51 protein-coding genes, 2 tRNA genes and 1 riboswitch (1 of these 54 only partly in view) are annotated in these 55,780 nt (G+C 71.9%); of the genes, 19 read left to right on the top strand and 34 right to left on the bottom strand.

Going from position 1 to position 55,780, the window contains the following annotated elements:
• The 6 genes from ACFYXS_RS07500 to ACFYXS_RS07475 all read right to left on the bottom strand — a co-directional run.
• Window positions 1–1,185, bottom strand: partial view of a sensor histidine kinase gene (locus ACFYXS_RS07500; protein ID WP_389245801.1) — the 5' portion only. The gene continues 264 nt to the left of window position 1, outside the view; the window shows 1,185 of its 1,449 coding nt (coding positions 1–1,185); the start codon lies at window positions 1,183–1,185; its stop codon lies off the left edge, out of view.
• Window positions 1,186–1,710: 525 nt separating this feature from the next.
• Window positions 1,711–2,781 carry an SIS domain-containing protein gene (locus ACFYXS_RS07495; RefSeq protein ID WP_389244934.1) on the bottom strand — a complete coding sequence of 357 codons (1,071 nt, stop codon included), beginning with the start codon at window positions 2,779–2,781 and terminating at the stop codon, window positions 1,711–1,713.
• Window positions 2,782–2,831: 50 nt separating this feature from the next.
• Window positions 2,832–4,355: a glycoside hydrolase family 3 protein gene (locus tag ACFYXS_RS07490; protein WP_389244932.1), complete on the bottom strand. Its 1,524-nt coding sequence runs from the start codon at window positions 4,353–4,355 to the stop codon at window positions 2,832–2,834.
• Window positions 4,352–5,239, bottom strand: a complete 888-nt coding sequence (locus ACFYXS_RS07485) for a carbohydrate ABC transporter permease (protein WP_389244930.1) — start codon at window positions 5,237–5,239, stop codon at window positions 4,352–4,354. The genes ACFYXS_RS07490 and ACFYXS_RS07485 overlap by 4 nt, the downstream gene beginning before the upstream one ends.
• Window positions 5,240–5,244: 5 nt before the next feature.
• On the bottom strand, window positions 5,245–6,213 hold the full coding sequence (locus tag ACFYXS_RS07480; protein WP_389244928.1) for a carbohydrate ABC transporter permease: 969 nt from the start codon (window positions 6,211–6,213) through the stop codon (window positions 5,245–5,247).
• Window positions 6,214–6,315: 102 nt separating this feature from the next.
• Entirely contained in the window at window positions 6,316–7,593 is a 1,278-nt protein-coding gene (locus ACFYXS_RS07475; RefSeq protein ID WP_389244926.1) for an extracellular solute-binding protein, read from the bottom strand.
• 226 nt (window positions 7,594–7,819) lie between these two features.
• Here ACFYXS_RS07475 and ACFYXS_RS07470 point away from each other — a divergent pair, with 226 nt between their 5' ends.
• From ACFYXS_RS07470 to mctP, 3 genes are all read left to right on the top strand, one after another.
• Window positions 7,820–8,599 carry a GntR family transcriptional regulator gene (locus ACFYXS_RS07470; RefSeq protein WP_389245799.1) on the top strand — a complete coding sequence of 260 codons (780 nt, stop codon included), beginning with the start codon at window positions 7,820–7,822 and terminating at the stop codon, window positions 8,597–8,599.
• Window positions 8,600–8,760: 161 nt separating this feature from the next.
• Entirely contained in the window at window positions 8,761–9,021 is a 261-nt protein-coding gene (locus tag ACFYXS_RS07465) for a DUF3311 domain-containing protein (RefSeq protein ID WP_389244924.1), read from the top strand.
• Window positions 9,018–10,670: a monocarboxylate uptake permease MctP gene (mctP, locus tag ACFYXS_RS07460; RefSeq protein WP_389244922.1), complete on the top strand. Its 1,653-nt coding sequence runs from the start codon at window positions 9,018–9,020 to the stop codon at window positions 10,668–10,670. Before ACFYXS_RS07465 ends, mctP begins: the two co-directional genes overlap by 4 nt.
• Window positions 10,671–10,731: 61 nt before the next feature.
• On the opposite strand, the gene ACFYXS_RS07455 is transcribed toward mctP, so the two are convergent.
• Entirely contained in the window at window positions 10,732–11,703 is a 972-nt protein-coding gene (locus ACFYXS_RS07455; RefSeq protein ID WP_389244920.1) for a helix-turn-helix domain-containing protein, read from the bottom strand.
• Window positions 11,704–12,001: 298 nt separating this feature from the next.
• A riboswitch (cobalamin riboswitch) is annotated at window positions 12,002–12,078 on the top strand.
• A 148-nt stretch (window positions 12,079–12,226) separates the two neighbouring features.
• Between ACFYXS_RS07455 and ACFYXS_RS07450 the strand changes: the two genes are divergently transcribed.
• Window positions 12,227–14,614 carry a ribonucleoside-diphosphate reductase subunit alpha gene (locus tag ACFYXS_RS07450; protein ID WP_389244918.1) on the top strand — a complete coding sequence of 796 codons (2,388 nt, stop codon included), beginning with the start codon at window positions 12,227–12,229 and terminating at the stop codon, window positions 14,612–14,614.
• Entirely contained in the window at window positions 14,614–15,624 is a 1,011-nt protein-coding gene (locus ACFYXS_RS07445; RefSeq protein WP_389244916.1) for a ribonucleotide-diphosphate reductase subunit beta, read from the top strand. The genes ACFYXS_RS07450 and ACFYXS_RS07445 overlap by 1 nt, the downstream gene beginning before the upstream one ends.
• Before the next feature lie 63 nt (window positions 15,625–15,687).
• On the opposite strand, the gene ACFYXS_RS07440 is transcribed toward ACFYXS_RS07445, so the two are convergent.
• From ACFYXS_RS07440 to ACFYXS_RS07400, 9 genes are all read right to left on the bottom strand, one after another.
• Window positions 15,688–16,479: a hypothetical protein gene (locus ACFYXS_RS07440; protein WP_389244914.1), complete on the bottom strand. Its 792-nt coding sequence runs from the start codon at window positions 16,477–16,479 to the stop codon at window positions 15,688–15,690.
• A 68-nt stretch (window positions 16,480–16,547) separates the two neighbouring features.
• A complete protein-coding gene (gene def, locus ACFYXS_RS07435; protein ID WP_389244912.1) occupies window positions 16,548–17,168 on the bottom strand; it encodes a peptide deformylase in 621 nt (206 codons plus the stop codon).
• 73 nt (window positions 17,169–17,241) lie between these two features.
• Window positions 17,242–18,213: a tetratricopeptide repeat protein gene (locus ACFYXS_RS07430; protein WP_384278082.1), complete on the bottom strand. Its 972-nt coding sequence runs from the start codon at window positions 18,211–18,213 to the stop codon at window positions 17,242–17,244.
• A 231-nt stretch (window positions 18,214–18,444) separates the two neighbouring features.
• Window positions 18,445–19,659 carry an HD-GYP domain-containing protein gene (locus ACFYXS_RS07425; protein WP_389245797.1) on the bottom strand — a complete coding sequence of 405 codons (1,215 nt, stop codon included), beginning with the start codon at window positions 19,657–19,659 and terminating at the stop codon, window positions 18,445–18,447.
• Window positions 19,660–19,709: 50 nt separating this feature from the next.
• Window positions 19,710–21,083, bottom strand: coding sequence for an HD-GYP domain-containing protein (locus ACFYXS_RS07420; RefSeq protein ID WP_389245795.1), 1,374 nt, complete (start codon window positions 21,081–21,083; stop codon window positions 19,710–19,712).
• Window positions 21,084–21,273: 190 nt separating this feature from the next.
• On the bottom strand, window positions 21,274–21,588 hold the full coding sequence (rsrA, locus tag ACFYXS_RS07415) for a mycothiol system anti-sigma-R factor (RefSeq protein WP_389244909.1): 315 nt from the start codon (window positions 21,586–21,588) through the stop codon (window positions 21,274–21,276).
• Window positions 21,585–22,247 (bottom strand): sigma-70 family RNA polymerase sigma factor, encoded by a 663-nt coding sequence (locus ACFYXS_RS07410; RefSeq protein WP_319665126.1) that lies wholly within the window; start codon window positions 22,245–22,247, stop codon window positions 21,585–21,587. The genes rsrA and ACFYXS_RS07410 overlap by 4 nt, the downstream gene beginning before the upstream one ends.
• 231 nt (window positions 22,248–22,478) lie before the next feature.
• Window positions 22,479–23,135 carry an alpha/beta family hydrolase gene (locus ACFYXS_RS07405; RefSeq protein WP_389244907.1) on the bottom strand — a complete coding sequence of 219 codons (657 nt, stop codon included), beginning with the start codon at window positions 23,133–23,135 and terminating at the stop codon, window positions 22,479–22,481.
• Between the two features lie 22 nt (window positions 23,136–23,157).
• Entirely contained in the window at window positions 23,158–23,973 is an 816-nt protein-coding gene (locus tag ACFYXS_RS07400) for an SOS response-associated peptidase (protein WP_389244904.1), read from the bottom strand.
• Window positions 23,974–24,027: 54 nt separating this feature from the next.
• Between ACFYXS_RS07400 and ACFYXS_RS07395 the strand changes: the two genes are divergently transcribed.
• The 4 genes from ACFYXS_RS07395 to ACFYXS_RS07380 all read left to right on the top strand — a co-directional run bounded on the left by ACFYXS_RS07395 (window position 24,028) and on the right by ACFYXS_RS07380 (window position 27,563).
• Window positions 24,028–24,723: a M50 family metallopeptidase gene (locus ACFYXS_RS07395; RefSeq protein ID WP_389244902.1), complete on the top strand. Its 696-nt coding sequence runs from the start codon at window positions 24,028–24,030 to the stop codon at window positions 24,721–24,723.
• A gap of 98 nt (window positions 24,724–24,821) precedes the next feature.
• Entirely contained in the window at window positions 24,822–26,168 is a 1,347-nt protein-coding gene (aroA, locus tag ACFYXS_RS07390) for a 3-phosphoshikimate 1-carboxyvinyltransferase (RefSeq protein ID WP_389244900.1), read from the top strand.
• A gap of 4 nt (window positions 26,169–26,172) precedes the next feature.
• Window positions 26,173–27,174: a ribosome small subunit-dependent GTPase A gene (rsgA, locus tag ACFYXS_RS07385; protein WP_389244898.1), complete on the top strand. Its 1,002-nt coding sequence runs from the start codon at window positions 26,173–26,175 to the stop codon at window positions 27,172–27,174.
• A 65-nt stretch (window positions 27,175–27,239) separates the two neighbouring features.
• Window positions 27,240–27,563, top strand: a complete 324-nt coding sequence (locus ACFYXS_RS07380; protein WP_319665030.1) for a multidrug efflux SMR transporter — start codon at window positions 27,240–27,242, stop codon at window positions 27,561–27,563.
• Between the two features lie 30 nt (window positions 27,564–27,593).
• On the opposite strand, the gene ACFYXS_RS07375 is transcribed toward ACFYXS_RS07380, so the two are convergent.
• Window positions 27,594–28,232 (bottom strand): TetR family transcriptional regulator, encoded by a 639-nt coding sequence (locus ACFYXS_RS07375; protein WP_389244895.1) that lies wholly within the window; start codon window positions 28,230–28,232, stop codon window positions 27,594–27,596.
• Window positions 28,233–28,354: 122 nt separating this feature from the next.
• Between ACFYXS_RS07375 and hisN the strand changes: the two genes are divergently transcribed.
• Together hisN and ACFYXS_RS07365 are read left to right on the top strand one after the other, a co-directional pair.
• Complete coding sequence (hisN, locus tag ACFYXS_RS07370) at window positions 28,355–29,152, top strand: histidinol-phosphatase (protein ID WP_389244892.1); 798 nt, start codon at window positions 28,355–28,357, stop codon at window positions 29,150–29,152.
• 154 nt (window positions 29,153–29,306) lie between these two features.
• Window positions 29,307–29,705 (top strand): cyclic nucleotide-binding/CBS domain-containing protein, encoded by a 399-nt coding sequence (locus tag ACFYXS_RS07365; protein ID WP_389244890.1) that lies wholly within the window; start codon window positions 29,307–29,309, stop codon window positions 29,703–29,705.
• 84 nt (window positions 29,706–29,789) lie between these two features.
• Here ACFYXS_RS07365 and ACFYXS_RS07360 read toward each other — a convergent pair whose 3' ends face one another.
• A complete protein-coding gene (locus ACFYXS_RS07360) occupies window positions 29,790–31,250 on the bottom strand; it encodes a catalase (RefSeq protein ID WP_389244888.1) in 1,461 nt (486 codons plus the stop codon).
• A gap of 155 nt (window positions 31,251–31,405) precedes the next feature.
• On the opposite strand from ACFYXS_RS07360, the gene ACFYXS_RS07355 reads away from it, so the two are divergent.
• Complete coding sequence (locus tag ACFYXS_RS07355) at window positions 31,406–31,816, top strand: Fur family transcriptional regulator (RefSeq protein WP_384278012.1); 411 nt, start codon at window positions 31,406–31,408, stop codon at window positions 31,814–31,816.
• On the opposite strand, the gene ACFYXS_RS07350 is transcribed toward ACFYXS_RS07355, so the two are convergent.
• From ACFYXS_RS07350 to ACFYXS_RS07330, 5 genes are all read right to left on the bottom strand, one after another.
• On the bottom strand, window positions 31,786–33,048 hold the full coding sequence (locus ACFYXS_RS07350; RefSeq protein WP_389244886.1) for a hypothetical protein: 1,263 nt from the start codon (window positions 33,046–33,048) through the stop codon (window positions 31,786–31,788). The two genes, ACFYXS_RS07355 and ACFYXS_RS07350, sit on opposite strands and share 31 nt — an antisense overlap.
• Before the next feature lie 207 nt (window positions 33,049–33,255).
• Window positions 33,256–33,329, bottom strand: a tRNA-Met gene (locus tag ACFYXS_RS07345).
• Between the two features lie 524 nt (window positions 33,330–33,853).
• Complete coding sequence (locus ACFYXS_RS07340; protein ID WP_389244884.1) at window positions 33,854–35,728, bottom strand: tetratricopeptide repeat protein; 1,875 nt, start codon at window positions 35,726–35,728, stop codon at window positions 33,854–33,856.
• 189 nt (window positions 35,729–35,917) lie between these two features.
• Window positions 35,918–35,991, bottom strand: a tRNA-Met gene (locus ACFYXS_RS07335).
• 41 nt (window positions 35,992–36,032) lie between these two features.
• Entirely contained in the window at window positions 36,033–38,930 is a 2,898-nt protein-coding gene (locus ACFYXS_RS07330) for a UPF0182 family protein (RefSeq protein ID WP_389245792.1), read from the bottom strand.
• Between the two features lie 145 nt (window positions 38,931–39,075).
• On the opposite strand from ACFYXS_RS07330, the gene ACFYXS_RS07325 reads away from it, so the two are divergent.
• Complete coding sequence (locus ACFYXS_RS07325; protein ID WP_389244882.1) at window positions 39,076–39,630, top strand: PPA1309 family protein; 555 nt, start codon at window positions 39,076–39,078, stop codon at window positions 39,628–39,630.
• A 42-nt stretch (window positions 39,631–39,672) separates the two neighbouring features.
• Here ACFYXS_RS07325 and ACFYXS_RS07320 read toward each other — a convergent pair whose 3' ends face one another.
• Window positions 39,673–40,740 carry a PDZ domain-containing protein gene (locus ACFYXS_RS07320; protein ID WP_389244880.1) on the bottom strand — a complete coding sequence of 356 codons (1,068 nt, stop codon included), beginning with the start codon at window positions 40,738–40,740 and terminating at the stop codon, window positions 39,673–39,675.
• Between the two features lie 72 nt (window positions 40,741–40,812).
• Here ACFYXS_RS07320 and ACFYXS_RS07315 point away from each other — a divergent pair, with 72 nt between their 5' ends.
• Complete coding sequence (locus tag ACFYXS_RS07315; protein ID WP_389245850.1) at window positions 40,813–41,001, top strand: hypothetical protein; 189 nt, start codon at window positions 40,813–40,815, stop codon at window positions 40,999–41,001.
• Between the two features lie 151 nt (window positions 41,002–41,152).
• On the opposite strand, the gene ACFYXS_RS07310 is transcribed toward ACFYXS_RS07315, so the two are convergent.
• Both ACFYXS_RS07310 and ACFYXS_RS07305 read right to left on the bottom strand, forming a co-directional pair.
• Window positions 41,153–41,602, bottom strand: a complete 450-nt coding sequence (locus ACFYXS_RS07310) for a molybdenum cofactor biosynthesis protein MoaE (protein ID WP_389244878.1) — start codon at window positions 41,600–41,602, stop codon at window positions 41,153–41,155.
• Between the two features lie 116 nt (window positions 41,603–41,718).
• Window positions 41,719–42,822 carry an SDR family oxidoreductase gene (locus ACFYXS_RS07305; RefSeq protein WP_389244876.1) on the bottom strand — a complete coding sequence of 368 codons (1,104 nt, stop codon included), beginning with the start codon at window positions 42,820–42,822 and terminating at the stop codon, window positions 41,719–41,721.
• A gap of 128 nt (window positions 42,823–42,950) precedes the next feature.
• On the opposite strand from ACFYXS_RS07305, the gene ACFYXS_RS07300 reads away from it, so the two are divergent.
• Window positions 42,951–44,423 (top strand): zinc-dependent metalloprotease, encoded by a 1,473-nt coding sequence (locus tag ACFYXS_RS07300; protein WP_389244874.1) that lies wholly within the window; start codon window positions 42,951–42,953, stop codon window positions 44,421–44,423.
• The gene (locus ACFYXS_RS07295; RefSeq protein WP_389244872.1) at window positions 44,420–44,947 is read left to right on the top strand and encodes an NUDIX hydrolase; all 528 of its coding nucleotides are present in this window, start codon (window positions 44,420–44,422) and stop codon (window positions 44,945–44,947) included. The genes ACFYXS_RS07300 and ACFYXS_RS07295 overlap by 4 nt, the downstream gene beginning before the upstream one ends.
• 30 nt (window positions 44,948–44,977) lie before the next feature.
• Here ACFYXS_RS07295 and ACFYXS_RS07290 read toward each other — a convergent pair whose 3' ends face one another.
• From ACFYXS_RS07290 to ACFYXS_RS07275, 4 genes are all read right to left on the bottom strand, one after another.
• The gene (locus ACFYXS_RS07290; RefSeq protein WP_389244870.1) at window positions 44,978–45,739 is read right to left on the bottom strand and encodes an AIM24 family protein; all 762 of its coding nucleotides are present in this window, start codon (window positions 45,737–45,739) and stop codon (window positions 44,978–44,980) included.
• Between the two features lie 16 nt (window positions 45,740–45,755).
• Window positions 45,756–46,439 (bottom strand): AIM24 family protein, encoded by a 684-nt coding sequence (locus ACFYXS_RS07285; protein ID WP_389244868.1) that lies wholly within the window; start codon window positions 46,437–46,439, stop codon window positions 45,756–45,758.
• Between the two features lie 11 nt (window positions 46,440–46,450).
• A complete protein-coding gene (locus tag ACFYXS_RS07280; RefSeq protein ID WP_389244866.1) occupies window positions 46,451–48,115 on the bottom strand; it encodes a TerD family protein in 1,665 nt (554 codons plus the stop codon).
• 86 nt (window positions 48,116–48,201) lie between these two features.
• On the bottom strand, window positions 48,202–48,777 hold the full coding sequence (locus ACFYXS_RS07275; protein WP_389244864.1) for a M48 family metallopeptidase: 576 nt from the start codon (window positions 48,775–48,777) through the stop codon (window positions 48,202–48,204).
• Between the two features lie 242 nt (window positions 48,778–49,019).
• Here ACFYXS_RS07275 and ACFYXS_RS07270 point away from each other — a divergent pair, with 242 nt between their 5' ends.
• Window positions 49,020–50,150, top strand: a complete 1,131-nt coding sequence (locus tag ACFYXS_RS07270) for a TOMM precursor leader peptide-binding protein (RefSeq protein ID WP_389244862.1) — start codon at window positions 49,020–49,022, stop codon at window positions 50,148–50,150.
• A gap of 21 nt (window positions 50,151–50,171) precedes the next feature.
• Entirely contained in the window at window positions 50,172–51,542 is a 1,371-nt protein-coding gene (locus ACFYXS_RS07265; protein ID WP_389244860.1) for an ABC1 kinase family protein, read from the top strand.
• Between the two features lie 303 nt (window positions 51,543–51,845).
• Here ACFYXS_RS07265 and ACFYXS_RS07260 read toward each other — a convergent pair whose 3' ends face one another.
• The 4 genes from ACFYXS_RS07260 to ACFYXS_RS07245 form a co-directional block, all read right to left on the bottom strand.
• Window positions 51,846–52,157: a hypothetical protein gene (locus tag ACFYXS_RS07260; RefSeq protein WP_389244858.1), complete on the bottom strand. Its 312-nt coding sequence runs from the start codon at window positions 52,155–52,157 to the stop codon at window positions 51,846–51,848.
• On the bottom strand, window positions 52,154–52,501 hold the full coding sequence (locus ACFYXS_RS07255) for a WhiB family transcriptional regulator (RefSeq protein WP_319665065.1): 348 nt from the start codon (window positions 52,499–52,501) through the stop codon (window positions 52,154–52,156). The genes ACFYXS_RS07260 and ACFYXS_RS07255 overlap by 4 nt, the downstream gene beginning before the upstream one ends.
• Window positions 52,502–52,604: 103 nt before the next feature.
• On the bottom strand, window positions 52,605–52,907 hold the full coding sequence (locus tag ACFYXS_RS07250; protein WP_389244855.1) for a hypothetical protein: 303 nt from the start codon (window positions 52,905–52,907) through the stop codon (window positions 52,605–52,607).
• 153 nt (window positions 52,908–53,060) lie between these two features.
• The gene (locus ACFYXS_RS07245; RefSeq protein ID WP_389244853.1) at window positions 53,061–55,247 is read right to left on the bottom strand and encodes an ATP-dependent DNA helicase UvrD2; all 2,187 of its coding nucleotides are present in this window, start codon (window positions 55,245–55,247) and stop codon (window positions 53,061–53,063) included.
• A gap of 163 nt (window positions 55,248–55,410) precedes the next feature.
• Here ACFYXS_RS07245 and ACFYXS_RS07240 point away from each other — a divergent pair, with 163 nt between their 5' ends.
• Window positions 55,411–55,668 (top strand): glutaredoxin domain-containing protein, encoded by a 258-nt coding sequence (locus ACFYXS_RS07240; RefSeq protein WP_389244851.1) that lies wholly within the window; start codon window positions 55,411–55,413, stop codon window positions 55,666–55,668.
• Window positions 55,669–55,780 lie beyond the last annotated feature (112 nt).

Genomic DNA, 55,780 nt, shown 5'->3' with positions numbered 1-55,780 from the left:
CAGCAGCTCGGTGAGGATCATCGCCAGCGGGGTGGCGACGTCCGCGCTGAGGATGCCGAAGCGGCCGGCGCGCCGCGTGTTGACCCGACCGGGTGAGATCTCGGAGACCATCGCCAGCACGCGGTCGGCGATCTCGTCGAACTCGACGCGCTCGTCGAGGTTCTGCGACAGGGTCTCGTGCACGATCGCGATCGAGCCGACCCGCCGCACCGCCTCCTCCAGCGCCTCGCGCCCCTGGTCGGAGTCCATCCGGCGGGCCTGCAGCCGCAGCAGGGCGGCGACCGTCTGCAGGTTGTTCTTCACCCGGTGGTGGATCTCCCGGATCGTGGCGTCCTTGGTGATCAGCTCCCGCTCGCGGCGGCGCAGTTCGGTGACGTCGCGCAGCAGCACCAGCGAGCCGCTGCGGACGCCCTTGGGGCTCAGCGGGATGGCACGCAGCTGGATGACGCCGCCGTTGCCCTCGATCTCGGTCTCGCGCGGCGCCTTGCCGCTGGCGACGGTCACCAGCGCCTCGTGGCTCTTGCCCCGCGAGGGGGCCAGCTCGGCGGTGGCGGTGCCCAGGTGGTGGCCGACGAGGTCCGCGGCCTGGCCGAGACGGTGGTAGGCGGAGAGCGCGTTGGGACTGGCGTACTGGACGATGCCCTCGGCGTCGAGGCGGATCAGTCCGTCGCCGACGCGCGGCGAGGCGTCCATGTCGACCTGCTCGGACGGGAACGGGAAGGTGCCCGCCGCGATCATCTGCGCCAGGTCGGACGCGCTCTGCAGATAGGTGAGCTCCAGCCGGCTCGGTGTGCGCACGGTGAGCAGATTGGTGTTGCGCGCGATCACCCCGAGGACCCGCCCGGCCCGGCGCACGGGGATCGACTCGACCCGCACCGGCACCTCCTCGCGCCACTCGGGGTCGCCCTCCCGCACGATCCGGCCCTCGTCGAGCGCGGCGTCCAGCATCGGGCGGCGGCCGCGCGGGACGAGATGGCCGACCATGTCGTCCTGGTAGGAGGTGGGGCCGGTGTTGGGGCGCATCTGTGCGACGGACACATAACGCGTGCCGTCGCTCGTGGGGACCCAGAGGACGAGGTCGGCGAAGGAGAGATCCGAGAGCAATTGCCACTCCGACACCAGCAGATGGAGCCACTCGAGATCGGAATCGTCGAGGTCGGTGTGCTGGCGTACGAGATCGTTCATGGAGGGCACGCAAATGAGCGTACCCGCGCTCATGGCAAGCGCTGACATCCAGTCCCCACAAAGGGCTTCGAGCCCCTATGATCTGACTGCGTCAGCTTATGGACAACGGATAATGGTCTAGTCCAGAATTGATGTGAACAACTGAACTTCCACCCTTCCCGCACAGAAGGGTGGAGCGAGGCCGGGGCGCTCTCTGCCCTGACTGCGCCAGGCCTCACGAGTCGGCCCTAGCGGGCCGCGGGAACCGCACACCCCGCGTGCCACGGCGCCGACAGCAGCTCCGGGCTGCGGTGCTGGACGGGTTGAGGGTCCCGTTCCGGCGCCGCGGCCCGAAGTGGTTTCCGGCACCTTCGTGCCTTTGCCTCCCCCGGCTTCCCACGGTCTCCCCGCTGCCTCCCGCGTATTCCGCACGCCGCCGGCTTCACAGCTTTGACGTTCGGGACGACCCGGCACGCGAAAAGCCCGTGGGCGCGGCGGGCGGGATTCCCCCACCCACCGCGCCCACGGGCCGGGCGCGGGACGGCGTCAGTGCGTCTCGGTCACCTTCGCCAGGGCGCGCGGTGCGTCCGGGTCCTGGCCGCGGGCGATCGTGACCTCGTACGCCAGCATCTGCAGCGGCAGGATCTCCAGGATCGGCTGGACCTCCTCGGCCACACCCGCGGTCGGCAGCACGAAGCCCGCGGAGGCGGCCTCGACGGACGCCCGGTTGCCGATCACGACGAGGTCGGCGCCCCGGCCGCGGAGCCGGTCGAGGACCGGCTGCAGCGCCTGGCCGCCCTTGCCCTCGGTGACGATGGCGATGACCGGCGAGACGTTGTCGACCATGGCCAGCGGACCGTGCAGGAGGTCGGCGCCGGAGAAGGACAGGGCCGGGATGTAGCTGGTCTCCATCAGCTTCAGCGCGGCCTCCTTCGCGGTCGGGTAGCCGTAGCCCCGCGAGGTGAGCACCAGGCGCTCGGCGAAGCGGTACCGGCCGGCCAGCGCCTTGACCTCGTCCTTGCGCGCGAGGATCTGCTCGGCCAGCTCGGGGAGGATCTTGGCGGCGTTGCCGTCGCCGCCGCGCAGGCCCTCGACGAAGAGGTACAGGGCGAGCAGCTCGGCCGTGTACGTCTTGGTCGCCGGGAGCGCCTTCTCCGGTCCGGCGAGCACGTCGATGTGGAACTCGGAGACCTCGGCCAGCGGCGAGTCGGCGTTGTTGGTGACCGCCAGGGTGATCGCGCCGGCCTCGCGGGCGGCCCGGGTGGAGGCCACCAAGTCGGGCGAGCCGCCGGACTGGCTGACGGTGATGACCAGGCAGTCGGTGAGGTCCGGGCGGGCGCCGTAGGCGGTCGTGGTGGACATGGAGGTCAGACCCGCCGGCTTGCCGAGCAGCACCTCGATCAAGTACTTCGCGTACAGCGCCGCGTTGTCGGAGGTGCCGCGCGCGGTTAGCAGGACGAAGCGCGGCCCGCGCGCGGCGATCTGCTCGGCGATCTCGCGGATGCGCGGCGCGCCCTCCTCGAGGATGCGGCGCAGCACGGCGGGCTGCTCGGCCATCTCACCGGACATGATCCGGCCCGGCATCGGGGGCTGCTGGGTCGGAGTCGGGGCGGACATTCTGGGAGCCTCCAGGTCGGTCTCTGGAACGGGTGGCGCCTCCGGGGCGGTCAGGCGTCGGCGTCCTTGCCGACGATGACCTCCGCGGCCGCTCGCCCGCACACGCGGGCCGCGCCGTGGGTCGCGATGTGCAGCGCGCCGGAGGGCGGAGCCTGGGGGACGCCCATCTCCACCACCGCCGTGTCCGGCCGGGCGGCGAGCAGGGCACCCAGCGCCTCGGCCATCCAGGGGTGACGGTGCACGTCACGGACCACTGCGACGATCCTACGGTTCGCCGCGGACCGGAGCACATTTGCGGTCAAAGCATCGCCCTGGCGGAAGGTGCCGGTCACCGTCCCCGGCAGGAGCCGGTCCAGTTCCGCGGCGACCCCCCACGGCGTCTCGGCGCCGACCGCGATGTTGGCGACCGGGGTGAACGCGGCGACGTAGGGCGCCTCGGCGATCGGCACGTACTCCTCGGTCCGGGTCACGCGCAGCGCGCGCCGGGCCGCCGTGAGGCCGATCCCCGGGTCCGGCGCGGTGCCGGCGGCGGAGCCGGCCGCCCCCGTGGTCCAGGCCGCGAGTGCCCGTACCCGGGCGGCCGCGTCGGCGAGCCGCCCGCGCGGCAGTTCGCCGGCGCGCACCGCGTCGACGATGGCGTCCCGCAGGGCGACCACGGTCTCCTCGTCGGCGAGGCCGCCGCCGACGCAGATGGCGTCGGCACCGGCCGCGATCGCCATGACCGTGCCGCGCTCGACGCCGTAGGTGTCGGCGATGGCGCGCATCTCGATGCCGTCGGTGACGATGAGGCCGTCGTAGCCGAGCTCGTCGCGCAGCAGCCCGGTCAGGACGGCGGGGCTGAGCGTGCCCGGGCGGTCCGGGTCGAGGGCCGGGACGAGGATGTGCGCGCTCATCACGGCCTTGGAGCCGGCGGCCAGGGCGGCGCGGAACGGGACCAGTTCGCGGGAGTGCAGGGTGTCCGGGTCCACGTCCACCTTGGGCAGGGCGTGGTGGGAGTCGACGGAGGTGTCGCCGTGCCCGGGGAAGTGCTTGGTGCAGGCGGCCACACCCGCGGACTGCAGCCCCTCGACGTACGCGGCGGTGTGCCGGGCGACGAGCAGCGGCTCGGAGCCGAAGGACCGCACCCCGATGACCGGGTTGCCGGGGTCGGAGTTGACGTCGGCGGACGGCGCCCAGTTGAGGTTGACCCCGCAGGCGGCCAGCCGGCGCCCCAGTTCGGCGGCGACGTCGCGGGTCAGGGCGGTGTCGTCGACCGCACCGAGCGCGAGGTTGCCGGGGAAGGAGGAGCCGGTGCGCGCCTCCAGCCGGGTCACGTCACCGCCCTCCTCGTCGGCGGCGATCAGCACCTCGGGCCGTACGGCGCGCAGTTGCGCGGTGAGCGCGGCGAGCTGCTCGGGCGACTCGATGTTGCGGGCGAACAGCGCGACGGAGCCCAGGCCCTCGGCGAGCCGGCGCAGCAGCCACTCGGGGGCGGAGGTGCCGTGGAAGCCCGGTTGCAGGACGGCCAGGGCGTCCCGGGCGAGGTCGTCGGCGTCCGCGGTGCCGTCGGGGATCTGGCTCAAGGTCTCGGTCATCCCTTCACCGCCCCGGCGGTCAGGCCGGCGGCGACCTTGCGCTGCACGATCAGGAAGAAGATCACCACAGGAACGCCCATCATCGTCGAACCCGCCATCATCGGCGCGTAGTCCGTGCCGCGCGAGGTGACGAAGTTGCCCAGCCAGACGGTGGCCGTCTGGTGCTCCTGGCTCATGATGAGCATCGCGTAGAGGTACTCGTTCCAGGCCTGGATGAGCGCGTAGATCGAGGTGGCCACGAGACCGGGGGCGAGCAGCGGCAGGACGATCCGGAGGAACGCGCCCATGCGCGTGCAGCCGTCGACCATCGCCGACTCCTCCAGCTCCTTGGGGATGTTGACGATGAAGCCGCGCAGCGTCCAGACCGTGAAGGGCAGGATGAAGGTCAGGTACGTGATGACCAGACCGGAGAGCTTGTCGATCTGGTCGATCTGGTTGAGCAGCAGGAAGACCGGGATGATCATCGCGACCAGCGGCACCATCTGGACGGCGAGGATCGCGACGATGACCGCCTTGCGGCCGCGGAAGACGAAGCGCGAGATGGCCAGCGCCGCCAGCAGTCCGATGATCAGGCCGAGGCCCACCGTCGAGCCGGAGACGATGAGGCTGCGGCCGACCGAGCCCCAGAAGTCGCCGATGTCGAGGGCGTCGGAGAAGTTCTGGAAGGACAGGCTGGTCGGGAAGAACTTGGGGTTCGGGTCGATGGCGTCCTTGGCCGGTTTGAACGCCGTGTTCAGCATCCAGTAGACCGGGAAGCCGGTGACCACCACGACCAGCAGGCCGAGCAGGTTGTAGACGGTGCGTCCCTTGCGGCGCGGGCGCCGGCCGACGCGGCGGGCCGGGGAGGCGGGCGGGGCCGCCGGGGCGGGGGCGGTGTCGAGCACGGTCGTCACTCCACCTCTCCGATCTTCAGCATCTGGCGCATGTAGACGGCCATCACGCCGAGGAGCAGCAGCACGGTGATGACGGCGATGGCCGCGCCCGCGTCGTAGTCGTTGGCGACGAAGGCCTGGTCGTACGAGTAGGTGGTGAGCACCTGGTAGTCCGGCTCGGGGTGGCCGTCGCGCATCAGGAAGACCTGCGGGAAGACGCCCATGTCCCAGATGACCGACAGGGTGGTCAGCATGACGATCAGCGGCTTGAGCACCGGAAGGGTGACATGCCGGAAGACCTTGACCGGGCCGGCGCCGTCCATCCGCGCCGCCTCCTCCAGTTCCTTGGGCACCTGTGTGAGGCCGGCGTGCAGGGTGATGGCGACGAAGGGGATGGCGCCCCAGACGACCATCAGGGTGATGACGAGGAAGCCCTGCCGGGTGTCGGTGAACCAGTTGTGGCCGCTGAAGTCGACCCCGGGCAGCCGGCTGATCAGCCAGTTGAGGACGCCGTAGTCGCTGTCGAACATCCACTTGAAGACGGTGATGGCGACGACGATGGGCATCGCCCAGCTCGCCACCAGCGCGATGTTGATCAGCGTCTTCATCCAGGGCGAGACCCGCTGCAGCAGCAGCGCCACCGCCATCCCGAGGACGAGGGTGAGCAGCACCGCCGCGATGGTGAAGAGCAGGGTGCGCAGGACGACGGCCCAGAATTCCGAATCGCCGAGTACGTGGGTGTAGTTGGCGAAGCCCTGCCAGTCGCCGGGCAGTCCCTGCCAGAGTTCGGCCTGCCCGTACTGCTTGAAGGACAGGGTGACCAGCCGGACCAGCGGGTACCCGAGGACCAGCACCAGGACGCCGATGGTCGGTGCGAGCAGGGCCCAGGGAAGCGCGGCCCCGCCCAGACGGCGTGGCTTGCGACCCGGTCCCGCCGGCTGCCGCGGGAGCGGCACCTTGTCGAGCGGTGTGTCAACGGCACTCATCATGTGCTCCTCGGCTACTCCAGTCCCTGGCGTTCGCGCACCGGGGCCGGCCGCCCGTGGGCGGCCGGCCGGCGTCGATCACTGTGCTGCCCTGACCACCGGTCAGCCGGCGTTGATCACCGCGTTGATCTGGTCGTCGGCGGACTTCGTCGCGTCCTCGATGGACGCCTTGCCGACGGCGATGTCGTTGAGCATGTTCTGCAGGATCTGCTTCTTCTCCACCTGCAGCCAGCCCGGCGCGGTCGGGACGAACCAGGTGTTCTCGTTGGCGCGGGCCGAGGCGGCCGTGGCCGGGTCGTCCTTCAGCGGCGCGAGCAGGGACTTGGCGTTGGGCAGGTTGCCCTTGGAGATCAGGACCTTCTGGGCGGCCGTGTCGGTGAAGTCGTTGATCCAGTCGGCGGCGAGGTCCTGCGCGGCGGACTTGGCCGGGATGACCAGGTCGGAGCCGCCGATGAAGTTCGGCAGCAGGTCGCCGTTCGGGCCGGGCAGCGCGAAGGTCTCCAGGTTGTCCTTGAGCTTGCCGGTCTTGTCGGTCTTCGGGTCGGCGGCGGCGCCGCCCTCCCAGCTGGCGCCGTAGATGAGCGCGGACTTGCCCTGGCCGTAGACGATGTAGCGGTCGGACTCGTCCTTGTTCTTGTCGCCGTGGAAGTACTTGTCGAGGACGCCCTTCCAGGTCTTCAGGCCCTCGATGGACTTGGGGTCGGACAGCGAGGCGGTCCACTTGCCGCCGTCCTCCTTGGCGACGTCGCCGCCGGCGTCCTTGACGAAGGCCAGCGCGGTGTACCAGTCCCGGCTGGGCTGGTACCAGGCGGAGAACTTGTCGCCGTTCTTCTTCTGGATCTTGTCGAGCGCGTCGGTCAGCTCGGCCCAGGTGGTCGGGGCCTTGGTGACGCCGGCCGCCTTGGCGACGTCCTTGCGCCAGGTGCCGACGCGGGCACCGGCGTAGTAAGGCACGCCGTAGGTCTTGCCGTTGTACGTGACCGAGCCCTCCAGGGCGTCCAGCCAGTCACCGGAGTTCTCGAACTTGCTCTTGTCGATCGGGGCGAACGCGCCCTTGACCAGGTAGCCGAGCGTCTCGGTGTTGCCCATCTCGACCACGTCCGGCACCTTCTTGGTGGCGAGCACGGCGTCGAGCTTCTGGTTCTTGGCGGTCCACTCGTAGTACTCGTGGTGGATCTTCACGCCCTTGTGCGCGGCCGTGAAGGCGTCGTCCGCCTGCTTCACCAGCTCGGGCCAGTTCTTCTGTGCGTCGACCGTCAGCCAGACGGTGATCTCCTTGGGCGCGGCGGCCTTGTCGGAGCCCTTGTCGTCCGAACCGCAGGCCGCAACGCCGGCGACCATGACTGCGACACCGATCGCCGCGATCAGCTTGCGCTTCACAACACCCTCCCCAGGGCAGTGAGTACCAAGTGGTGTAGACCAGTGCCCGAAGCTTGGCCTAGACCTTTAGGGGTGTCAAGGGTGTATAAGAGCACCGGTCGCGTCCGTTACCGGACCGACATCTGGGGCCCGTAACGCGATTTGGGCCCCGACCGTGCCACGATGTGAGCCGCGAATGACGGAGGAGCCGGTGACGGCAGCACGACAGCACTCGGGAGCAAAGGCGATGGACAGCGACGGCGAGACCGGAACGGCGGTGACGGAGTCCGCCGAGACCGCGGCGACCGCGGCCGGACGAACCGCCCGGGTGCCCAAGTACTACGGGCTCAAGCGCCATCTGCTGGAGCTGACGCAGACGATGCCGCCCGGTTCGCCGGTGCCTCCGGAGCGCACCCTGGCGGCGGAGTTCGACACCTCCCGCACCACCGTGCGCCAGGCCCTGCAGGAACTGGTCGTCGAGGGACGGCTGGAGCGCATCCAGGGCAAGGGCACCTTCGTCGCCAAGCCGAAGGTCTCCCAGGCGCTGCAACTCACCTCGTACACCGAGGACATGCGCGCCCAGGGCCTGGAGCCCACCTCGCAGTTGCTGGACATCGGCTACATCACCGCCGACGACCGGCTGGCCGAACTGCTGGACATGAAGACCGGCGGGCGCGTGCTGCGCATCGAACGGCTGCGCCTGGCCAACGGCGAGCCGATGGCCATCGAGACCACCCACCTGTCGGCGAAGCGCTTCCCCGCGCTGCGCCGCAGCCTGGCCAAGTACTCCTCCCTGTACACCGCGCTCGCCGAGGTCTACGACGTACGGCCGGCCGAGGCCGAGGAGACCATCGAGACCTCGCTGGCCACGCCGCGTGAGGCCGGGCTGCTCGGCACCGACGTGGGCCTGCCCATGCTGCTGCTGTCCCGGCACTCCATCGACACCGCCGGGCAGCCGGTGGAGTGGGTGCGCTCGGTCTACCGCGGCGACCGCTACAAGTTCGTGGCGCGGCTCCGACGGCCGTAACTTCCGCGAGATGCCGGGAAGTTCCCGGATGGTTCCCGCTCGGTTCCCGTCCATGGAGATCGTTTCCATACCGCAATGCGGACGGGTAGTGACGTGCGCCGGTGCCTCACCTAGATTTCGTGCGCATTACACAGGAGTGAGATCAGGACGGAGCCGCAGCAATGTCCGAGCAACCAACCGGAACTCCGGTCCGGCCACCGGTGGTCACCCCCACCCGTGTGATCGCCGGTGTCTGCCTCGTCATCCCGTTCGTCGCGATGCTCTGGGTCGGCTCGTACGCGAAGCCGACCCCCGACTTCATCGGCATCCCGTTCTTCTACTGGTACCAGATGGCGTGGGTGTTCCTCTCCTCCGGCCTGACGTACACCGCGTACGTCCTGGTCCGCCGCGAGGAGCGGGCACGGAAGGAGGGATCGAAGTGAAGGACGGGGTCAACGGCGTCGCACTCGCCGTCTTCATCTTCTTCTTCGTGGTCGTCACGGTGCTCGGCTTCCTGGCCGCCCGCTGGCGCCGGGCCGAGAACTCGCTGCACCTGGACGAGTGGGGGCTCGGCGGCCGCAGCTTCGGCGGCTGGATCACCTGGTTCCTGCTGGGCGGGGACCTGTACACGGCCTACACCTTCGTGGCCGTCCCGGCCGCGGTGTACGCGGCGGGCGCGTCCGGCTTCTTCGCGGTGCCGTACACGATCCTGGTCTACCCGCTGGTCTTCACCTTCCTGCCGCGCCTGTGGTCGGTCTCCCACAAGCACGGCTACGTCACCACCTCCGACTTCGTCCGCGGCCGCTTCGGCTCCAAGGGCCTGTCGCTGGCGGTGGCCGTCACCGGCATCCTGGCCACCATGCCGTACATCGCGCTCCAGCTGGTCGGCATCCAGGCGGTGCTGGACGTGATGGGCGTGGGCGGCGGCGCCTCGTCCAACTGGTTCGTCAAGGACCTGCCGCTGCTCATCGCCTTCGGCGTGCTGGCCGCGTACACGTACTCCTCGGGCCTGCGCGCGCCGGCGCTGATCGCGTTCGTCAAGGACACCCTGATCTACATCGTCATCGCGGTGGCGATCATCTACATACCGATCAAACTGGGCGGCTTCGACGACATCTTCGCCAAGGCGGGCGATGCGTACTCGCAGGTCAGCCCGGCCACCGGCAAGCCCCGCGGGGCCCTGACGCCCGGTGACACGGCACAGTGGGCGTACGGGACGCTGGCGCTGGGCTCGGCCCTCGCGCTGTTCATGTACCCGCACTCCGTCACGGCCGTGCTCTCCAGCCGCAGCCGTGACGTCATCCGCCGCAACACCACCGTGCTGCCGCTGTACTCGCTGATGCTCGGCCTGCTGGCGATGCTCGGCTTCATGGCGCTGGCGAGCGGGGTCGGGGCGGGGATCCCGGGCTACAACGGGCAGCTGGCGATCCCGCAGCTCTTCGAGAACATGTTCCCGTCCTGGTTCGCGGGCGTGGCCTTCGCCGCGATCGGCATCGGCGCCCTGGTGCCCGCCGCGATCATGTCGATCGCCGCGGCGAACCTGTTCACCCGCAACATCTACAAGGACTTCATCAAGCCGGACGCCACCCCGGCGCAGGAGACCCAGGTCTCCAAGATCGTCTCACTGCTGGTCAAGGTCGGCGCGCTGGTCTTCGTCCTCACCATGGACAAGACGGTCGCCATCAACTTCCAGCTGCTGGGCGGCATCTGGATCCTGCAGACCTTCCCGGCCCTGGTCGGCGGCCTGTTCACCCGCTGGTTCCACCGCTGGGCGCTGCTGGCCGGCTGGGCGGTCGGCATGGTCTACGGCACCGTGGCCGCCTACGGCGTCGCGAGCCCCACCCAGAAGCACTTCGGCGGCTCCTCCGACACCATCCCGGTCATCGGGCAGATCGGCTACATCGGCATGACCGCCTTCGTGCTCAACCTGGTGGTCACCGTCGTCCTCACCCTGGTCCTGCGGGCCGTCAAGGCGCCCGAGGGCGTGGACGAGACGGCCGTGAAGGACTACACCGCCGACGCCGGCGACCCCGGCGTGCAGCGGGACCTGCCGGGGGATCAGCCGGACCTGCCGGTCGCCGCCGGCCGCTGACGGCCACCCGCGCGGCCCACGGTCACGGGTCGCCGCCCTGGGACGGGGCGGCGGCCCGTCGTCATGCGCTCCGCGCCCGCTCGGGCCGGCGGAAGGTACGGCGGTACGCCTGCGGGGTGGTCCCCACCCAGCGCGCGAAGTGGTGGCGCAAAGTCGCCGCGTTGCCGAAGCCCGCGCGGAGGGCGACCGCGTCCACCGTCGCGTCCGTGGCCTCCAGCAACTCCCGGGCCAGCAGCACCCGCTGGCCGAGCAGCCAGCGGTACGGCGTCGTCCCGGTCTCCTGCTGGAAGCGGCGCGCGAAGGTGCGCGGCGACATGTGGGCGCGGGCCGCGAGCTCGTCGACGCTCACCTCGCGGTCCAGGTGGCGCTCCATCCAGCCCAGCACCTCGCCCACGGTGTCGCACCGGGTGCGCGGCAGCGGCCGCTCGATGTACTGCGCCTGGCCGCCCTCGCGGTGCGGCGGCACCACCATGCGGCGCGCTATCGCGTTGGCCACGTCGCTGCCCTGCTCCTTGCGGACCAGGTGCAGACAGGCGTCGATCCCGGCGGCGGTGCCCGCCGAGGTGAACACCGGGTCCTCGTCCACGTAGAGCACGTCGGGCTCCACCCTCACCCGCGGGTAACGCCGCGCCAGCTCCTCGGCGTGCCGCCAGTGGGCCGCGCAGCGGCGGCCGTCCAGCAGGCCGGCGGCGGCCAGGACGAAGACGCCCGAGCAGACGCTGAGCACGCGCGCACCGCGCTCCACCGTACGGTTCAACGCCCGCAGCAGCTCGGGCGGGTACTCCCGGCGCACATAGGAGTCACCGGCCGGCACCGCGACGAGATCGGCCTCCTCCAGCCGCTCCAGCCCGTGCGAGGTGCCGATGGTGAAGCCGGCCGGGGAGGTCAGCGTACGGCCCTCCGCGGAGGCCACCGCGAAGTCGTACGCCGGCAGTCCGTCGTCCGACCGGTCGAGTCCGAACACCTCGCAGACCACGCCCAGTTCGAACGGATGGACGCCGTCGAGCAGCACCACGGCCACGTTCTGCAGCATACGCCCAGCATGGCAGAGCTCTGGCAGGATTTCGAGGGAGTGCGTCAGTCCTGCCACTCCCGGTAGGGGTGCGCGAGGAGCACAGTCGAAGGCATGGAAACCCTCCTCGCCACCGTCACCGCACTGGTCTTCTTCCTCCTGCTGGCGCTCGCCGCCCTGACCGGACACGTCCACGACTCCCGGGACGGCCACGACTGGCACGCCTGAACCGGGCAATCCGTAACCGCCCCGACACAACATCTGGTGGCGCCACGGGCGGGCGCCACTAGATGTATGCTCGACTCCGCTGTCGCCGCAGGGGAAGCCGGTGGGAATCCGGGACTGCCCCGCAACGGTGTGCGGGCGCCTGACGGCATGCCCGCGAGTCCGAGTACCTGCCGACGGCACCGTCCGGCGCGCCGTCCGGACGGTGAAGTGTCCGGGCCTCGCGGGTTGGGCCGGCGGACGCGCCGCGGCATGCCCTGCCCTGCGTGCGCGCCGTCACTCCCCCTCGCGTCGTCGCCGTTCGAGGGAGAGAGCACACGTGACCATCGCGCCCGCCGCACCCGCCGCCGCATCGGAACCCGCCTCACTGGGAACCGACTTGCTGAGCTCCTTGACGGAGCTGACCGCAGACCTCCCCGACACCGACCCCGGCCGGGTCGCCGCCGCCGCCCTGCGCGGCCGCAGCGCCGCGGCGGACGAGGCGGAACTGCGGGCGCTGGCCACGGAAGCCGCCGCCGGACTGATCTCGGAGGACCCCCAGTACTCGCGTCTCGCGGCCCGGCTGCTGACCATCGCCATCGCCGACGAGGCGGCGGGCGAGGGAGCGGTGTCCTTCTCCGCGTCCATCGCCGTCGGCCACCGCGAGGGCCTGATCGCCGACGGCACCGCCGAGTTCGTGGCCACCCACGCCGCCCGGCTGGACGCCCTGGTCGACACCGCCCTCGCCGGCCACGCCGACGACCGCTTCGGCTACTTCGGCCTGCGCACCCTGCACAGCCGCTACCTGCTGCGCCACCCGATCACCCGCCAGGTCATCGAGACCCCGCAGCACTTCATGCTCCGTGTCGCCTGCGGGCTCGCCGAGGACCACACCACCCGCGCGCTGGACGAGGTCGCCGCGCTCTACGGGCTGATGAGCCGGCTCGACTACCTGCCCAGCTCCCCCACGCTCTTCAACTCCGGCACCCGGCACCCGCAGATGTCCTCCTGCTACCTGCTGGACTCCCCGCTGGACGAGCTGGACTCCATCTACGACCGCTACCACCAGGTCGCCCGGCTCTCGAAGCACGCCGGCGGCATCGGCCTGTCGTACTCCCGCATCCGCTCCCGCGGTTCGCTGATCCGCGGCACCAACGGCCACTCCAACGGCATCGTCCCGTTCCTGCGCACCCTCGACGCCTCCGTCGCCGCCGTGAACCAGGGCGGCCGCCGCAAGGGCGCGGCCTGCGTCTACCTGGAGACCTGGCACGCGGACATCGAGGAGTTCCTGGAACTGCGCGACAACACCGGTGAGGAGGCGCGCCGCACCCACAACCTCAACCTGGCGCACTGGATCCCGGACGAGTTCATGCGCCGCGTCGACGCCGACGGCACCTGGTCGCTGTTCTCCCCCGCCGACGTGCCCGGGCTGGTCGACCTGTGGGGCGAGGAGTTCGACGCCGCCTACCGCGAGGCCGAGGCGGCGGGCCTGGCCCGCAAGACCCTCCCCGCGCGCGAGCTGTACGGCCGCATGATGCGCACCCTCGCGCAGACCGGCAACGGCTGGATGACCTTCAAGGACGCCTCCAACCGCACCGCCAACCAGACCGCAGAGCCCGGCCGCGTCATCCACTCCTCCAACCTCTGCACGGAGATCCTGGAGGTCACGAACGACGGCGAGACCGCGGTCTGCAACCTCGGCTCGGTCAACCTCGCCGCCTTCGTCCTGGACGCCGGTGCCGGCGGGGACGTCATCGACTGGGAGCGGCTGGACGCCACCGTCCGCACCGCCGTCACGTTCCTCGACCGCGTGGTGGACATCAACTTCTACCCCACCGGTCAGGCCGCCTCCTCCAACGAGCGCTGGCGCCCGGTGGGCCTGGGCGTGATGGGCCTGCAGGACGTCTTCTTCAAGCTGCGGCTCGCCTTCGACTCCGCCGAGGCCACGGCGCTGTCCACGCGGATCGCCGAGCGCATCATGCTCGCCGCGTACGAGGCCTCCTGCGACCTCGCCGAGCGACACGGCCCGCACCCGGCCTGGTCCGAGACCCGCGCCGCCCGTGGCGTCCTGCACCCCGACCACTACACGACCGAGGCGAACTGGCCCGAGCGCTGGGACGCCCTGCGCGCCCGCGTCGCCGCCACCGGCATGCGCAACTCGCTGCTGCTGGCGATCGCCCCGACCGCGACCATCGCCTCCATCGCGGGCGTCTACGAGTGCATCGAGCCGCAGGTCTCCAACCTCTTCAAGCGCGAGACGCTCAGCGGTGAGTTCCTCCAGGTCAACTCCTACCTGGTGGACGACCTGAAGAAGCTCGGCGTGTGGGACGCGCAGACCCGCGACGCCCTGCGCGAGTCCAACGGCTCCGTCGAGGGCTTCCACTGGATCCCCGCCGACGTCCGCGCCCTGTACCGCACCGCCTGGGAGCTCCCGCAGCGCGCCCTGATCGACATGGCCGCGGCCCGTACGCCGTACCTCGACCAGAGCCAGTCGCTCAACCTCTTCATGGCCTCGCCCACCATCGGCAAGCTCAGCTCGATGTACGCGTACGCCTGGAAGCGGGGCCTGAAGACGACGTACTACCTGCGCTCCCGCCCGGCCACCCGCATCGCCCAGTCCGCCCGCGCGGCGGCCCCGGCGATCATCCCCGTGCAGCAGGCGACACCCGACGCCGACGCGATCGCCTGCTCCCTTGAGAACCCCGAGTCCTGCGAGGCCTGCCAGTAATGAGCTCCACCAAGAACCTGCTCGACCCGGGCTTCGAGCTGACCCTGCGTCCGATGCGCTACCCGGACTTCTACGAGCGCTACCGCGACGCGATCAAGAACACCTGGACCGTGGAGGAGGTCGACCTCCACTCCGACGTCGCCGACCTCGCCAAGCTCTCGCCCGGCGAGCAGCACATGATCGGCCGCCTGGTCGCCTTCTTCGCCACCGGCGACTCGATCGTGGCCAACAACCTGGTGCTGACGCTCTACAAGCACATCAACTCCCCCGAGGCGCGGCTGTACCTGTCGCGGCAGCTCTTCGAGGAGGCCGTGCACGTCCAGTTCTACTTGACGCTGCTCGACACCTACCTCCCCGACCCCGAGGAGCGCGCCGCCGCCTTCGACGCGGTGGAGAACATCCCCTCCATCCGCGAGAAGGCGCAGTTCTGCTTCCGCTGGATGGACTCCGTGGAGTCCATCGACCGCCTGGAGAGCAAGGCGGACCGCCGGCGCTTCCTGCTCAACCTGATCTGCTTCGCGGCGTGCATCGAGGGCCTGTTCTTCTACGGCGCCTTCGCGTACGTCTACTGGTTCCGGTCCCGCGGCCTGCTGCACGGCCTGGCCACCGGCACCAACTGGGTGTTCCGTGACGAGTCCATGCACATGGACTTCGCCTTCCACGTGGTCGACACCGTCCGCCGCGAGGAGCCCGACCTCTTCGACGAGGAGATGGCCGAGCAGGTCACCGCCATGCTGGACGAGGCCGTCGAGGCCGAGCTGCAGTTCGCCCGCGACCTGTGCGGCGACGGCCTGCCCGGCATGAACACCGACTCCATGCGCGAGTACCTGCAGTGCGTCGCCGACCAGCGCCTGGTCCGCCTCGGCCTGCCGGCCCGCTACGGCTCGGAGAACCCGTTCTCCTTCATGGAGTTGCAGAACGTCCAGGAGCTGACCAACTTCTTCGAGCGCCGCGCCTCCGCGTACCAGGTCGCGGTCGAGGGCTCGGTCTCCTTCGACGACGACTTCTGATCCGGACCGCACCACGTGACGAACGGGTGGGGCCCGGCCGCATCGGCCGGGCCCCACCCGCGGTCACTTCAGGGCGACCGCGTCGGCGGCCGAGGTCGCCGGACCCGTCGTGGCCGTACCGGAGAAGACCCAGCGCCAGGCGCCCGCCGCGGTGGCGGTCATCTTGACGCTCACGCCGCCGCTGCTGTTCGTGGTGGCGGTCTTGACGGTGCTCCACTTCGTGGAGCCGGCCTTCTTGAACTGGAGCCTCACGGGCTGCCCCGCGAAGGTGTGGTACTTCAGGTCCTGCCAGTCCGCCCGCTTGAGCTGGCCCTTGACGGTGAGCGTGCCGCGCTTGGCGACCGGCTCCGGACCCGCGTCGGTGGTGAACACCGCCCCGCGCCTCACCTTGAACCGGGCGATGGCGTCACTGATCCAGTAGTCGCCGTCGTTCGCCCGCACCGTGGCGTTGACCTGCCAGAGGCCGGCGACCTGGTTGGCGTTCCAGCCCTCGATGCCGCCCTCGCCGTACGGCCGGATCCAGTCCGGATGGATGGCCATGGTGGCCGTGCACACCGACGTCGTGGCGCTCTTCTTCGCGCAGCGGGTACCCGTCCAACTGACGGGGCCGAACCCGTTCGAGGCGTTGAAGGCGCTCACGTGCGAGACGCTCTTGACCCCGGAGTTGTCCCTGATGGTCATGACCACCGGGAACACCACGGTGCCCTTGGTCCCGACGCTCACATCCGTGCCGCCGTGCACCACGGTCTTGATGACCCGGATGTCGCCCCGGCCCTCGGCGTGTGCCGCCGGGGCACCGAGTATCACAAGTGCCGCCGCACCCGCGGCGGCGGCCGTCAGCGCTCTGTTGCGCAATGTCCCTCCCCTGTGTGTCCCCGGCAAGATCGCGCCGGGGAGCACAGGCTAACGGCCCGCAGGAAAGGTCAGTCGTTCGGGACGGTCTCGTACTTCGGCGTCAGCTCGGCCATCTGCCGGAGCGCGTCCTTGCGGTCGCGCTTGGAGAGCCGGTCGATGTACAGGTACCCGTTCAGGTGGTCCGTCTCGTGCTGGAGGCAGCGGGCGAAGAAGCCGGTGCCCTGGACGACGACGGGGTCGCCGTGCAGGTCCTGGCCGCGGCAGACCGCGAAGTCGGGGCGCGGGAGCTCGGCGTAGGCGCCGGGGACCGAGAGGCAGCCCTCGTTGCCGTCGTCGAGGACGCGGCGCTCGGCGGGGAGGTCGTCGACGACCGGGTTGACGACGTGGCCGACGTGGCGGACCCCGTCGTCGTCCGGGCAGTCGTAGACGAAGACGCGCAGGTTCACGCCGATCTGGTTCGCGGCCAGGCCGACGCCCTCGGCGGCGTGCTGGCTGGCGAACATGTCGTCGATCAGGGCGGCCAGGTCGTCGTCGAAGGACGTGACCGGGGTGCACGGGTGGTGCAGGACCGGGTTGCCGACGACCGTGATGGGACGGGCCGTGCCACGGGCGCGGTGGGCCGCCTCACGTTCCTCGGCGTCCGTCACGTCGTCGGTGAATGCGGTCTGCTCGGTGTCCTGCTGCGACATGGTCCGTCGTACGCCTTCCTGGGGCCTGCTCCAACGCTGGATAGCCCATCAAGGGTACGTGCAGCCGAGCGGGTCAGCAGACCTCTTCGAGATCGCGCCAGTCCCGGGTGTCCGGGCTGTCCGCCACCCAGCTGTCCAGCAGTCCCCGCACCAGCCCGACGGGGGCGGCGATCCCGCACTCCCGCTCGGGGGCCCACAGGGCGCCCGGGCTGCGGTGGCTGAGGTGCCCGGGGTGACCGGGCTCACCCTGGTCGTGGGGGTCGCGGGAGGCGTCGGAGCCGTCGTCGGTGGGCATCCGGCTCTCCGAGCAGGTGCGGCACAGCAGCCGAACGGAGGACGACCAGTCCTCGGCGGCGTACCCCGCGTCGGCGGCCAGCTGCTCCAGCGCGTCACGGTCGGCCTCGGTGGCCGCCTCCAGCAGCACCAGCCAGGTCGGCACGGGCGAGGGCGCCCACAACTCGATCTCGTCGAAGACCGGGTACGTGGCGCCGTCGGCGGTACGGCGCTCGCCGTGCGGCACGCCGTCGTGCAGCACGACCTCGCCCCAGCGGCGCCCGGAAGAGGGCAGCGGGATGCTCAGCACCTCGATGCGGGCCGGGTCGAGCCGGCGGCCCCACACCACCTCGGCCTCGCCCTCCGGGGAGAGCCGCACCGTGGAGCTGCCGAGTTCCATGTCGATCGGGCCGGTGCCGGCGGTGTCGGGCCGCAGTCCGTAGGCCTGCCAGGCGCGCCGGGCCAGCGGCCAGTCCTGCAGCGCGGTGGCGGCGATGCCGACGTTCCACCAGTCGGGGGCGCCGGGAGCCCGGTCCAGGAGGGCGACGGCCCGCAGGCCGGTCGTGCGGGCCTGCTCCCAGTCGTGCCGGAACTTGTGCAGCAGTGCGAGGTTGTACCAGGACTCCGAGCGCCAGGGCTCCAGATCCGCGGCGCGGATGAGGAGCGCGCCGGCGTCCTCGTACCGCCCGTCGCTGATCAGGGTGAACGCGCGATCGGTCGCCTGCCGCCAGGTGGCGGAGGGCCGATGGCGTGCCCTGCCGAAGATCCTCAAGGTGTCCCGCCTGCCGTTCGCTTTCGCTGGTGCTCCACGGTGCCCCGTCCGTCCCCCCACGTCCCGTGCTCAGCGGTGCTCATCAGTCCTCCTTGCCATCGGCAGGGCCTGTCACACACGGCCGGGCTCGTCGGTTTGCCAGCATGGGCGACATGCGTGCCTCTTGGGCGCTCTGCGCCCCTGCGGGCATCCAACCATGCCCCTTGGTACGCCCGCTCATTACCGGCCGGTTCACTGCCCTCCCCTGGCAATGACCCTGGTCAGGGCCTCGACCACGCGGGGGTCGTATTCCTGGGCGGTGTCCAGGCGCAATCGTTCCAGCGCCTGCAGTCCCCGGCCCACGGCGGCCCCGCCCCCGGCCAGGTCCTCGTAGGCGTTGGCCGTACGCACGATCCGCCCGGCGAGCGGCTGTTCACGGTAGGGATCGGCCTGGCCCTCCACGATCCGGGCGACCTCCTCGGGCGCCCCCGTCCGGCGTACGACGGCCGCTCCCAGCAGGGCGATGCGGCGCCGTTCCGCGGGGTCGAGGGGTGCGGTCGCGCCCCCGGGTACCGGGTCCACGAGGGAGAGTTGGCCGATGTCGTGCAGCAGGGCGGCGTGCTCCACGGCGGCCAGGGCCCGTCCACCCAGGCCGAGTTCCCTGCCCAGGGCGTGACTGAGCGCGCCGACCCGGCGGGCGTGTCCTGCCGGGGTGCAGCCGGCCAGGTCGGTGGCCCGGGCGAGCGAGGCGACCGTCGCCCGCCGGGTCGCCCGGATCGCCGCGTGCCGCCGGAAGGCGGTCTGCGTCAGCAGCAGCGGCACCGCGCACACCGGCACCGCCCACAGGCCCGCCGCCTCCACCGCCTGCGCCAGCACCGCCCCGCCCGCGCACACCGCCGACCCCACGCCGGGCAGTGCGGCCACCTCGTCCCGCAGCACCGGCGCGAAGGGCTCCCGCGTACGGGCGGCGGTCAGCCACGCGGCCAGGACGGCGTCGCACAGGATCGTGCTGGCGAGCAGCAGCACGGCGTACACCGGGTGGCCGCCGCTGCCGCCGTACAGCGGCTGCGCGCAGGCCGCCGCGAAGCCGGTGGTGAGGACCCGCCGGGCGGCGGCGTCCCACGTCCCGCCGCGCACCCGCCCGGCGAGGACGGTGCAGCCGACGACCGTGACCACGACGGGCACCGCCTCGGTGCCCACCAGCGCGTACCCCAGCGTCCCGGCGAACGCCACGGGCGCCGCCTCCCTGCCGTCCGCCTCGGCGACCCTGAGCACCTCGCCGACCACGACGAGTGCCCCGAACACGGCGGCGGACGCCGGGTCGGCCACCCCGTGCACGGCCGTCCAGCCGAGCCCGGCGGCCCCGGCGGCGAGCGCGAGGGCGTGCACCACGTGTGCGACCGACGAGGTCCCCCGGCGGCGGCGGTGGTGGCGGCGGCGACGCAGCAGCCCGGTGGCGGCGGCCATCGCGGCCGCCGCCGGTGTGGCGCGCCGGTGCCCGCGGCCGCCCGGCTCGGTCACGCCCGCCGCCCCTTGCCGCCGCGGCGGCCGGTCGCGCGGTCGGCGCCGCCGTGTCCGCGGGCGTGCCGGCGCGGCGCGACGACCCGTCCGGCCACCGGGGTGACGTCGGCGGGACCGGGCGCGGCGAAAGGTTCCGGCTCGTCGGTGGTGAGCGCGGGGTTCCAGCCGTCGCGGTCCACGATGCGCACCAGCGCCTCGACCATCTCGGGGTCGAAGTGGCGGCCGGAGCACCGGCGCAGCTCCCCCAGCGCCTCGCCGACCTCCCGGGCGGCCTGGTAGGTGCGCGCCGACGTCATGGCGTCGAAGGCGTCGGCCACGGCCACCACGCGGGCCGAGGAGGGGATGGCGTCGCCGGCCAGGCCGTGCGGATAGCCGGAGCCGTCCATGCGTTCGTGGTGGTGGAGGATCGCCGACCGGGCGTCGTCCAGGAACTCGATGCCGCGCACGATGTCGTGGCCGTAGCCGGGGTGCAGTTCGATGATGCGGCGTTCCTCGGGGGTGAGCGGACCGTCCTTGCGCAGCACGCGCGTCGGGACGCCGATCTTGCCGATGTCGTGCAGGATGCCCGCCAGCCGCAGGGCCTCCACGCGCTCGGCGGGGAGGCCGATCTCGCGGGCGATCAGCGCCGAGGCACGGCCGACCCGCTCGCTGTGGCCCCGGGTGTAGCGGTCCTTGATCTCCACGGCCTGGACCAGGGCGCGCACGGTGGCCTGATGGGTGGCGCGTTCGCGCTGCGCCTGACCGGCGACCCAGCGCGCGATGTGGGTCGGCAGCAGCGCCAGGACCGCGGCGAGGCTGCCGAACGGGCCCTGCCAGAGCACCGCCGCCAGCAGTCCCACCAGCGCGTACGTGAGGTGCGGTGCGAGGGAGCCGAGCAGTGCGTCACGCCACGCGGGGACCGCGGGCACGCGTTCCGCGGCGATCAGCACTCCGCCGGTCAGCGCGGCCGACACCAGCCAGAACACCAGCGCCGCGCCCGCCGCCGGGAGCAGCAGCCCCGGCAGCCGGTCGGGCGGTCCGTCGTCGAGCAGCCCCCGTACCCGGGCCGCGGCGTACGCGGCCAGCGAGAGCTGCGCGGCGTGCCACACCCTGCGCACCGCGCGGGGCTCACCCCGCACCGGCGCGGCCAGCGCGCCCGGAACCGCCACGAGGGCGGCCGCGCCCGGCGGCAACAGCAGCGCGGCGGCGAACAGCACCGGCGGCAGCGACGCCCCGGCCAGTTCCCCGGCGAGATACAGAGACGCCAGAAGGGCCGCCGTCACCCAGGGGACGCCGTCGTACGGAGCCGTGACGAGCGCGCCGCAGGCCGACAGCACGACGGCCGGCAGGTACACCCGCGCCGCCGGCGGAAATTCCCGCACCACCCGCATCTCACGCACGTGACGAGGCTAGGGGCGCGGTCGCCGCCCGGCGGAGGAGCAGCCGGGATTCCCGCCTTCGGGTGATCCCGCGTGACCTCGCGCGTTACGGGTGGGACGGCGCCGCCGGGCCCCGCACAGCGGTCCGGCGGTGCCGGGGGCACCGCCGGACCGGGCGGACCGTGTCCGCCGGATGCCTGGCCTAGGAGGCGGTGGTGGTCGCGTCCCCGCCCTCGAGCGGGCCGGGGACGGGTGCGACCTCGCCCTCGCGGATCAGCTCGATCCGGGTGAGGACCTTGGACCGCAGGTCCGAGGGGACGTCGTCCTGGCCGCAGCACCGCTTGACCAGCTTCTTGACGGCCTGTTCCAAGCCGTACTTCTCCAAGCACGGGTGGCACTCGTCGAAGTGCTGCTTGAACTTGACGCAGGCGTCGTCGGACATCTCGTTGTCCAGATACTCGTAAAGGTGGTCGAGTACCTCGGAACAATCCGTCTCATGCGCGTTGCCGCAGCTCATGTGCCCGAGCCCTTCTCGTCGCCCGCGCCCGCCGGGACGAGCCCGCGCTCCCGCGCGTAGTCCTCCAGCAGCGAGCGCAGCTGCCGCCGCCCCCGGTGCAGACGCGACATCACCGTACCGATGGGCGTACCCATGATGTCGGCGATCTCCTTGTAGGCAAAGCCTTCGACGTCCGCGAGATACACCGCGATCCGGAACTCCTCCGGAATCGCCTGCAGCGCCTGCTTCACATCGGAGTCGGGCAGGTGGTCCAGCGCCTGGGACTCCGCGGAGCGCAGGCCGGTGGACATGTGCGACTCCGCACGTGCCAGCTGCCAGTCCTCGATCTCCTCCGTGCCGCTGCGCTGGGGCTCGCGCTGCTTCTTGCGGTAGGAGTTGATGAAGCTGTTGGTGAGGATGCGGTAGAGCCACGCCTTGAGGTTCGTTCCCTCACGGAACTGGTGGAAGGACGCGTACGCCTTGGCGTACGTCTCCTGCACCAGGTCCTCCGCGTCGGCCGGGTTGCGGGTCATGCGCAGCGCCGCCGAGTACATCTGGTCGAGGTACTCCAGCGCGTCCCGCTCGAAGCGCGCACTGCGCTCGAGGTCCGACTCCTGGGATACCTGGACCTGCTCCTGTACCTCGGACGTACTGTCGTCAGTGCCGCTGACCGGACCCACCTCCTCCACGACGGTCACGGGGCCGTACACGGACCCCACGCCATCGGAGGATATCCCGGGCGGGATCGGTGCGCTGGTCGTGCCCGCCGCACCACCGATCGCCGGCCACTCGGGCCAGGCCAGGTAAGGCGCCTCGGCACGGGCGCGGCATGCGGCTGTCGCCATGCGGCTTCCTCACTGTACGTACGAACTTTCGTGTGGACGCCTGGCACAACACGGCCCGGTCGCGGCTCATTCCCGAAGCCGCGGGAGGTCCCCCAGCCAGCCCAGTACGGCGTCTGTGAGGATCGTCACGGCCTCCTCCTGGCCCAGGTCCGCGGACTTCGGCACGGCGAATCCGTGGTCGGCGTACGGCACCTCGACCGGCTCGTGACCGGGCGGGAACTCCTCGGGCCGCCCGAAGGGGTCCCGGCCGCCCTGCACGACCAGGGCCGGGACGCCCGCGCCGGTCAGCTCGTCGACGCGGGACCTCTCCGGCTTGCCGGGCGGGTGCAGCGGGAAGGACAGCGCGAGCACAGCGGCCGCGCCGAGCGCGTCGGCGGTGCGGCAGGCCACCCGTGCCCCCGCGCTGCGCCCCCCGGCGACGACCGGCAGGCCCGGCGCGGCCAGCGCCGGCCACAGGGCGGTCCAGGCCGCGTCGAGGGTCTTCGGGGCGGGCGCCAGCTTCTTGCCGGCCACCCGCCAGGGCTGCTCGACCAGTGCGACGGTCCAGCCGTGCGGCGGCAGGGCGGCCGCCAGCGCCGCCAGGTCGCGGGCCTCGATGCCGCCGCCCGCGCCGTGACCCAGCGCGACGACGGCGCGCGCCCCGCGCGCCCGGTGCCAGGTGATGCGGGCGTCCCCCACCGGGGTGGGCACGGTCTCGACGGTGTCGGAGATCACGTTCACCATCGCAGTCTTCCACCGGAGAGGGTCAGAACAGCGTCGCCTCCTCCGGCGCCTCGATCGGCTCCACCAGCTCGGGCCCGTTGTTGCGGACGTTGCTGACCTCGGTGCGCACCGGGTGGGCGCGCAGCAGCCCGTGGCCCGGCGGGTCGAGCAGTGCGCGCAGCGCGCCGGGATCGGTGCGGGCGGGGTCGAGCCAGGCGTCCCACCGGTCAGGGGTGAGCCACAGCGGCATGCGGGGGTGGATGTCGGACAGGGCGCGCGGGCCCCCGGGGCGCTCGGCGGCGTCGGCGAAGGGCTCGGTGTCGGCCTCGGTGGTGATCACGGCGCAGGTGACCCACCAGGCGCGCGGATGGTCGTCGGGCAGGGTGCGGTCGCGCCAGAACTCGTAGAGCCCGGCCATCGCGAAGACCGATCCGTCGGCGGGGGTGACGAAGTACGGCTGCTTGCGGGGCCGCTTCCTCCTGCCCTGCTCCTCCAACTGCCGCTCGTCCTTGCCGGTGACCCACTCGAAGTAGCCGTCGGCGGGCAGCAGGCAGCGGCGGGAGGCGAACGGCCGCTGGTAGGAGGGCTTCTCGTGCACCGTCTCCGCCCGCGCGTTGATCATCTTCACGCCGACGTCGGGGGACTTGGCCCAGCTCGGCACCAGGCCCCAGCGCAGCGCGCGCAGTTGCCGGACGATCTCGCCGGTCTCCTTGTCGGGGCGCTCCAGCACCGCGTAGGTGCTGTCGGTGGGAGCGACATTCCAGTTGGGGTCCAGCGCCTCGGTGGGATCCCATTTCCGCACGTCGAAGAGGTCGACGAGTTCTTCGGGCCGCCGGCTCGCTGCATATCGACCGCACATGAGTGCCAGATTGCCACGGCGCGCGCACAGCTCGCCGTCATAGGGTGCGGAACCGTGCAGCTCATCGACTCCCTCTTCGGCACCCAGCCCTCGCCGTCCGCCTGGGTGGTCGGTGCGACGGCCGCCGTCGCCCTGGCCGCCGTCCTTCCGCACGGCATATGGCGGTTGTCGCGCAACGCCGTCACCATCGCGCACGAAGGCGGCCACGGCCTGGTCGCGCTGCTGTCCGGACGCCGTCTCCAGGGCATCCGGCTGCACTCGGACACCTCGGGGCTGACCGTCTCCCGCGGCAAGCCGTACGGCCTCGGCATGATCCTGACCGCCGCGGCCGGCTACACCGCGCCCTCGCTGCTCGGGGCGGGCGGCGCGCTGCTCCTGGCGGCCGGGCACATCACCCTGCTGCTCTGGAGCGCGACCGCGCTGCTCCTGCTGATGCTCTTCATGATCCGCAATGCCTACGGCGTGCTGACGGTCTTCGTCACCGGCGGGATCTTCCTCCTGGTGTCCTGGCTGACCGAGCCCCAGGTGCAGGCGGTCTTCGCGTACCTGGTGGTGTGGTTCCTGCTCCTCGGGGGCGTGCGCCCGGTGCTGGAGCTCCAGCAGAAGCGACGCGGCGGAGCGGCGCCGAGCTCGGACGCGGACCAGCTGGCGCGGCTCACGCACACGCCGGCCGCCCTGTGGATGCTGCTCTTCTACGCCGTCGCGCTGTTCTCGCTGTTCGGGGGCGGACGCTGGCTGCTGGGGTTGTAGTCCGCGTGTAGCCCTTGCGGGCGGACCCCTGTTTCCGTCAGGTTTCGTCCGCTTTGTGCGCGATTCAGCCTCACGTTCAACCACTACGCTTGGTTTCCATGACCGGTACCCCCGCGCACACCGCCCTGTGGCCCGCACCGCACGCGTCCGCCCCCGTCGACGCCACGGTCACCGTGCCCGGATCCAAGTCGGTCACCAACCGCGCCCTGGTGCTGGCGGCCCTCGCCTCCGAGCCCGGCTGGCTGCGGCGCCCGCTGCGCAGCCGGGACACCGTGCTGATGGCCGAGGCGCTGCGGTCCATGGGCGTCCAGATCGACGAGGTGGTCAACCCGTACGGCGGCGAGGCGTGGCGGGTCATCCCCGCCGGGCTGCACGGCCCCGCGACCGTGGACGTCGGCAACGCGGGCACCGTGATGCGGTTCCTGCCGCCGGTCGCCGCGCTCGCCGACGGCCCGGTGCGCTTCGACGGCGACCCCCGTTCGTACGAGCGGCCCCTGCACGGCGTGATCGACGCCCTGCGCGCCCTCGGCGCCCGCATCGACGACGAGGGGCGCGGCGCGCTCCCGCTGACCGTGCAGGGCGGCGGGGCGCTGGACGGCGGTCCGGTGTCGATCGACGCGTCCGCGTCCTCGCAGTTCGTCAGCGCGCTGCTGCTCTCGGGCCCGCGCTACAACCAGGGCGTCGAGGTCCACCACACCGGCCCCACCCTGCCGTCCATGCCGCACATCCGGATGACGGTGGAGATGCTGCGGCACGCGGGCGCCAAGGTCGACACCCCGGAGAACGGCGGCGAGCCCAACGTGTGGCGGGTCGACCCGAGCGCGCTGCTCGGCGTGGACCTCACCATCGAGCCGGACCTGTCCAACGCCCAGCCGTTCCTGGCGGCCGCCCTGGTCACCGGCGGGCGGGTCGTCATCCCCGACTGGCCGGCGCGCACCACCCAGCCGGGCGACGCGCTGCGCGAGCTGTTCACCCGGATGGGCGGCTCCTGCGAGCTGACCGACGCCGGCCTGGTCATGACCGGCTCCGGCCGGGTGCACGGCATCGACGCCGACCTGTCGGAGGTCGGCGAGCTCACCCCGGGCATCGCCGCGGTCGCCGCGCTGGCGGACTCCGAGTCGGTGCTGCGCGGGGTCGGGCACCTGCGGCTGCACGAGACCGACCGGCTGGCCGCGCTGACCAAGGAGATCAACGGTCTCGGCGGCGACGTCACCGAGACCGAGGACGGCCTGCGCATCCGCCCGCGGCCGCTGCACGGCGGGGTCTTCCACACCTACGACGACCACCGCCTGGCGACCGCCGGCGCGGTCCTCGGCCTGGCCGTGGAGGGCGTGCAGGTGGAGAACGTCGCCACCACCGGCAAGACGCTCCCCGACTTCCCCGACATGTGGACGGCCATGCTGGGCACCACACCGGCCGCCCCCGCGTCCCCGGTGCGGGTCTGAGGTCATGCGGCGCTACGGCAAGCACACCGACGAGGACGACGTCCGGTCCCGCCCGAACCCCAAGGGCAACCGGCCCCGCTCGACCCTCCGCCCGAAGCACGAGGACGCCGAGGAGGGCTTCGTCCTCACCGTCGACCGCGGCCGGATCACCTGCCTCGTCGACGACCGCACCATCACCGCCATGAAGGCCCGCGAACTCGGCCGCAAGGGCATCGTGGTGGGAGACCGGGTGGGCATCGTCGGCGACCTGTCGGGCGACAAGGACACCCTGGCGCGGATCGTGCGGGTCGAGGAGCGCTCCTCCGTGCTGCGCCGCACCGCCGACGACACCGACCCCTTCGAGCGGGTGGTCGTCGCCAACGCCGACCGGCTCGCCATCGTCACCGCCCTCGCCGACCCAGAACCCCGCCCGCGGCTGATCGACCGCTGCCTGGTGGCGGCCTACGACGCCGGGCTGGAACCGCTGTTGGTGCTGACCAAGTCCGATCTGGCCCCGGCCGAAACGCTGCTGGAGACATACGCGCCGCTCGGCGTGCCGTATGTGGTCACCAGCCACGAGAACTTCGACGACGAGGCGACCGCGGCCGTGCGCGAGCACCTGGAGGGCCGCGTCACCGCCTTCGTCGGCCACAGCGGGGTCGGGAAGACCACCCTGGTCAACGCCCTGGTGGAGCGTCAGCGCGCCACCGGCCACGTGAACGCGGTCACCGGACGCGGCCGGCACACCACCACCTCAGCGCTGGCGCTGCCGCTCCAGGGCGAGCAGGGCTGGGTCATCGACACCCCGGGCGTACGGTCCTTCGGCCTGGCGCACATCGACCCCTCACGGGTCATCAACGCCTTTCCGGACCTCGTACCGGGCACGGAGGGCTGCCCCCGGGCCTGCAGCCACGACGAACCGGAGTGCGCGCTGGACGCCTGGGTGGCCGACGGGCACGCCGAACCCGCCCGGCTCTTCTCGCTCCGCCGGCTCCTTGCGACGCGGGAGCGCAAGGAAGGGGACTGACGGCCGATTTCCGGGCATGCTGTGTGATGATCGCTCATCGACAGGACGGAACGGGAGGGCGCTCGATGGCCTGGCTCCTCGTGGTGGTCGCTGGACTCCTCGAAACCGGCTTCGCGGTCTGCCTCAAGCTCTCCCACGGGTTCACCCGTCTGTGGCCGACCATCGCCTTCTGCGTCTTCGCGCTCGGCAGCTTCGGGCTGCTGACGATGTCGCTGAAGAAGCTCGACGTCGGTGCCGCGTACGCGGTCTGGACGGGCATCGGGGCGGCGGGGACCGCGATCTACGGCATGGCGTTCCTCGGCGACGTCGTCTCGACGCTCAAGCTGGTCTCGGTCGCGCTCGTCGTCCTGGGCGCCATCGGTCTCCAGCTGTCCGGCTCCGCGCACTGACCCCGCGTCGGGCCCGCGGCACCCCCGGGGTCAGGCGGCGCCCGCCCAACCGCGCCCGAGCATGCCGCGCACCAGGCGGGCCACCCGCAGGCACGCGTCCTCGTCGGTGGCCAGCGGCGCCATGACGTACGACACGCCGACGCGCACCGCCGCTTCGCACGCCCAGGCGAGGTCGGCCGGGTCCAGTTTGGGAAAGCCGCGCTCCAAGGTCGCGACGGCGCGGGTGCGCAGCGCGGCGAGCACCTCGGTGGGGGTCAGTGGGAGGTCGCTCTTGCGCGGCCGTGCCCCGGGCGACCGGGGCACGGGGATGCGGGTGATGGCGGCCGCCGGAACGCGGCCCCCGCGGCATCCGGTCAGGACGGCGCGCACCAGGGGGTTGCGGCGGGCCTCGTGCAGGAGCCGGCCGGTGGCCGCGGCGAAGCATTCCCCGGGGTCGCCGCCCTGGTCGGCGGCGGCGGACAGGACGCGTTCGACACCGGCCACGAGCTCGTCGGCCTCGCGCCGCGCCAGCGCCCGGGCGAGGCCCTCCTTGCTGCCGAACTCGTTGTAGAGGGTCTGCCGCGACACTCCGGCGGTCGCCGCGATGTCCACCATCCGGATCGTCGCCCAGGACCGGGCGGACAGCGCGGCCAAAGCCGCGTCGAGCAAGGATTCGCGCGCTGTCGGCATGATTGCCTCCAAGCCGTCGTATAGCGGCCGTGCGCAAAGAATTGACGTGCTGTCGGTTCGTGTCAACCCTCCGTGCGCACCCTGCGTGACCCCGACAGGCTGCGATCGATACTGTTCGCTCCATGCCGGACTTCAACGACGACCTGCGCCTCGCGCACATCCTCGCCGACGCCGCCGACGCCGCGACCATGGAGCGCTTCAAGGCCTTGGACCTGAAGGTCGAGACCAAGCCCGACATGACGCCGGTCAGCGAGGCGGACAAACGCGCCGAGGAGTTGATCCGCAGTCAGCTGGGCCGTGCCCGGCCGCGTGACGCGGTCCTCGGCGAGGAGTACGGCTTCGAGGGCACGGGCCCGCGCCGCTGGATCGTCGACCCGATCGACGGCACCAAGAACTACGTCCGGGGCGTGCCGGTGTGGGCCACGCTCATCGCCCTCATGGTGCGCGGCGAGCACGGCGACGAGGGCGTGGTCGGCGTGGTCTCCGCGCCGGCGCTGGGCCGGCGCTGGTGGGCGGTGAAGGGCGGCGGCGCCTACACCGGGCGCAGCCTGTCCTCCGCCACGCGGCTGCGGGTGTCCCGGGTGAGCCGGCTGGAGGACGCCTCGTTCGCGTACTCCTCGCTCGGCGGCTGGGAGGAGCAGGGACGGCTGGACGGCTTCCTGGACCTGACCCGCTCCTGCTGGCGCACGCGTGCCTACGGCGACTTCTGGCCGTACATGATGGTCGCCGAGGGCTCGGTGGACTTCTGCGCGGAGCCCGAGCTGAGCCTGTGGGACATGGCCGCCAACGAGGTCATCATCCGGGAGGCGGGCGGTCGCTTCACCAGCCTGGACGGCACGGACGGCCCCTACGGGGGCAATGCGGCGGCCTCGAACGGACTGCTGCACGAGCAGATGCTCGGTTTCCTCAACCGCACCTAGCCGCACCCGGCACGGGCCGCCCCCGTACACCACTGATCACCCTCCGCACGCCCCTTGCTGCGCGCCGTCCCGCATGTGAACATGAGAATGCGTGAGCTTGTGAATTTGTGAAACAGTTCTCAAGACGGCCCACGACGCAGCCAAGGGGTATCCCATGCTCGTACGCGAAGCCATGAGCACGGTCGTTCTCACGATCGGCCCGGCTCACACCCTCCGCCAGGCCGCCCGACTGATGTCCGCCCGCAAGGTGGGTGCGGCGGTCGTCCTCGATCCCGACACCTGCGGGCTCGGCATCCTCACCGAGCGCGACATCCTCAACGCGATCGGCGCCGGGCTGAGCCCCGACAGCGAACTCGCCGCCGCCCACACCACCACCGACGTCGTGTTCGCCGCACCCCAGTGGACCCTGGAGGAGGCCGCGGCCGCCATGGTGCGCGGCGGTTTCCGTCACCTGGTGGTGATGGAGGACCGCAACGCGGTCGGCATGGTCTCCGTCCGCGACATCGTGCGCTGCTGGCACCCCGCGCACTCGGCGGCCGCCATGGCGGGCTGAGCGCACGGGAAGAGAAATGGATCGGAGGGGTTCAGGTGCCTGGACGCACCTGAACCCCTCCGGTTCTGTTACGGCAAGCGCCCGTCAGCCGCGCAGGGCCTGGACCGCGGCCTCCAGCCGCTTGCCGTAGTCCTCGTCCGCCCGGCGGAAGTTGCCGATCGCCCGCTCGACGATGTCGTCGCGCGACACCTTGGCGATGAAGCCGGCGAGGTTGGCGATCAGACGCTCCTTCTCGCCGTCCGACATCAGCCGGTACAGGTCGCCCGCCTGGACGAAGTCGTTGTCCTCGGCGTGCGCGGGCGCCTCGTGGTTGCCGGTCCAGCCGGTCACCGCGGTCGACGACCACAGCGGGCCGCCCGTCTGGGCCGGGCCGCCGAAGCTGTTCGGCTCGTAGTTCTTCGCGCCGCCGTGCCGGCCGTCGTAGGCGTAGCCGTCGCGGCTGTTGGTGCGCGCCTCGGTGGCGTGCGGACGGTTCACCGGCAGGTGGTCGGCGTTGATGCCGACGCGGTAGCGGTGGGCGTCGCCGTACGCGAACAGCCGGCCCTGCAGCATCTTGTCGGGGGACGGGCCGATGCCGGGCACGAAGTGCGCCGGGGAGAAGATCGACTGCTCGACCTCGGAGAAGATGTTCTGCGGGTTGCGGTTGAGCTCCAGCTTGCCGATCTCGATCGGCGGGTAGTCCGCGTGCGGCCACACCTTGGTGAGGTCGAACGGATTGAAGCGGTAGGCCGCCGCCTCCGACGCGGGCATGATCTGCACCTGCACGGTCCAGGTCGGGAACTCACCGCGCTCGATGGACTCGCGCAGGTCGCGCTGGTGCGAGTCGGGGTCCAGCCCGGAGACCCGGACCGCCTCCTCGGTGGTCAGGTTCTTGATGCCCTGGTCGGTCTTGAAGTGGTACTTGACCCAGAAGACCTCGCCGGCCTCATTGGTCCACTGGTAGGTGTGCGAGCCGTAGCCGTTCATGGTGCGGTAGCTCGCCGGGATGCCGCGGTCGCCGAACAGCCAGGTCACCTGGTGGGTCGACTCGGGCGACAGCCCCCAGAAGTCCCAGACGTTGTCCGCCTCCTGGGAGCCGGTGTACGGGTCGCGCTTCTGGGTGTGGATGAAGTCGGGGAACTTGATGGCGTCCTTGATGAAGAACACCGGGGTGTTGTTGCCGACGAGGTCGTAATTGCCCTCCTCGGTGTAGAACTTCAGCGCCCAGCCGCGCGGGTCGCGCACGGCGTCCGCCGCGCCCAGGTTGCCGGCGACGGTGGAGAACCGCAGGAACGTCTCGGTCTGCTTGCCGACCTCCGACAGGAACGTCGCCCGGGTGTACCGCGTGACGTCGGCGGTCACCGTGAAGGTGCCGTACGCGCCGGCGCCGCGGGCGTGCACCACGCGCTCCGGGATGCGCTCGCGGTTGAAGTGGGCGAGCTTCTCCAGCAGCAGCTGGTCCTGGATCAGGACCGGTCCGCCGACCCCCGCGGTCTCGCTGTTCTGGTTGTCCGCGACCGGGGCGCCTGCCTCGGTCGTCAGCGGGCCGGTCTTCTGAACCGTCACGTCCTTCTCCCTGCGTTCGTCTGTGCCGTGGCTGTCGCCGGAACCGATCCTACGATAGACAAGGTCTAAGTCAAGAAGGGGGTCAAAGTCGTACGGGTTCGCAACACGGACCGCCGCTGTTAAGCTGGACGCATCCCACGGATAGGTGAAACGCAATGAGTGACCTGCTGGAACGACTGCGCGGACGCGGCTGGCGGATGACCGCGCAGCGACGTGTCGTGGCCGAGGTCCTCGACGGCGAGCACGTCCACCTGACCGCCGACGAGGTGCACGCGCGGGCCGCGACCCGGCTGCCGGAGATCTCCCGGGCGACGGTCTACAACACCCTGGGCGAACTGGTCTCGCTCGGTGAGGTCATGGAGGTCGCCACCGACGGCCGCGCCAAGCGCTACGACCCCAACGCGCACCACGCCCACCAGCACCTGGTCTGCTCCCGCTGCGGCACCATCCGGGACGTCCACCCGGCCGGCAACCCGCTGACCGACCTGCCCGACAGCGAGCGCTTCGGGTTCACCGTCTCCGACGTCGAGGTGACCTACCGGGGCCTGTGCCCCGACTGCGCCTGACGCTGCGCGGAGCGGAGCCGTTCCGCCGCCTTCCGCACGGCGGGCTCCGGCCGCGTCCGGCCGAACCACACGGTCTCCGGCGGCACCTCCCCGGCGACCCTGGCAAGCGCCTCGAAGGCCTCTCTGGCCACGCCCGGGTCCGCGTCCGTCGCCAGCGGCCCCAGGAGACCCAGGAGGTCCTCACGCGGCGCCAGGCGGCCCACGGCCCGCACCGCGGCCCGCCGCACCACCGGCGGCCACGGCGTGCGCGCCTCCCGGACCAGCCGCAGCAGCAGCGGCACGTCCGTGCCGTCCCCGCACTCCCCCAGCCCGAGGGCCAGCCCGGCGACCATCCTCGGCGGGCTCTGCGGCCCGCAGCGCACCAACTGCCTGCGGTACGTCAGCGCCGGCGGCTCGCCCCTGCTGTACAGCCGCCACCGGGCCTGCGCCCGCACGATCCGCGCCGGGTCCGCCAGCGGCGCCGTCAGCCGAGCCGCCGGAACGTCCTCCGGCAGCGCCGCCACCGCCAGCTCCCGCACCGCCGCGGACCGGGCCCACAGCAGCCGCCCCGCCTGGTCCGGGTCCAGCTCCAGCAGCCGCTGCGCACACAGCCGCCGGCACACCTGGTCCGGGTCGCGCAGTGCGGTACGGACCAGGTCGCCGCGGACGAACTCCCCCAGCTCCAACGCCAGTTCCACGCCGAACCGCCGGGTCAGCGGCTCCTCGTCGGCGGCCAGCGCCCGCACCGCCCGCCGCGCCTCCGGGGCCGCGAGGACCTCCCGGTACGCCTCCAGCGCCCCCGCGGCCCGGCGCCTGCCGCGCAGCCGCAGCAGCATCCGCACCGCCGCGGCCGCCTCGTCCGGCGCGGACCGCAGCGCCAGCGCCCCCACGGCCCGCTCCCGCACCGGGTCCACCCAGTCCGCGGTCCGCAGCGCCAAGGCGGTGGCCACCAGCGGACCGCCCGTGTGCGCCAAGCCCTCCACGGCGGCCTGCCGCGTACGGCCGTCCCGCTCCATCGCGGCCAGCAGCAGACGCAGCGGATCCGCCTCCCCCGCCGCCAACGACCGCTCCCCCTCCACGGTCCGCGCGCCGCGGTCCAGCGACAGCCACAGCCCCGGTCCCGCCCCGCCCAGCGCCTTCAGCGCGGCCGCCCGGTCGTACGCGGCGCCCTCCCCGGCCTCCGCCACCGCCCGCAGCTCCGCCAGCAACTCGGCCACCGTGCCGGACGCGCACAGCCGCCCCCACCGCGTCACGTCCCTGATTTCCGTCGGCCGCCGCTTACGCCGCCTGCGCAGCAACCCCGCCTCCTCGCGCCGCCGCCCTCGCCACGCGTCCAGCATCCTCCGGCGCGCCGGGACCGCGGCGAAAGGTTCGCGCGCTTTTGCCCGATCCATGCCTGGGCTGTACCCGAGGCATACAAGAAGGCCCGGAAGCCATTGGCTTCCGGGCCTTCTCATCAGTAGCGGGGACAGGATTTGAACCTGCGACCTCTGGGTTATGAGCCCAGCGAGCTACCGAGCTGCTCCACCCCGCGTCGTTGTGTCCCTAGAGTAACCTCCCGCCCCTGAACAGCGCAAATCCGTTCCCTGGGGGGTGGGAGGTGGGGTCTTTTCCCCGCCCGCCCTCCCTCCTCCGACCTCCCACTGGGAGGTGCCCCCAGCGGGAGGACCCCGCCTCAGCCCCTCCGGCCGCTGGGGCGACTTGACGGCTGGTGGGAGTGCTGCAAGCGGTGACGGCCGGGCACGGGCACCTGGACGGCGCTGCGCCAACGGATGGCCCGAGCACGTTGCCGCCTCCCCCTCCGGGGATCAGGCGCTTGACGAAACGGAGGGGGCGGGGGAGTTGGGGGCACCCCCGGCCGGAGGCTGGGGGAGGGTGGGTGTTCTGGACTGTGGAGCATATGTGGGTGCGGCACCCCGAGTGATCAACTCAGGGTGCCCGAGGCACCTGAATGTGCTGTCCAGAACGGCCGGCCCCGGAGGCCCCGAACCCGGCCCCCACGAAACGCGCGTCGGGGCGCCCTGACTTCACCGGGCACCCGGGCGCGTGGGGAAAGACCTACGCGGACAGTTCGTGCTCCAGCGCGTCCGTGAGCCGCGCGGCCCGCTCCGCGACCTCCACAGGCCCGCACTCGACCGCCCGCGCACACCACGCCTGCGCATCCGCGAGCTGCCCGTGCCGGGCCGCCAGCAGCGCCAGCCGGAGCGCCGCGCGCCCGTGCCCCGCGTCGGCGGCGCGGGTCCACCACAGGGCCGCCTCCGGCTCCGCGCCCTCGCGTGCGAGGAGGAGCCCGAGGTTGAACGCCCCGTTGCGGCTGCCCCCCTCCGCTGCCTCGCGGTACCAGTGGGCGGCGTCCACGACGTCCCCCCGTCGGGCGGCGCACATGCCGAGCCGGACCTGGGCACGCCGGTGCCCCTGGCCGGCGGCGCGGGCGTACCACTCCTCCGCCTCCGCGGCCGCGTCCTCCGTACCCTGCGCGTCCAGCAACGCGCCCAGCCGGAAGGCACCTTCGGGGCTGCCGCCGCCCGCGGCGCACCGCAGGTGCCGCTCGGCGCCGTGCGGGTCGCCGTCCTTCTGCAGGGCGATCGCGACCTGCAGCGCGGCCTCGCTGTGCCCGCTGGCGGCCGCCCGCTCGTACCAGCGCCGCGCGGTGCCGTCGTCGCCCCGCCCGGCGTACAGGATGCCGAGGTTGAAGGCGGCGTCGACGCTGCCCGCCTCCGCGGCCTTGGAGAACCACGGCTCGGCGCCCGCCGCGTCCCCGCGCTGCAGCAGCAGCACGGCGAGGGCGTTGGCCGCCTCGCGGTGCCCGGTGTAGGCCGCCTTGCGGTACCACTGCTCGGCCTGGGCGGTGCGTCCCTGACCGGCGCAGAGCAGGCCGAGGTTGAAGGCGCCGTTGACGTCGCCGGCCTCCAGGGCGGCCCGGTACCACCGCTCGGCGGTCTGGATCTCGCCCTCCTGCGCGTGCAGCGCGCCGAGCGCGTTCGCGGCGTTGCCGTCACCGGCGTTGGCGGCGCGCCGCCACCAGGTGGCGGCGCCGTCGACGTCGCCGGCGTCGCGCAGCAGGAAGCCGAGCGCGCAGGCGGCACGCGGCTCGCCGTCCCGGGCGGCGGTGAGGTACCAGCGCTTGGCCTCCTCGTACTCGCCGCGCTCCTCCAGCAGCGTGCCGAGGCGCAGCGCGGCGCGCCGGTGCCGGCGGGCGGCGGCCTGCCGGTACCACTGCTCGGCCTCGCGCTCCTCGCCGCGCTCGGCGCAGATGCGGGCCAGCCGGTACGCCGCCTCGCGGTGCCCGTGCTCGGCGGCGGCGTGGAACCAGCGCTCTGCGCCGACGTCGCGCCGGTGGTCGAGCAGGTCGGCCAGCGCGTACGCGCCCAGGGTGTGCCCGGACTCGGCGGCCTGCCGCAGCCAGTACTCGGCGCCGGGCTCGTCGCCGCGCTCGCGGAAGTGCCGGCCGAGCGCGTGCGCGGCCGCGGCGGAGCCGGCGACGGCGGCGATGCGCCACCAGCCCGCGGCCTCCTCGGCGTGGCCGCGCTGGTGCAGCAGCAGTCCGAGGTTGTTGGCGGCCGGCCGGTCTCCCCCGGCGGCGGCCGCGCGCAGGTACGGCTCGGCCCCCTCCAGGTCGCCACGGCGCAGCAGCAGGGTGCCCAGGATGCTCGCCGCGGCGATGTCACCGTGCTCGGCGGCCCGCCGGTGGCGTGCCTCGAGTTCGGCCTCCTCGCGGGCCTCCAGGCTCTCCTCGTCCGGCAGTTCGGACTCGATGAGCCGGTCCTCCTCGGCGGACCCCATGCGCGGGCCGGGCAGCAGCTCGGCGACGGTCGGCGCGAAGGCGGCCGTCTGCGCGGGAACGGACGCGGGCAGGGTCGTTCCGCCCGCGGACCCGCTGTCCGGGATCCGACGAGTTTTCAGCAGCCTTGCACCATCCCCCATGAGGTCCATCGTCGCACCACCCGTACCCGCAGTACACCTGGTATGCAACAACCCTGCGGGGTTGAGACCGTCCCAGGAGGTCACTTCAGCGTTTTGTCGACTTCCCGACATCAACCCCGACGAAACCTCTGCGCGCGCAGTTCCCCCGTACAAGTGAAAGGGCCCGGAGCCTAGTTGACTCCGGACCCTCTCGAACAGTAGCGGGGACAGGATTTGAACCTGCGACCTCTGGGTTATGAGCCCAGCGAGCTACCGAGCTGCTCCACCCCGCGTCGTTGTGTCCCAACCGTACCACGACGCGGGGAGTGCCTGCTCAGCCCGTTTTCTCCGCCTGCTTCTCGGCCTCCTGCGCCCGCTGGAGCGCTTCCGCCAGATCCTTCTGGGCCTGGCCGTATGCGGCCCAGTCGCCGGCCTTCAGCGCCTTCTGGCTCGCGTCGTACGCCGCCTGGGCGTCGGCCAGGGCCTGGGCGACCGTCGCGTTGGACGGAGGCGGCGCGGTGCCCGTGCCGCCGGTCTCAGGTGGCGGTGCGGTCCCGCCGTCCGCCGTCCCGAAGACCGCGTTCAGCGCCTGGCCGAGGGTGTCCTCGAACTCCACCTGCCCGCCGTACCAGACCAACACCTTCTTCAGCAGCGGGTAGTCGAAGTCGGCGCCGCGCAGATAGACCGGCTCCACATAGAGCAGACCGCCGTCGAGCGGGATGGTCAGCAGATTGCCGTACTCGACGGTGGAACCGCCGCCGCCGCTCAGCAGCTTGATCTTCTCCGCCACGTCGGGATCGGAGTTGAACTGGCTCTGCACCTGTTGCGGGCCGTACACCCGGCTGTTGGACAGTCTGAGCAACCGGATCGTGCCGTAGTCCGCACTGGTGGCGTCCGCGTCGACCGCCATGAAGGCGCCCAGGTTGTCACGCCGGTTGAGCGTGTAGGTCGTCGTCAGCGAGAACGTCTGGGCGGCCTGGTCCGGCATGCGCAGGCTCAGGTAGTACGGCGGTACCGCCTTGCCCGTCTTCGTCGCCGGGTCGTTGGGGACCTGCCACACCTCGCTGCCGCTGTAGAAGGTCGACGCCTTGGTGACGTGGTAGCGCGTCAGCAGCTGGCGCTGCACCTTGAACAGGTCCTGCGGGTAGCGCAGATGGGCCATCAGGTCGGCGCTGATGCCGCTCTTGGGCTGCACCGTGTGCGGGAAGGCCTTCATCCAGGTCTTCAGCACCGGGTCCTTGTCGTCCCACTCGTAGAGGGTGACGTCACCGGTGAAGGCGTCCACGGTCGCCTTCACCGAGTTGCGGATGTAGTTGACCTGGTTCTGCTGGGCCAGGACCGCGCGCTGCCCGTCGGTCAGCGAGTCCGCCGTGGTGTCGCCGAGCGTCGTCCGCGACGAGTACGGATAGCCGTTGCTCGTCGTGTAGGCGTCCACGATCCACATCACGTGGCCGTCGACGACGGCCGGGTAGGAGTCGCCGTCGATCGTCAGCCACGGCGCGACCGCCTCGACGCGCTCCTTGGGCGTGCGGTTGTACAGGATGCGCGAGTCGTCGCCGACGGCGCCGGAGTAGAAGATCTGCGGGTCGCCGAAGGCCACCGCGTACGCGGCCCGGGTCACCGGGTTCTTCAGGCCGACGCCGCTCTTGCCGGTGTAGGTGTACGACTTCTCACCGTCGTCGTTGGTGTTGTAGTCGATCTCCGGCGTGGACTTGTCGCCGACGATGGACCACTGCTTGGTCTTCTCGCCGTAGTAGATCCGCTGTTCGTACTTCCCGAGGTCGCCGGTGGTCGGCAGTTCGGACTCGGTGAAGACGGGCTCGCCGCGCGTGGTCTCGTCGCCCTCGGTCGCGGTGGTGCCCTTCGCGGCGACCAGGCCGTAGCCGTGCGTGTACTTGAAATGGTCGTTGATCCAGCTGTGCTGCGGGATGCCCGCGAGGTTCAGCTCGCGCAGGCCCACCACGGTGTCCTGCTCCTTGCCCTGCACCTTGTAGCGGTCCACGTCGAGCGTGGAGGGGAAGGAGTAGTAGCCGCTCGCCTTCTGCAGCTGCTGGAACGTCGGCGAGACCACGTTGGGGTCGAGGAGCCGGATGGACGCGGTGGTGTCGGCGTCCGCGCGCAGTTGCGCCCGTTGCGCCGGGTCCTTCTCGTCGGCCGGGTTGCTGCCCGCGTAGTCGGACACCTTGGTGCCGTCGATGTCGTACGCCTGGCGCGTGGCGTTGATGTTCTTCTGGATGTACGGCTGCTCCTTGGCGGCCTCGTTCGGCTGCACCTGGAACTTCTGCACGATCGCCGGGTACAGCCCGCCGATCAGGATCGCCGACAGCACCATCAGGCCGAAGCCGATCAGCGGCAGCGACCACGTGCGCCGCCACAAGGTGGCGAAGAACAGCAGGGCGCAGATGATGGCGATCGCGAAGAGGATCGTCTTGGCCGGCAGATAGGCGTTGGCGTCCACATAGCGCAGCCCGGTCCAGTCACCGGACTTGAGGTTGCCGGACTTGACCGCCAGCGAGTACCGGTCGAGCCAGTAGGCGACCGCCTTGAGGCTCACGAACAGGCCCAGCAGCACTGACAGGTGGCCGGTCGCCGCGGCGGTGGCGCGGCCGCCCGGGGAGGTGATGCGCAGCCCCCCGTACAGGTAGTGCACCAGGGCGGAGGCCAGCAGCGAGAGCACGACCGCCGCGAAGCCGAAGCTCAGCAGGAAGCGGTACCAGGGCAGCTCGAAGGCGTAGAAGGAGACGTCGACGTGGAACTGCGGGTCCGTGGTGCCGAACGGGGTGGAGTTCGTCCACAGCAGCCATGTGCGCCACTGACTGGAGGCGGACGCTCCCGCGATCAGCCCCACCAGGGCGCAGACCGCGAGCAGCACCCACTTCTTGTAGGGCGCGATGCCCATCCGGTAGCGGTCCAGGCTCTGCTGCTCCAGCGACATCGCGCTGAGCGGCGGCCGCAACCGGTGCGCCAGGTAGACGTTGATGCCGACGGCCACCGCCATCAGCAGGCCGAAGACGAAGAACAGCCCGATCTTGGTCCACAGCGTCGTGGTGAACACCGAGGAGTAGTGGACGGATCGGTACCAGAGCCAGTCGGTCCAGAAGCCGGCGAACATGACGAAGGCCATGGCCAGCACGGCCAGGACCCCCAGCGTCATGAGCAGCGTCCGGGCTCGCCGCGACGGACGCCCCGCTCTGATCCGCGGCCCGTGCGGACTCCCGCCACGGTCCGGCATCTGGAATACCAAGGTGCGCACCTCAAGAGTCGGTCTCCGGCGGACGCCCGGCCGGCGCCCACTGATGCAACTTACTCACGGTTTACACAGTTCCCCAAGGTGCTCGATTGGGGATGCGGGTCACAGAACAGGCAGGATGTTGGGCATGTCCAATATTGAGTCCGGCGGCGCCCCGCTCGCCGCGAACCCGCTGACCCAGGCCGTCCTGGAGATCGACGACTACGCGTCCGGCCTGGGCTGGGACCAGCCCGCCCGGCTCTTCGCGCTGGTCGACACGGACCGGCTGCGTGTACAGGAGCCGGGGCTGGCCGACGAACTCGGCCTCGCCGAGCAGACGGCGGGCGCGCTGACCCCGATCGAGCAGGACGAGCTGCCGGCCGGCACGCCGCTCGACGAGTTCCTGGCCACCATCGCGTGGCCCGAGGTGGTCAGCGGCTGCGCGCTGACCGTGGAGCGGCTGATGCTGCCGCCGTCCGCCGAGCAGGCCATCCCCGAGGGCCTGGACGAGGACGCGCTGGGCCAGTGGGTCGCCGCGCATCCCGAGCGCCAGGAGGTGCGCATGACGGTGGCCGTGCTGCGCGACGGCGCCCGGGAGTCGGCCGTGCGGCTGCGCTCCAAGGACTCGCCGACCGAGGTGCTGACCGGCGCCACGCTGGTACCGGGGCTGGCCGAGGCCCTGTCGGCGACCTTCGAGGAGTGACGGCGCGGGGGGAAGCCCGCACCGGCCCCGGCCGAGCGCGTCTCAGTTCGCGGAGCAGCTCGGCAGGTCGGCGGTCTTCCCCGCGCGGATGTCCTTGAGGGCGTCCATGGCGTCGTCGATGGTCTTGACCTTCACCAGGGTGAGGCCGCTCGGGGTGTCCTGGGCGGCCTCGGCGCAGTTGTCGGCCGGGGTGAGGAAATACTCGGCGCCCTTGTCGTGTGCCCCGATGGTCTTCATGTCTATGCCGCCGATGGGGCCGACCTTGCCGTCGTCGTCGATCGTGCCGGTGCCCGCGACGAACTTGCCGCCGGTGAGGTCGCCGGGGGTGAGCTTGTCGACGATGCCGAGGGCGAACATCAGGCCTGCGCTCGGTCCGCCGACGTCCGCCAGCTTGATGTCGATCGTGAACGGGAGCGTGTGCCCGACGCCGGCCTGGATGCCGACGATCGCGCGCCGCTTGCCGTCGTCGTCGGACGTGCCCGTGGTGATGGTGACGTCCCGGGTGGCGCCGCCCTTGGCGCCCTTGGGGACGACGGTGAAGACCACGTTCTGGCCCGGCTGGTGCTTGGTGACCAGCGTGGCGACGTCGCCCGCCGCCTTGACGGGGGTGCCGTCCACCGCCTTGATCACCTCACCGGCGTGCAGCTTGCCCTCCGAGGGGGCGCCCTTCACGACGGTGGAGACGATCACCTGGGAAGCGACCGGTATCCCCAGTTCCTTCAGGGCGGCGACCTTGGCGCTGTCCTGGGACTGGGTGAACTCCTCGGCGTTCTCCTGGTCGGCCTGCTCGGCCGTCTGCCCCTGCGGGTAGAGAGTGTCGTGCTCGACGACCTTCTGGTCGTGCGACAGCCAGCCGGCCACCGCCTCGACCAGGTTCATCGAGTAGTCCGCACTGGTGACCCGCACCGTGGTCATGTTCAGGTGCCCGGTGGCGGGATAGGTCTTGTGCCCGGAGATCTGCAGCACCGGGGCGCCGTCGTGCTCGCCCAGCGTGTTGACGGTCGGCCCCGGCGACATCTCCGCGTACGGGACGCGCATCAGCAGCGCGACACAGAGCAGTGCTATGAGCGTCAGGGTCGACGCGAGCAGCGTCGCAGTGCGGCGTGGCATGGAACGACAGTACGGTACGCGACCGGCAGGCGCCCTGCGGGCCCTCAGACCCTGCCCGACTCGGAGCGCTGCATGGCCTCACGGAACCGCTCGTACCCGGCGAGCGAGGCGCCGTCCCCCGTCGAGCGCGTACGCGCCGCCCAGCTTCCCCAGACGGCGGCGGCGACAGCGGCCAACACCGGAATGAGCAACCATGCGAGCGCCGCCACTGAGGCCTCCCGTATGCGCGAGAGGATCGCGCAGTCGATCAAGAAACTATGAGCAGACTAATCGTTTGCTGCTATAACGTTCCGAGCGGGTCCGGGGTTACGCAACCGCAGGTAGACCGTCCGGTGGACGATGAACACCAGTTCGAACAGGTGCCGCCGGGCCGCCGCCGCAGCAGCGCCCCCGACCCCCCTGGTCCCCGCGCTCAGTGCGCGCAGGAACCCACCCATTCCTCGGTGCCGTCGGCGAACTCCTGGTGCTTCCAGATCGGCACCTCGCGCTTGAGGTCGTCGATCAGCCGCCGGCACGCCGCGAAGGCCTCCGCCCGGTGCGGGCAGGACACGGCGACGACCACCGCGAGGTCCCCGACGCGGAGGTCGCCGACCCGGTGGACGGCGGCCAGGGCGCGGACGGGGAAGTCGGCCGCCACCTTCTCGGCGACGCGTCGCAGTTCGGCCTCGGCCCCGGGGTGGGCGGAGTAGCCCAGGGCCGTGACCTCGGCGCCCGAGGGGCCGTCGTGGTCGCGCACCGTGCCCACGAACAGGGCGGTGCCCCCGGCGGAGGCGTGCCCCACCGCACGGAAGACCTCGTCCACGGACAGCTCGGTGTCGCGGACGGCGATGAGCCGGACGGGTTCCTCGTGCGTCTGTGCCATGGGACTCATGCTCCCTCATCTCCCACTATGCGGAAACTGTTTTCCACCGCACTCTTTCTCACTGCTCGCGGTCCGCGCCCGCCGTGCGCCGCACCGCCCGGAGGCGGATGCGGCCCTCACACCCCCCGGCGCTTGCGTGCCCGCCGCACCATGGCGGCGGTGCCGACCAGCGCGACCGTGGCGCCGGCCGCGCCCAGGGTGGCCGCGTCCTTGCGGCCCAGCCGCCGTCCGACGACGGAGTTGCGGCCCGCGACCTCCTCCAGGAGAACGGCGAGCACCTCCTCGTTCGTCCACTGCGGCCGCCAGCCCGACTCGTGCAGCCTGCTGCCGCTGACGACCCAGGGGTGCATCGTGTACGCCAGGTCCCCGGCCGGCGACGGGGTGAGGCCGAGCCGGTGCAGCCGGGAGGCCGCGCCCAGCGCTATGGCCGGCGGCAGCTCCATGCGCCGGATACCGGAGAGCTCCTCGACCTCCTCCTGCTCGAGCCAGCCGTCGCAGCCCACCGTCATCTCGCCGTCGACCTTCTCCAGCGCCGCGTGCTCCAGCGCCGTCACCAGGTCGTCGACGTGGCAGAACTGCCAGCACGGCCGGCTGCCCGCGACCACCAGCAGCCGCGGCGACTCGAAGTACCGGGTCAGCGCGGTGTCCGTGCCGCCCACGAGGACCGCCGGGCGCACCACCGTCACATGGAGCCCGGGATGGGCACGCGGAGCGCGCCGGCCCAGCCGCTCGATCTCCAGCAGGTCGCCCACGAAGGACGCCTCCGCGGTGGCGCGCAGCGGCGCGTCCTCCGCAAGGGGGACGTCGTTGTCCGGCTGCGCGCCGTAGACCATCGCCGAGGTGCACAGCACGACCCGCCGCACCCCCGCCGCGGCCGCGGCGGTGAGCACGGTCTGCGTGCCGCGCACATTGAAGGCGCTGCGCGCCTTGGGGTCGGACTCCAGGTCGAGGTCGAGCGCGAGGTGGACGACGACGTCCACACCGCGCAGCCGCTCGGCGATCGCCGGGTCCCGTACGTCCAGCACGCGCCATGTCGCGCCGGGCACGTCGCCGCGCCGTTCGTCGATCGCCACGACCTTCTTGACCTGGTCGGACTCGGCCAGCCGCAGCGCCAGCCGCAGCCCGACGCCGGAGGCGGCGCCGGTCACGGCGACCACCGGGCCGGCGGCGGCCCTGCCGCCGCTCCGCTCTGGGCGAACGGTCGGTTCTGGGGAACTCACCAGGTGTCTCCCACGGTTGTTTCCGGTACGAGGTGCGCGGTCCGCAACCACGGTCCGTACGCAGCCATCCTGCCTGACGGGTGTCTAGGCTGGAGGGACAGCCCACAACACACAGAGCCGAGGAAACCGTGAGCGACATCCCATTCGGATTCGGAGTCCCTCCCGAGGAGCCCGAGGACGGGAACGGGGACGACAACAAGAAGCCGAGCGGTTCCGGTGGCGGCTCCCAGGGTCCGGCCAATCCCTTCGGGTTCGGCGGCGGCAACCCCTTCGGGGCAGGCGGTGAGAACCCCTTCGCCGCGATGTTCGGCTCGCTCAACCCCAATGACCTGGGCGCCGCGTTCCAGCAGCTGGGGCAGATGCTCTCGTACGAGGGCGGCCCGGTGAACTGGGAGATGGCCAAGGACATCGCCCGGCAGACCGTCGCCCAGGGCGCATCCGGCGGCGCGAAGGACCCGAGTGTGGGCCCGGCCGACCGCGCGAAGGTCGAGGAGGCGCTGCGCCTGGCCGACCTGTGGCTGGACGGCGTGACGTCCATGCCGTCCGGAGCCGGATCGGCGGTGGCGTGGAGCCGCGCGGAGTGGGTCGAGACGACGCTGCCCGTGTGGAAGGAACTCGTCGACCCGGTCGCCGAGCGCGTCGGCAACGCCATGGGCAATGTGCTCCCCGAGGAGATGCAGGCCATGGCCGGCCCGCTGCTCGGCATGATGCGCTCCATGGGCGGCGCCATGTTCGGCACGCAGATCGGGCAGGCGCTGGGCACGCTGGCGGGTGAGGTCGTGGGCTCGACCGACATCGGCCTGCCGCTCGGCCCGGCGGGCAAGGCCGCTCTGATCCCGACCAACATCGCCGCCTTCGGCGAGGGCCTGGGCGTGCCGCAGGACGAGGTCCGGCTCTACCTGGCGCTGCGCGAGGCTGCCCACCAGCGGCTCTTCGCGTACGTCCCGTGGCTGCGGGCGCACCTGTTCGGCGCGGTCGAGGGCTATGCCCGGGGCATCAAGGTCGACACCGCCAAGCTGGAGGACGCGGTCGGCCAGCTCGACCCGTCCAACCCCGAGGCGCTGCAGGACGCGCTGCAGCAGGGCATGTTCCAGCCCGAGGACACCCCGCAGCAGAAGGCCGCGCTCGCCCGGCTGGAGACGGCGCTCGCGCTCGTCGAGGGCTGGGTCGACGCGGTGGTGCACGCCGCCGCGGCGCCGCACCTGCCGTCGGCCGGAGCGCTGCGCGAGACCCTGCGGCGGCGCCGGGCCTCCGGCGGTCCCGCCGAGCAGACCTTCGCCACCTTGATCGGACTGGAACTGCGGCCGCGCCGGCTGCGCGACGCCGCCCGGCTGTGGGCGTCGCTGACCGACGCGCGCGGCGTCGACGGCCGCGACGGGCTGTGGGAGCACCCCGACATGCTGCCGACGGCCGCCGACCTCGACGACCCCGACGGCTTCGTCCACCACGAGCAGCTGGACTTCGCCGAACTCGACAAGATGCTCGGCGAGGCCGCCCGCGGCAAGGACGCCGACAGCGGCGACGGCTCGGGCACCGCCGAGAGCCCGGAGAACCCGGAGAACCCCGAGAACCGCGACAGCAAGGACGACGACGACAAGTGAGCCTGCACGACGACGCCGTGCGCGTCCTCAAGGAGTGGGACGCGCCCGACACCGCCCAGGACCACCTGAGGCTGGACTATCTGTCGCACCTCGACGCGCACCCCGACGGCATGTGGAAGTCGTGCTCCGCCGGGCACGTCACGGGCAGCACGCTCGTGGTGGACCCGCAGGGCGGCCGGGTGCTGCTGACCCTGCACAAGAAGCTCAAGATGTGGCTGCAGACGGGCGGCCACTGCGAGCCGCAGGACGCCTCGCTGGCGCAGGCCGCGCTGCGCGAGGGCGTCGAGGAGTCCGGCATCGCCGGGCTGGCGCTGCTGCGCCCCGAGCCGGTCAACCTCGACCGTCATCTGACGCCCTGCGCCTGGCATCTCGACGTGCAGTACGCGGCGGTGGCCCCGCCCGGCGCCGTCGAGGAGATCAGCGACGAGTCGCTGGACCTCAAGTGGTTCGCCTACGACGAGATCGCCGAGGTCGCCGACGGGTCGGTGCGGACGCTGCTGGCCCGCACCCGCGCGCTGATGTGAGGCGGCGCGCGGGCCGGGCCCGGGGCGGCGTCAGCGGTTGGTGAAGATGTTGCCCTGGTTCTGGCCGTGCGCGCCGTGCTGGCCGAAGCCGTACTGGGCGGCCATGCCCTGACCGAGCTGGGCGTTCTGCGGCGGCATCAGCTCGCTGGGCTGCACCAGGACGTAGCCCTGGCCCAGGAAGTTGAGCTCCCAGCCCTCACCGGTGTTGCCGCGCCGCCGCCACACGCTGGAGGAACTGGTCTGCGCCTGCATCTGCACGCGCAGCGAGGACGACCAGGCGACCACCGCGTCGGAGTCGGCGGAGACGTACTTGTCCGGGGTGACCTGCATCAGCAGCGGGCGGCCGGAGGTCATGAGCGCGACCTTGCCGTGGCCTGAGATGTTGAGGTTGTAGGCGCCGCTGCCCGAGATGCCGAACTGGCTGTCCACCGAGATGACTTCCCAGTGGAGCCCCGAGTCGAGCGCCAGCACATAGGCACCGTCCACGGTCAGCCCGTCGTGGTCCACGTCCACGACGTGGATGTGCTGGGCGAGGTTGGCGAGGTAGACGGTGCCCTGCCCGGAGCAGCGCATGAGCTCCAGGCCCTCGCCGGTGCGGTAGCGGGCGTTGCGCTGGGCGTGGCTCTGGTACTCACCGTCGAACTCGATCAGGCCCTGGTAGGCGACCATGGCGCCCTTGCGGGCCAGGCAGTCGCTCCTGCCGTCGAGCTTGACCCGCAACAGGTACGGGTTCTGCAGGGCGTACTGGTCCTCGGTCTGGACCTCGGTGTAGCCGAAAAGCGGGCTCTGCATGATGGATCGCTCCCCCTCAGCCCCGGACTCGGAGGCGGTCGGTGCTGTCTTCGCTGGGCTGTACGACGACGAAGCCCTGGCCGGAGAAGCCGATCTGGAAGGCCTCGCCGCTGCCCCGCCCGATCAGGGAGGAGGCCTTGAAGCTGCGCTTGGACTTGGTCTTCAGCCCGCTCGACCAGGCGACGAGCGCGTCCGGGTCGACATAGGTCTCGTCCTCGCCGCGGCCGCAGTCGACGACGACCGGGGTGCCGCGCGAGGTGATGGCCACCCAGCCGGTACCGGAGACGCCGACGTTGAACAGGCCCTGGCCGGCGAACTTGGCCAGCCCCTTGACCCGCTCCACGCCCCATTGCAGATGCGCGTCGAAGGCGAGCAGATTGGTGCCGTTGACCGACAGGGACTCGTTGTTGAGGTACAGGCAGACGACGTCGGCGCCGTAGTCGGCGAGGTACAGCAGCCCGTCGCCGGTGCACTTCATCAGCGGCGCGCCCTCCCCGGTCAGCCACTGCGACGCCATCTGGCGCACGGCGGGCGGGTTGGGCTCGTACTGCACGAAGCCCTCGTAGGCGACCATCGATCCGGTGCGCGCGAAGAGGTCCTGGCCGCTCTGCATGGCGACCTTCAGCATGCTGTTGCCGTGGTTCTCCATACGGGCGGTGACCGGTGTCGGGGAGTACCCGGAAATCAGAGTCTGGTCCATGGCGGGCTCCCTCAGACCTCGTACGGCTGGACGACGATGAAGTTGCCGGGGGCGCCACGGAACTGGAGGTTCACGGTCTCCCCGCTGTGTCCCGGATAGGCGTTCCGGCGCAGCCGCACCTGGCTGGAGAGCACCACCTGCGAGGCGGCGGACCAGGCGACGATGGCGTTGCTGTCGGCGTAGGTGGTGGGCGTGACAGGCAGCACCACGGGGGTGCCGTGGGTCTTGACGATGACGGTGCCGGTGCCCTGGAACTGCATCGTGAACAGGGCTCCGCCGGGGATGCCGTGGCCCTCGATGCGGCGCACCTCGTGCTGCAGGGACTCGTCGAAGGCGAGGACGTTCTCCGCGGAGACGCAGATCGCGTCGCCCTGGAGCTCGATCGGGTGCAGATAGGAGGCGTCCTCGGCGAAGAACACCTGTCCGCGCCCGGTGCAGCGCATCAGCTGCATCTCCTGGCCGGTCATGTTTCCGACGATGCGTCCGGCGAACCCGGCGCCCTTGTAGCCGAATTCGACCTTGCCCTGGTACAGCACCATGCTGCCCTGGCGGGCGAGCACCGGCTGGCCGCCGGCCTGGGAGAGGTCGACGCGGACGAGCTTGGAGTTCTGCTGCGTCCAGCGCTGGCCGGTGGGGACCTCGCGGTACTTCTGCATGGCGGCGGCGAGGCCGGCGCCGGGAGTCTGCGGGACCTGCGGCGCGCCCGGGGCCTGGCCGTACGGCGCGGGGGCCGCGGGCGGCTGGCCGAACGGTGCCTGAGGCGGCTGGCCGTAGGGGGCCTGGCCGAAGGGCGGCTGGCCCGGGGGCTGCCCGAACGGGGGCCGGCCCGGGACCTGACCGGGAGGACCGGGGTGCCCGGGAGGCGCCTGCGGAGGCGGGACCTGGCCGAAGGGCGGCTGCCCCGGTGCCTGCGGCGGGGCCTGGGGCGGTGGGGTGGTCATCGGCGCCACCATGGTGGGCGCCGCGTGGACGGGGGGCATGCCCGGGGCCGGGGCGGGTGCCGGGGGCGCGCCGAAGGCGGGCGCGGGCTGCGGAGCCGGGGGCGCGGGAGCGGGTGCCGGGGGCGCCGCGAACCCGGGCGCGGGCGCGGCCGGCGGGGCGAAGCCCGGTGCCGCGGCGGCCTGCGGCGGCACGGCGGCCTGCTGCTCCTCGGCGACCTCGCCGCCGAAGTTCTTCAGCAGGGCGTCCAGGCCCCCGTCGAAGCCCTGGCCGACCGCCGCGAAGCGCCAGACGTCCTTGAGGTAGATGTCCGCCAGCATGACCGCGCGCTCGGTGCTGAACTCCGCGCCGCTGAAGGCGTAGCGCGCCACTTCGTCGCCGCCCGCGACGATCCTGATATAGCCGGGACCGACCTGGGACATCTGCCCGGAGCCGTCGAGGGTCGCGGTGAAGCTGAGCCGGTGGATCCGGTCCGGGATGCGGTCCAGCGTGACCCGGAAGGACTCGGTGTCGCCGGCCTGCGCGCCGAGCTGCTGAATCGACTCCTCGGGCGACTTGGGCTGGTTGAAGAAGATGAAATAGCGGTCGTCCGAGAGCTGTTCCGCGGCGTCGAGACCGAAGCAGCTGATGTCGAACGTCAGGCCGGGTCCGCTGATCTGCACGCCGACGTACAGATCCGTGCCCGCTGTGAGATCACTGATCTTGGCCTTGTGGCCGCGCTGGAATTCCCTGGCCATTGCGAACGACCGCCCCCCATCCGTACGTACGTGCCTCTGCGTTGCGTCAGGCTATCCGCTGACTCCGACGGCGGGCCATTCCCCGGCTATTCCTCGCGTGCCGTCGGCGGGTGCGGGAGGCGGGCCGCCGCGACGACCCCTTCCAGGTATCCCCGCGCGCGTTCCGTGCGCGGATAGGACTCCAGCACCTTCCAGAAGTCCGGCCCGTGGCCCGGCACGAGGAGGTGCGCGAGCTCATGGAGGAGAACGTAGTCGATGACGTACTCGGGCATGCCCTGAAGCCGGTGCGACAGGCGGATGCTGCCCTCGGCCGGCGTGCACGAGCCCCACCGGGAGTTCTGGTTGGTGACCCAGCGCACGGTGCGCGGGGCGGCACGGCCCCCGAGGTACTGGGCGGACAGCTGGGCGGCCCGGGCGGCGAGCTGCTCGTCGCCGAGCATCTTGCGGCTCTCCTGGGCGGCGAGCTTGTCGAGCATGACCGTCACCCAGCGCTTCTCCTCGGCGGCGGACATCCGCGCCGGGATGAGCACCACGGTGACGTCGCCCTCGCGGTACGCCGAGACGGTGCGGCGTCGACGGGCACTCCGGCGCACTTCCACCGCGCTGGTCCGGGAGGCGCGCGGGGGCTGGCTGGAAAGACTGTGGGAGGGGTCGGCGGACACGGCACGACGTTACCCGCCCGGAGTCCGTCAAGTCCCGCCCCGGGGTGTGCTCACCTGAAAAAAGACTCGCGTTCATGAGCAACCGGACGACATCCCGATGGCGGCACCAAGATTTCCCGATCAAATGATCATTATCGCCGCCTGTGGATAACTTTCGCGGCCGGTTCGCGGATTCCGGGCATGCTGGTCGCCACGGATTCACCGGGATCTCCCCTCGGAGGTCCCCGTCCACGGGGGTGGCGATGCGTCCCATGCTCAAACCCGCCATGCGCCGCAGCTGGCGCAGCCGGGAAAGCCTGCAATTCGGGGTCGACCCGGCCCACGCCGTCGTGCTGGACTCGGTGGACGGCGCCGCGTCCGCCTTCCTCGACCTGCTCGACGGCACGCGGGGGATCGGCCCGCTGGCCCGGGAGGCCGAGTCACTGGGGCTGGAGCCCCGCCAGGCCCGGCGGCTGCTCGGGCTGCTCGCGGAGGGCGGCGTCCTGGACGACGCGTCCTCGCACGCCGAGCTGTCGGAGGCGATGAGCCACCGCTCGGCCGCGCTGGACCGGCTCCGGCCCGACCTGGCGGCGCTCTCCGTCGTCCACACCGATCCCGGCGGAGCGGCCGCCCGGATACGGGAGCGGCGCGGCACCCGGGTGCGCGTGATGGGGGCGGGACGCGTCGGGGGCACGATCGCGTCGGTGCTCTCGGCCGCGGGGGTGGGCCGGGTCGACGTGCGCGACGACGGCCGGGTCGAGCCGTGGGACACCGCTCCGGGTGGCATCCCCGCGGAGCACATCGGCGAGCGCCGGGACGCGGCGGCGCGCGGTCTGGTCCGGCGGGCCGCGCCCGACCCGCGGGCCGGCGCGGTCGGCAGACGGGGACCGGCCGCCCGCCCGGAACCGGGACTCTCGCTGGTCGTGATCGCGCCGAGGGACGGACTGGCGGCCTACGCGCCCGACCCGCGCGAGGCCGAGCCGCTGCTGGCGGCGGGTATTCCCCATCTGTACGCCGGGGTGCTGGAGGGCATGGGGGTCGTCGGCCCGCTGGTGGTGCCGGGGGGCACCGGCTGCGCCGGCTGCCTGGGGCTGCGGATGGCCGACGCCGACGCGGCCTGGCCCCGGGTGCTGGCACAGCTGCGGTCCGGTCGTGGCGGAGTGCCGGCCTGCGATGTGGCGCTGGCCACAACGGTCGCGGGCCTGGCGGCGGCCCATGCGCTGGCGTTCGTCGACGGGGGGCGGCCGCCGAGCTGCGGGGCGCGCTGGGAACTGGGACTCGCCCGGCTGACCACCGAGGTGCGCCCGGTGCCCGCGGACCGCAGGTGTGGATGTGGTGCGACCCGGGAACTGGGTGCCGCCGTTCGGGAAAGGCGGGGGACAATGACGGGGTGACCGACCGGAAAGTGGGGGCGCATGTCTGATCTTCCGCGTAAAGCGGTGACCCGAACCGCCAAGTTGGCCGCGCTCCCCCTGGGATTCGCGGGCCGGGCGACACTGGGGCTGGGCAAGCGACTCGGGGGCCGCCCCGCGGACGAGGTCGCGATCGAACTCCAGCAGCGGACCGCCGAGCAGCTTTTCAAGGTTCTCGGTGAGCTCAAGGGCGGGGCCATGAAGTTCGGGCAGGCGCTGTCCGTCTTCGAGGCCGCGCTCCCCGAGGAGGTCGCCGGCCCCTACCGGGCGGCGCTGACCAAGCTGCAGGACGCGGCCCCGCCGATGCCCGCGCGCACCGTGCACGGGGTGCTGGCGGAGCGGCTGGGCGAGGACTGGCGCGAGCTCTTCACGGAGTTCGAGGACCAGCCCGCGGCCGCCGCCTCGATCGGGCAGGTGCACCGCGCCGTGTGGCACGACGGCCGCAAGGTCGCGGTCAAGGTGCAGTACCCCGGCGCGGGCGACGCCCTGCTGTCGGACCTGAACCAACTGGGCAGAGTGGCGCGGCTGTTCGGGCCGCTCATCCCCGGCATGGACATCAAGCCGCTGATCACGGAACTGCGCGACCGGATCTCGGAAGAACTCGACTACGAGCTGGAGGCCCAGGCCCAGCACGCGCACGCTGCGGAGTTCGCCGGCGACCGGGACGTGTTCGTGCCGGACGTGGTGCACCGCACCGAACGGGTGCTGGTCACCGAGTGGATGGACGGGGTCCCGCTGGCGGAGGTGATCTCCCGGGGCAGCCAGGAGATGCGCGACCGCGCGGGGCAACTGCTGGCGCGCTTCCTGTTCGCCGGCCCCGCCCGCACGGGCCTGCTGCACGCCGACCCGCACCCGGGCAACTTCCGGTTGCTGGTGGACGACGGCCCGGCGGCCGGCTGGCGGCTGGGCGTGCTGGACTTCGGCACCGTCGACCGGCTTCCGGAGGGCCTCCCGGTGCCGATAGGGACGGCCCTGCGCATGGCGCTGGCGGACGACGCCGAGTCGGTGCACGCGATGCTCCGCCAGGAGGGCTTCGTCAGGCCGACCATCGCCCTCGATCCGGACGCCGTGCTGGACTATCTGCGGCCGATCATCGAGCCCGCGGCCGTGGAGGAGTTCGGCTTCGCCCGCGACTGGATGCGCGCGCAGGCGGCACGGATCGCCGACCCGCGCTCGCCCGCGCACCAGTTGGGCAAGCAGCTCAACCTGCCGCCCTCGTACCTGCTGATCCACCGGGTGACGCTGAGCACCATCGGGGTGCTGTGCCAGCTGTCGGCGACCGTGCGGCTGCGGGACGAGTTGCTCGAGTGGCTGCCCGGGTTCGCCGGGGACGGGGAGGCGCCCCTGCCCGAGGTCGAGGACGCCTCGGCCTAGGAACTGTCGTCAGGGCGCTACCACCAGGCGGAATCCAGCCGCCCCTCGATACTGCGGAGGTTGCTGCGCGCGCAGTCGTCGCAGAAGTACACGCGACTGCCGTTCTCCACTGAGCAGGTCCAGGTGAGGGGGAGCCCCTGGGCGACCGCGCCACAGCGGGCGCACGTCGTCGTCGTGGGAGCAGTCCCGACCCGATCGACTTGAGTCTTCTGGTCCACTTCCTGACGATATCGCGGGGCCGGTCGAAATCGACCGGCCCCGCGGTTGTGTGTCGTTACGGATGTGTGGCCGCTGTGCTACCGCTTACTGCATCACGGCCATCGCGAGCGCGCGGCGGGCGCGCAGCGAGGCACGTTCGGCACGGCGCTGCAGCCGGCGGGCGGTGAGCACGCGCAGCGCCATGCGTTCGTGCTCGGCCTCGTAGAGGCGCTCTTGCATATGGGCACGGGCCAGGGCTTCTGGCATGAGTTGCATTTCGAGGTTCCTGTTCTGGCGCGCGGTCGGCGCGTCGGCGGAAGGTGCGGGGCGTTCGTTGGCGGACGGACTCATCGGGGCCTGTTTCATCGGGTCGTGCGTGAGGGGTCGATCGATCGTTCCGACGGCTGGACGCTTCATGCCATGACCGCGTTCTTGCGCGGACGGCCACGCGGCCGCTTGCGGGGCACCACGACACCCTGGACGAACAGCTCGCCACCCCAGACACCCCAGGGCTCGCGGCGGTCCTTCGCGCCGGCGAGGCAGGCCTCACGGACCGGGCAGGTCTGGCACAGCGACTTGGCGTACTCGACGTCGGCCGGGGACTCTGCGAAGAAGACCTCCGGGTCGAAGGTCCGGCACGGGACGGGTACGCCGAGGCGCTCGATCTCGTCGTCGAGCTCGGTGAGGGGGATCAAGGTGACCTCCGGGTCAGGCGGGCGAACTGGGGTGGGTACGGACGGTGCGTGCGAGGTGATGTGCACGTTCGCTTCGTTCCTCGTCTGTTTGTCGTGGGTGGGAAAACAGAAGGGCCGCGGATCCCGGTCTGGGATTCCGCGGCCCTGAAGGCGCCGGCCTGATCGTCTGTCAGGCTGGATCACTCCAGGGTTCGAGCCCGCGGAAGGCCCACTTCGGGTGCTGCTGCGTCTTCGGGATTCCGGCACCATTGGTCGCCGCAAAGGCATAGGCCTTGGCCTGTGCCATTACCGCTTCCGCCGGCGCCTGAGTCGGTCGCTCGCCCGCGCGCTCCCGCAGGGAGAGGGCGGGAGTGCCCAGGGCGGACACACGACCGGACAGGCTGCTGGACAGACCGGTGCCGAGGAACGAGGCACCGAGCGGGCAGGCGGCGACGACCGTGCGATCGGTCGTGGTGGTGGTGTAGTTGATCACTGGTCTCGCCTCCTCTCGGCGTCTCGTGGGGCTGGTCTGGACAGGTCGTGCAGGGTTAGTACATCACGGATTCCACTGCTCCGGGAAGGTCCTCCACGAAGCCGCGTCGTCCGCGCTCACGCAGGCTATGGGGATTTCCTCGGGGCGCGCAAACTATTTTTCGGGGTCTTCTGCAACAGGTTCATCACCCGCCCCGGAGCCCGTGCACAGGGCGAGAACCTCGGCGCCGAACTTGTCCAGTTTGCGGGCCCCGACTCCGGAGATAACCGACAATTCGGCCTCCGTGGAAGGCCTTACCTCCGCGATGGCGAGCAGCGTCTTGTCGGTGAAGACGCAGTAGGCCGGCTGACCGAGCGCCTTGGCCTGCTCGACCCGCCACTCGCGCAGCCGCTCGTACAGCGCCTCGTCCATGTCGGAGGGGCAGTCCTCACAGCGCATCAGTTTGATCTCGCCGGCGTCGGAGAGCGTGCGGCCGCAGACCCGGCAGTGCACCGGCCCGCGTCGCCGCCGGCCGCCCGCGCCGCGTTCCACGCCGCCGCCGGCCGCCGGGCGGGTGCCCGCCCGTCCCCGGGCGGTCGTGCCCGGCCGCAGCCCGTCCAGGAAGCGCGAGGGCCGCCGGCCGCCGCGACCGCCCGGGGAGCGGGACAGCGCCCAGGACAGCGCCAGGTGGAACCGGGCACGGGTGACGCCGACGTAGAGCAGCCGGCGCTCCTCCTCCACCTGCTCGTCGGTCTTGGCGTAGGTGATCGGCATCGTGCCCTCGGTCAGGCCGACCAGGAACACCGCGTCCCATTCCAGGCCCTTGGCCGCGTGCAGCGAGGCCAGCGTGACGCCCTCGACGGTGGGGGCGTGCTGCGCGCCGGCCCGCTCGTCGAGCTCGGTGACGAAGTCCGCGAGGGTGGCGCCCTCGCGGGCGCGGGCGAAGTCCTCGGCGAGCCGCACGAGCGCCGCCAGCGACTCCCACCGGTCGCGGACCGCGCCGGAGCCCGCCGGGGGCTCGGGGGACCAGCCGCGGGTGCTCAGCACCGCCCGGACGTGCGCGGGCAGGTCCGCGTCCTCCAGCGGATCGCTGGCCCGGGCCGCGCCGCGCAGCAGCATCCCCGCCTCGCGGACCTCCGGCCGCTCGAAGAAGCGCTCGGCGCCCCGCAGCTGGTAGGGCACCCCGGCGTCGGCGAGGGCCTGCTCGTAGACCTCGGACTGGGCGTTGACCCGGTAGAGCACGGCGATCTCGCTGGGCCGCACGCCGTCGTCGATCAGCTCCCGGATCCGGCGTGCGGTGCCCTCGGCCTCGGCCGGCTCGTCCGCGTACTCGGTGTAGGACGGCTCGGGGCCGGCCTCGCGCTGCGAGACCAGCTCCAGCCGGTGCTGGGCGGCCTGGCCGCGGGCCTGCGACAGCAGTCCGTTGGCCAGGTGCACGACCTGCGGGGTGGAGCGGTAGTCGCGGACCAGCTTGACCACGGTGGCGTCCGGGTGCCGGGTGCGGAAGCCGAGCAGGAACTCGGGGGTGGCACCGGTGAAGGAGTAGATGGTCTGCGAGGCGTCCCCGACCACGCAGACGCTGTCCCGCCCGCCGAGCCACAGGTCGAGCAGCCGCTGCTGGAGCGGGCTGACGTCCTGGTACTCGTCGACGACGAAGTGCTGGTACTGGGAGCGGACGGCCTCGGCGACGTCCGGACGGTCCTCCAGGACGCCGACCGTGAGCAGCAGCACGTCCTCGAAGTCGATGACCCCGCGGTCACGCTTGAGCTGCTCGTACGTGGTGTAGATCCGGGCGATCTCCGCGGCGTCGCGCGGCACCTCGCGGGCGGACTTGGCGGCGGCGGCCGGGTAGTCCTCCGGGACGGTCTGGGTGACCTTGGCCCACTCGATCTCGCCGGTGACGTCGCGCAGCTCGTTGCGGTCCAGCCGGATGCGGGAGCGGGCGCCGGCCTCGGCGACCAGCTGGATCTTGCGCTCGGCCAGCCGCGGCATCTCGCCCCCGATCGCCCGCGGCCAGAAGTACTGGAGCTGGCGCAGCGCCGCGGAGTGGAAGGTGCGCGCCTGCACGCCGCCCGCGCCCAGCTGCCGCAGCCGGCCGCGCATCTCACCGGCCGCGCGGGCGGTGAAGGTGACCGCGAGGACGCTGGCGGGCTGCAGGATCCCGGCCCGCACCCCGTACGCGATCCGGTGCGTGATCGCGCGGGTCTTGCCCGTACCGGCGCCGGCCAGCACGCACACCGGGCCGTGCAGGGCGGTGGCGACCGCGCGCTGCTCGGGGTCGAGCCCGGCGAGCACGGCGTCCGCGGAGTCCGGGACGGCGGAGAACTCCGGGAAGAGCGGGGTATGCGTTGGAGCAGTCACCCCGCCATGCTGCCAGGTCTCGGGAGACACCCGGGAAAGTTATCCACAGCTGAGGTCCGATCGTCGGATCGGATGCGAATGCAAGGAATGCGCGACCCTGGGGTTGGCGTTCTCAGGACGCTATCTTGACCCCGAGCGCCCAGCCCCTGAGGAGCGAACACCGATGTCCGGAACTGTGACGATGTACAGCACCACGTGGTGCGGCTACTGCCGCCGCCTGAAGGGCCAGATGGACCGCGCGGGCATCCCCTTCAAGGAGATCAACATCGAGCAGGACCCGGAGTCGGCGAAGTTCGTCGAGACCGTGAACGGCGGGAACCAGCTGGTCCCGACGCTGCTGGTCACCCCGGAGAGCGGCGCCGAGCCGATCCCGCTGAGCAACCCGAGCCTCGCCCAGGTGAAGCAGGCCCTGGCGAGCTGAGGCCCCGGGCCCGGGGGCGGGGGGTCCCCCGCCCCGCCCCCCGACCCGCCACGAGCGCCCGGGGGGACGCCCGGCCGCCGCCAGCACCCCAACCCCCACCCCCCCGCCCACA

Source organism: Streptomyces sp. NPDC002574 (assembly GCF_042889545.1).
GTDB lineage: Bacteria > Actinomycetota > Actinomycetes > Streptomycetales > Streptomycetaceae > Actinacidiphila.
Note: the sequence above shows the minus strand (reverse complement) of the source record. Positions and strands in the feature narration are given on the sequence as shown.

Bases quoted from the DNA above. Each gene is read 5' to 3' on its own strand.
- ACFYXS_RS07495 (WP_389244934.1), bottom strand. From the start codon at position 2,781: ATGTCCGCCCCGACTCCGACCCAGCAGCCCCCGATGCCGGGCCGGATC.
- ACFYXS_RS07490 (WP_389244932.1), bottom strand. From the start codon at position 4,355: ATGACCGAGACCTTGAGCCAGATCCCCGACGGCACCGCGGACGCCGAC.
- ACFYXS_RS07480 (WP_389244928.1), bottom strand. From the start codon at position 6,213: ATGAGTGCCGTTGACACACCGCTCGACAAGGTGCCGCTCCCGCGGCAG.
- ACFYXS_RS07470 (WP_389245799.1), top strand. From the start codon at position 7,820: ATGGACAGCGACGGCGAGACCGGAACGGCGGTGACGGAGTCCGCCGAG.
- ACFYXS_RS07465 (WP_389244924.1), top strand. From the start codon at position 8,761: ATGTCCGAGCAACCAACCGGAACTCCGGTCCGGCCACCGGTGGTCACC.
- ACFYXS_RS07455 (WP_389244920.1), bottom strand. From the start codon at position 11,703: ATGCTGCAGAACGTGGCCGTGGTGCTGCTCGACGGCGTCCATCCGTTC.
- ACFYXS_RS07445 (WP_389244916.1), top strand. From the start codon at position 14,614: ATGAGCTCCACCAAGAACCTGCTCGACCCGGGCTTCGAGCTGACCCTG.
- def (WP_389244912.1), bottom strand. From the start codon at position 17,168: ATGTCGCAGCAGGACACCGAGCAGACCGCATTCACCGACGACGTGACG.
- ACFYXS_RS07425 (WP_389245797.1), bottom strand. From the start codon at position 19,659: ATGGCCGCCGCCACCGGGCTGCTGCGTCGCCGCCGCCACCACCGCCGC.
- ACFYXS_RS07420 (WP_389245795.1), bottom strand. From the start codon at position 21,083: ATGCGGGTGGTGCGGGAATTTCCGCCGGCGGCGCGGGTGTACCTGCCG.
- rsrA (WP_389244909.1), bottom strand. From the start codon at position 21,588: ATGAGCTGCGGCAACGCGCATGAGACGGATTGTTCCGAGGTACTCGAC.
- ACFYXS_RS07405 (WP_389244907.1), bottom strand. From the start codon at position 23,135: ATGGTGAACGTGATCTCCGACACCGTCGAGACCGTGCCCACCCCGGTG.
- ACFYXS_RS07400 (WP_389244904.1), bottom strand. From the start codon at position 23,973: ATGTGCGGTCGATATGCAGCGAGCCGGCGGCCCGAAGAACTCGTCGAC.
- aroA (WP_389244900.1), top strand. From the start codon at position 24,822: ATGACCGGTACCCCCGCGCACACCGCCCTGTGGCCCGCACCGCACGCG.
- rsgA (WP_389244898.1), top strand. From the start codon at position 26,173: ATGCGGCGCTACGGCAAGCACACCGACGAGGACGACGTCCGGTCCCGC.
- ACFYXS_RS07380 (WP_319665030.1), top strand. From the start codon at position 27,240: ATGGCCTGGCTCCTCGTGGTGGTCGCTGGACTCCTCGAAACCGGCTTC.
- ACFYXS_RS07375 (WP_389244895.1), bottom strand. From the start codon at position 28,232: ATGCCGACAGCGCGCGAATCCTTGCTCGACGCGGCTTTGGCCGCGCTG.
- hisN (WP_389244892.1), top strand. From the start codon at position 28,355: ATGCCGGACTTCAACGACGACCTGCGCCTCGCGCACATCCTCGCCGAC.
- ACFYXS_RS07365 (WP_389244890.1), top strand. From the start codon at position 29,307: ATGCTCGTACGCGAAGCCATGAGCACGGTCGTTCTCACGATCGGCCCG.
- ACFYXS_RS07355 (WP_384278012.1), top strand. From the start codon at position 31,406: ATGAGTGACCTGCTGGAACGACTGCGCGGACGCGGCTGGCGGATGACC.
- ACFYXS_RS07340 (WP_389244884.1), bottom strand. From the start codon at position 35,728: ATGGACCTCATGGGGGATGGTGCAAGGCTGCTGAAAACTCGTCGGATC.
- ACFYXS_RS07330 (WP_389245792.1), bottom strand. From the start codon at position 38,930: ATGCCGGACCGTGGCGGGAGTCCGCACGGGCCGCGGATCAGAGCGGGG.
- ACFYXS_RS07325 (WP_389244882.1), top strand. From the start codon at position 39,076: ATGTCCAATATTGAGTCCGGCGGCGCCCCGCTCGCCGCGAACCCGCTG.
- ACFYXS_RS07320 (WP_389244880.1), bottom strand. From the start codon at position 40,740: ATGCCACGCCGCACTGCGACGCTGCTCGCGTCGACCCTGACGCTCATA.
- ACFYXS_RS07315 (WP_389245850.1), top strand. From the start codon at position 40,813: ATGGCCTCACGGAACCGCTCGTACCCGGCGAGCGAGGCGCCGTCCCCC.
- ACFYXS_RS07310 (WP_389244878.1), bottom strand. From the start codon at position 41,602: ATGGCACAGACGCACGAGGAACCCGTCCGGCTCATCGCCGTCCGCGAC.
- ACFYXS_RS07290 (WP_389244870.1), bottom strand. From the start codon at position 45,739: ATGCAGAGCCCGCTTTTCGGCTACACCGAGGTCCAGACCGAGGACCAG.
- ACFYXS_RS07285 (WP_389244868.1), bottom strand. From the start codon at position 46,439: ATGGACCAGACTCTGATTTCCGGGTACTCCCCGACACCGGTCACCGCC.
- ACFYXS_RS07280 (WP_389244866.1), bottom strand. From the start codon at position 48,115: ATGGCCAGGGAATTCCAGCGCGGCCACAAGGCCAAGATCAGTGATCTC.
- ACFYXS_RS07270 (WP_389244862.1), top strand. From the start codon at position 49,020: ATGCGTCCCATGCTCAAACCCGCCATGCGCCGCAGCTGGCGCAGCCGG.
- ACFYXS_RS07265 (WP_389244860.1), top strand. From the start codon at position 50,172: ATGTCTGATCTTCCGCGTAAAGCGGTGACCCGAACCGCCAAGTTGGCC.
- ACFYXS_RS07260 (WP_389244858.1), bottom strand. From the start codon at position 52,157: ATGAAGCGTCCAGCCGTCGGAACGATCGATCGACCCCTCACGCACGAC.
- ACFYXS_RS07240 (WP_389244851.1), top strand. From the start codon at position 55,411: ATGTCCGGAACTGTGACGATGTACAGCACCACGTGGTGCGGCTACTGC.